At 63.0% G+C, this 56,508-nt stretch carries 54 protein-coding genes and 1 tRNA gene (2 of these 55 cut by a window edge); 14 read left to right on the top strand and 41 right to left on the bottom strand.

What is annotated here, in order from left to right; genetic code table 11:
* The 10 genes from PVA39_RS10240 to PVA39_RS10195 all read right to left on the bottom strand — a co-directional run.
* Window positions 1-50, bottom strand: partial view of a low molecular weight protein-tyrosine-phosphatase gene (locus PVA39_RS10240; RefSeq protein WP_274123975.1) — the beginning only. It extends 415 nt beyond the left edge of the window; the window shows 50 of its 465 coding nt (coding positions 1-50); it begins with the start codon at window positions 48-50; the stop codon falls past the left edge of the window.
* Entirely contained in the window at window positions 50-814 is a 765-nt protein-coding gene (gene kdsB / locus PVA39_RS10235; RefSeq protein ID WP_075929392.1) for a 3-deoxy-manno-octulosonate cytidylyltransferase, read from the bottom strand. Before kdsB ends, PVA39_RS10240 begins: the two co-directional genes overlap by 1 nt.
* 1 nt (window position 815) lies before the next feature.
* Complete coding sequence (locus PVA39_RS10230; RefSeq protein WP_013791977.1) at window positions 816-1,001, bottom strand: Trm112 family protein; 186 nt, start codon at window positions 999-1,001, stop codon at window positions 816-818.
* A gap of 41 nt (window positions 1,002-1,042) precedes the next feature.
* Window positions 1,043-2,050 carry a tetraacyldisaccharide 4'-kinase gene (lpxK, locus tag PVA39_RS10225; protein WP_274123974.1) on the bottom strand — a complete coding sequence of 336 codons (1,008 nt, stop codon included), beginning with the start codon at window positions 2,048-2,050 and terminating at the stop codon, window positions 1,043-1,045.
* On the bottom strand, window positions 2,050-2,478 hold the full coding sequence (locus PVA39_RS10220) for an ExbD/TolR family protein (protein WP_274123973.1): 429 nt from the start codon (window positions 2,476-2,478) through the stop codon (window positions 2,050-2,052). The genes lpxK and PVA39_RS10220 overlap by 1 nt, the downstream gene beginning before the upstream one ends.
* Entirely contained in the window at window positions 2,475-3,131 is a 657-nt protein-coding gene (locus tag PVA39_RS10215) for a MotA/TolQ/ExbB proton channel family protein (RefSeq protein WP_274123972.1), read from the bottom strand. The genes PVA39_RS10220 and PVA39_RS10215 overlap by 4 nt, the downstream gene beginning before the upstream one ends.
* Window positions 3,132-3,203: 72 nt before the next feature.
* Window positions 3,204-5,426, bottom strand: a complete 2,223-nt coding sequence (locus PVA39_RS10210) for a DNA internalization-related competence protein ComEC/Rec2 (RefSeq protein WP_274123971.1) — start codon at window positions 5,424-5,426, stop codon at window positions 3,204-3,206.
* A gap of 115 nt (window positions 5,427-5,541) precedes the next feature.
* Window positions 5,542-6,786, bottom strand: coding sequence for a lipoprotein-releasing ABC transporter permease subunit (locus tag PVA39_RS10205; RefSeq protein ID WP_274123970.1), 1,245 nt, complete (start codon window positions 6,784-6,786; stop codon window positions 5,542-5,544).
* Window positions 6,786-7,490, bottom strand: coding sequence for a lipoprotein-releasing ABC transporter ATP-binding protein LolD (gene lolD, locus PVA39_RS10200; protein ID WP_274123969.1), 705 nt, complete (start codon window positions 7,488-7,490; stop codon window positions 6,786-6,788). The genes PVA39_RS10205 and lolD overlap by 1 nt, the downstream gene beginning before the upstream one ends.
* Window positions 7,483-8,733 carry a lipoprotein-releasing ABC transporter permease subunit gene (locus tag PVA39_RS10195; protein WP_274123968.1) on the bottom strand — a complete coding sequence of 417 codons (1,251 nt, stop codon included), beginning with the start codon at window positions 8,731-8,733 and terminating at the stop codon, window positions 7,483-7,485. Before PVA39_RS10195 ends, lolD begins: the two co-directional genes overlap by 8 nt.
* Before the next feature lie 95 nt (window positions 8,734-8,828).
* Here PVA39_RS10195 and PVA39_RS10190 point away from each other — a divergent pair, with 95 nt between their 5' ends.
* The 4 genes from PVA39_RS10190 (at window position 8,829) to PVA39_RS10175 (ending at window position 11,043) form a co-directional block, all read left to right on the top strand.
* Window positions 8,829-9,401, top strand: coding sequence for a PilZ domain-containing protein (locus PVA39_RS10190; protein ID WP_274123967.1), 573 nt, complete (start codon window positions 8,829-8,831; stop codon window positions 9,399-9,401).
* The gene (locus tag PVA39_RS10185; protein ID WP_093501773.1) at window positions 9,398-9,694 is read left to right on the top strand and encodes a phosphodiesterase; all 297 of its coding nucleotides are present in this window, start codon (window positions 9,398-9,400) and stop codon (window positions 9,692-9,694) included. The genes PVA39_RS10190 and PVA39_RS10185 overlap by 4 nt, the downstream gene beginning before the upstream one ends.
* Window positions 9,695-9,703: 9 nt before the next feature.
* The gene (locus PVA39_RS10180; protein WP_093501775.1) at window positions 9,704-10,423 is read left to right on the top strand and encodes a glycerophosphodiester phosphodiesterase; all 720 of its coding nucleotides are present in this window, start codon (window positions 9,704-9,706) and stop codon (window positions 10,421-10,423) included.
* A gap of 101 nt (window positions 10,424-10,524) precedes the next feature.
* Window positions 10,525-11,043: an AAA family ATPase gene (locus PVA39_RS10175; protein WP_274123966.1), complete on the top strand. Its 519-nt coding sequence runs from the start codon at window positions 10,525-10,527 to the stop codon at window positions 11,041-11,043.
* Window positions 11,044-11,189: 146 nt separating this feature from the next.
* On the opposite strand, the gene sthA is transcribed toward PVA39_RS10175, so the two are convergent.
* From sthA to PVA39_RS10125, 10 genes are all read right to left on the bottom strand, one after another.
* Window positions 11,190-12,584, bottom strand: coding sequence for a Si-specific NAD(P)(+) transhydrogenase (gene sthA / locus PVA39_RS10170; protein ID WP_075929404.1), 1,395 nt, complete (start codon window positions 12,582-12,584; stop codon window positions 11,190-11,192).
* A gap of 125 nt (window positions 12,585-12,709) precedes the next feature.
* Entirely contained in the window at window positions 12,710-12,943 is a 234-nt protein-coding gene (gene nqrM, locus PVA39_RS10165) for a (Na+)-NQR maturation NqrM (RefSeq protein ID WP_274124278.1), read from the bottom strand.
* A gap of 2 nt (window positions 12,944-12,945) precedes the next feature.
* Window positions 12,946-13,971, bottom strand: coding sequence for an FAD:protein FMN transferase (locus PVA39_RS10160; protein WP_274123965.1), 1,026 nt, complete (start codon window positions 13,969-13,971; stop codon window positions 12,946-12,948).
* 2 nt (window positions 13,972-13,973) lie between these two features.
* Window positions 13,974-15,197, bottom strand: a complete 1,224-nt coding sequence (gene nqrF, locus PVA39_RS10155; protein ID WP_274123964.1) for an NADH:ubiquinone reductase (Na(+)-transporting) subunit F — start codon at window positions 15,195-15,197, stop codon at window positions 13,974-13,976.
* 15 nt (window positions 15,198-15,212) lie between these two features.
* Entirely contained in the window at window positions 15,213-15,821 is a 609-nt protein-coding gene (nqrE, locus tag PVA39_RS10150; protein ID WP_070882018.1) for an NADH:ubiquinone reductase (Na(+)-transporting) subunit E, read from the bottom strand.
* Window positions 15,821-16,489 carry an NADH:ubiquinone reductase (Na(+)-transporting) subunit D gene (locus tag PVA39_RS10145; RefSeq protein WP_274123963.1) on the bottom strand — a complete coding sequence of 223 codons (669 nt, stop codon included), beginning with the start codon at window positions 16,487-16,489 and terminating at the stop codon, window positions 15,821-15,823. The genes nqrE and PVA39_RS10145 overlap by 1 nt, the downstream gene beginning before the upstream one ends.
* 1 nt (window position 16,490) lies before the next feature.
* Window positions 16,491-17,279, bottom strand: a complete 789-nt coding sequence (locus PVA39_RS10140; RefSeq protein ID WP_274123962.1) for a Na(+)-translocating NADH-quinone reductase subunit C — start codon at window positions 17,277-17,279, stop codon at window positions 16,491-16,493.
* A complete protein-coding gene (locus PVA39_RS10135; protein WP_274123961.1) occupies window positions 17,272-18,483 on the bottom strand; it encodes an NADH:ubiquinone reductase (Na(+)-transporting) subunit B in 1,212 nt (403 codons plus the stop codon). The genes PVA39_RS10140 and PVA39_RS10135 overlap by 8 nt, the downstream gene beginning before the upstream one ends.
* Window positions 18,484-18,486: 3 nt before the next feature.
* Entirely contained in the window at window positions 18,487-19,824 is a 1,338-nt protein-coding gene (locus PVA39_RS10130) for a Na(+)-translocating NADH-quinone reductase subunit A (RefSeq protein ID WP_274123960.1), read from the bottom strand.
* 401 nt (window positions 19,825-20,225) lie between these two features.
* Window positions 20,226-21,674, bottom strand: a complete 1,449-nt coding sequence (locus tag PVA39_RS10125) for a glyceraldehyde-3-phosphate dehydrogenase (RefSeq protein ID WP_443200953.1) — start codon at window positions 21,672-21,674, stop codon at window positions 20,226-20,228.
* A 152-nt stretch (window positions 21,675-21,826) separates the two neighbouring features.
* Here PVA39_RS10125 and mfd point away from each other — a divergent pair, with 152 nt between their 5' ends.
* The gene (gene mfd, locus PVA39_RS10120; RefSeq protein WP_274123958.1) at window positions 21,827-25,270 is read left to right on the top strand and encodes a transcription-repair coupling factor; all 3,444 of its coding nucleotides are present in this window, start codon (window positions 21,827-21,829) and stop codon (window positions 25,268-25,270) included.
* Window positions 25,271-25,460: 190 nt separating this feature from the next.
* Here mfd and nagZ read toward each other — a convergent pair whose 3' ends face one another.
* A complete protein-coding gene (gene nagZ / locus PVA39_RS10115) occupies window positions 25,461-26,513 on the bottom strand; it encodes a beta-N-acetylhexosaminidase (protein WP_274123957.1) in 1,053 nt (350 codons plus the stop codon).
* A 93-nt stretch (window positions 26,514-26,606) separates the two neighbouring features.
* Window positions 26,607-27,311: a TetR/AcrR family transcriptional regulator gene (locus PVA39_RS10110; RefSeq protein WP_274123956.1), complete on the bottom strand. Its 705-nt coding sequence runs from the start codon at window positions 27,309-27,311 to the stop codon at window positions 26,607-26,609.
* Between the two features lie 255 nt (window positions 27,312-27,566).
* On the opposite strand from PVA39_RS10110, the gene lexA reads away from it, so the two are divergent.
* The gene (gene lexA, locus PVA39_RS10105; protein WP_013792002.1) at window positions 27,567-28,181 is read left to right on the top strand and encodes a transcriptional repressor LexA; all 615 of its coding nucleotides are present in this window, start codon (window positions 27,567-27,569) and stop codon (window positions 28,179-28,181) included.
* A gap of 11 nt (window positions 28,182-28,192) precedes the next feature.
* Complete coding sequence (gene sulA / locus PVA39_RS10100; protein WP_093501802.1) at window positions 28,193-28,648, top strand: SOS-induced cell division inhibitor SulA; 456 nt, start codon at window positions 28,193-28,195, stop codon at window positions 28,646-28,648.
* 91 nt (window positions 28,649-28,739) lie between these two features.
* Here the strand turns inward: sulA and PVA39_RS10095 are convergent, their stop codons facing one another.
* The 6 genes from PVA39_RS10095 to fadB form a co-directional block, all read right to left on the bottom strand.
* Window positions 28,740-28,979, bottom strand: coding sequence for a hypothetical protein (locus PVA39_RS10095; protein ID WP_027910358.1), 240 nt, complete (start codon window positions 28,977-28,979; stop codon window positions 28,740-28,742).
* Between the two features lie 140 nt (window positions 28,980-29,119).
* The gene (locus PVA39_RS10090) at window positions 29,120-29,641 is read right to left on the bottom strand and encodes a DUF6586 family protein (protein ID WP_274123955.1); all 522 of its coding nucleotides are present in this window, start codon (window positions 29,639-29,641) and stop codon (window positions 29,120-29,122) included.
* A gap of 54 nt (window positions 29,642-29,695) precedes the next feature.
* Window positions 29,696-32,302 (bottom strand): type I DNA topoisomerase, encoded by a 2,607-nt coding sequence (gene topA / locus PVA39_RS10085; protein ID WP_274123954.1) that lies wholly within the window; start codon window positions 32,300-32,302, stop codon window positions 29,696-29,698.
* Between the two features lie 254 nt (window positions 32,303-32,556).
* The gene (locus PVA39_RS10080; protein ID WP_093502516.1) at window positions 32,557-32,793 is read right to left on the bottom strand and encodes a DUF1653 domain-containing protein; all 237 of its coding nucleotides are present in this window, start codon (window positions 32,791-32,793) and stop codon (window positions 32,557-32,559) included.
* Window positions 32,794-32,995: 202 nt separating this feature from the next.
* Window positions 32,996-34,171, bottom strand: coding sequence for an acetyl-CoA C-acyltransferase FadA (gene fadA / locus PVA39_RS10075; protein WP_274123953.1), 1,176 nt, complete (start codon window positions 34,169-34,171; stop codon window positions 32,996-32,998).
* 30 nt (window positions 34,172-34,201) lie between these two features.
* The gene (fadB, locus tag PVA39_RS10070) at window positions 34,202-36,349 is read right to left on the bottom strand and encodes a fatty acid oxidation complex subunit alpha FadB (protein WP_274123952.1); all 2,148 of its coding nucleotides are present in this window, start codon (window positions 36,347-36,349) and stop codon (window positions 34,202-34,204) included.
* 432 nt (window positions 36,350-36,781) lie between these two features.
* On the opposite strand from fadB, the gene PVA39_RS10065 reads away from it, so the two are divergent.
* Window positions 36,782-37,603 carry a hypothetical protein gene (locus PVA39_RS10065; protein WP_274123951.1) on the top strand — a complete coding sequence of 274 codons (822 nt, stop codon included), beginning with the start codon at window positions 36,782-36,784 and terminating at the stop codon, window positions 37,601-37,603.
* A 26-nt stretch (window positions 37,604-37,629) separates the two neighbouring features.
* Here PVA39_RS10065 and PVA39_RS10060 read toward each other — a convergent pair whose 3' ends face one another.
* Window positions 37,630-38,067: a hypothetical protein gene (locus PVA39_RS10060; protein ID WP_274123950.1), complete on the bottom strand. Its 438-nt coding sequence runs from the start codon at window positions 38,065-38,067 to the stop codon at window positions 37,630-37,632.
* An 88-nt stretch (window positions 38,068-38,155) separates the two neighbouring features.
* Here PVA39_RS10060 and PVA39_RS10055 point away from each other — a divergent pair, with 88 nt between their 5' ends.
* Window positions 38,156-38,599 carry a universal stress protein gene (locus PVA39_RS10055; protein WP_147175252.1) on the top strand — a complete coding sequence of 148 codons (444 nt, stop codon included), beginning with the start codon at window positions 38,156-38,158 and terminating at the stop codon, window positions 38,597-38,599.
* A 76-nt stretch (window positions 38,600-38,675) separates the two neighbouring features.
* Here the strand turns inward: PVA39_RS10055 and PVA39_RS10050 are convergent, their stop codons facing one another.
* Window positions 38,676-40,604 (bottom strand): ATP-binding cassette domain-containing protein, encoded by a 1,929-nt coding sequence (locus PVA39_RS10050; protein WP_274123949.1) that lies wholly within the window; start codon window positions 40,602-40,604, stop codon window positions 38,676-38,678.
* A gap of 371 nt (window positions 40,605-40,975) precedes the next feature.
* Here PVA39_RS10050 and PVA39_RS10045 point away from each other — a divergent pair, with 371 nt between their 5' ends.
* Window positions 40,976-42,901, top strand: coding sequence for a transglycosylase SLT domain-containing protein (locus tag PVA39_RS10045; RefSeq protein ID WP_274123948.1), 1,926 nt, complete (start codon window positions 40,976-40,978; stop codon window positions 42,899-42,901).
* Between the two features lie 54 nt (window positions 42,902-42,955).
* Here the strand turns inward: PVA39_RS10045 and PVA39_RS10040 are convergent, their stop codons facing one another.
* The 5 genes from PVA39_RS10040 to moaB form a co-directional block, all read right to left on the bottom strand.
* Window positions 42,956-43,756 carry an MOSC domain-containing protein gene (locus PVA39_RS10040; RefSeq protein WP_274123947.1) on the bottom strand — a complete coding sequence of 267 codons (801 nt, stop codon included), beginning with the start codon at window positions 43,754-43,756 and terminating at the stop codon, window positions 42,956-42,958.
* 217 nt (window positions 43,757-43,973) lie between these two features.
* The gene (locus PVA39_RS10035) at window positions 43,974-44,900 is read right to left on the bottom strand and encodes a chemotaxis protein CheV (protein WP_274123946.1); all 927 of its coding nucleotides are present in this window, start codon (window positions 44,898-44,900) and stop codon (window positions 43,974-43,976) included.
* 124 nt (window positions 44,901-45,024) lie between these two features.
* Window positions 45,025-45,921, bottom strand: coding sequence for a lipid kinase YegS (gene yegS, locus PVA39_RS10030; protein ID WP_274123945.1), 897 nt, complete (start codon window positions 45,919-45,921; stop codon window positions 45,025-45,027).
* Window positions 45,922-46,009: 88 nt separating this feature from the next.
* Complete coding sequence (locus PVA39_RS10025) at window positions 46,010-47,221, bottom strand: molybdopterin molybdotransferase MoeA (protein WP_274123944.1); 1,212 nt, start codon at window positions 47,219-47,221, stop codon at window positions 46,010-46,012.
* The gene (gene moaB, locus PVA39_RS10020) at window positions 47,218-47,757 is read right to left on the bottom strand and encodes a molybdenum cofactor biosynthesis protein B (protein WP_013792019.1); all 540 of its coding nucleotides are present in this window, start codon (window positions 47,755-47,757) and stop codon (window positions 47,218-47,220) included. Before moaB ends, PVA39_RS10025 begins: the two co-directional genes overlap by 4 nt.
* Window positions 47,758-47,825: 68 nt before the next feature.
* Here moaB and mobA point away from each other — a divergent pair, with 68 nt between their 5' ends.
* From mobA to PVA39_RS10005, 3 genes are all read left to right on the top strand, one after another.
* The gene (gene mobA, locus PVA39_RS10015) at window positions 47,826-48,398 is read left to right on the top strand and encodes a molybdenum cofactor guanylyltransferase MobA (protein ID WP_274123943.1); all 573 of its coding nucleotides are present in this window, start codon (window positions 47,826-47,828) and stop codon (window positions 48,396-48,398) included.
* Window positions 48,399-48,715: 317 nt separating this feature from the next.
* Window positions 48,716-48,937 carry a YgdI/YgdR family lipoprotein gene (locus PVA39_RS10010; RefSeq protein WP_013792021.1) on the top strand — a complete coding sequence of 74 codons (222 nt, stop codon included), beginning with the start codon at window positions 48,716-48,718 and terminating at the stop codon, window positions 48,935-48,937.
* A gap of 103 nt (window positions 48,938-49,040) precedes the next feature.
* Window positions 49,041-49,117 (top strand) — tRNA-Pro (locus PVA39_RS10005).
* Between the two features lie 62 nt (window positions 49,118-49,179).
* On the opposite strand, the gene PVA39_RS10000 is transcribed toward PVA39_RS10005, so the two are convergent.
* The 5 genes from PVA39_RS10000 to PVA39_RS09980 all read right to left on the bottom strand — a co-directional run bounded on the left by PVA39_RS10000 (window position 49,180) and on the right by PVA39_RS09980 (window position 53,925).
* Entirely contained in the window at window positions 49,180-49,362 is a 183-nt protein-coding gene (locus PVA39_RS10000) for a hypothetical protein (protein WP_274123942.1), read from the bottom strand.
* 226 nt (window positions 49,363-49,588) lie between these two features.
* Window positions 49,589-50,917 (bottom strand): dicarboxylate/amino acid:cation symporter, encoded by a 1,329-nt coding sequence (locus tag PVA39_RS09995; RefSeq protein ID WP_274123941.1) that lies wholly within the window; start codon window positions 50,915-50,917, stop codon window positions 49,589-49,591.
* A 281-nt stretch (window positions 50,918-51,198) separates the two neighbouring features.
* Window positions 51,199-52,569, bottom strand: coding sequence for an ATP-binding protein (locus PVA39_RS09990; RefSeq protein WP_274123940.1), 1,371 nt, complete (start codon window positions 52,567-52,569; stop codon window positions 51,199-51,201).
* Window positions 52,566-53,243, bottom strand: coding sequence for a response regulator (locus tag PVA39_RS09985; RefSeq protein WP_274123939.1), 678 nt, complete (start codon window positions 53,241-53,243; stop codon window positions 52,566-52,568). Before PVA39_RS09985 ends, PVA39_RS09990 begins: the two co-directional genes overlap by 4 nt.
* Before the next feature lie 73 nt (window positions 53,244-53,316).
* The gene (locus tag PVA39_RS09980; protein ID WP_093501844.1) at window positions 53,317-53,925 is read right to left on the bottom strand and encodes an outer membrane protein; all 609 of its coding nucleotides are present in this window, start codon (window positions 53,923-53,925) and stop codon (window positions 53,317-53,319) included.
* Between the two features lie 221 nt (window positions 53,926-54,146).
* On the opposite strand from PVA39_RS09980, the gene PVA39_RS09975 reads away from it, so the two are divergent.
* On the top strand, window positions 54,147-54,860 hold the full coding sequence (locus PVA39_RS09975; RefSeq protein ID WP_443200960.1) for a 4'-phosphopantetheinyl transferase family protein: 714 nt from the start codon (window positions 54,147-54,149) through the stop codon (window positions 54,858-54,860).
* A gap of 55 nt (window positions 54,861-54,915) precedes the next feature.
* Here PVA39_RS09975 and PVA39_RS09970 read toward each other — a convergent pair whose 3' ends face one another.
* Window positions 54,916-56,508, bottom strand: the 3' portion of a protein-coding gene (locus tag PVA39_RS09970) for a sodium:solute symporter family protein (protein ID WP_274123937.1). The gene runs 174 nt beyond the window's last position; only the last 1,593 of its 1,767 coding nucleotides appear in the window; its start codon lies beyond the right edge, outside the window; its stop codon occupies window positions 54,916-54,918.

Here is a 56,508-nt window from a genome sequence, read left to right as displayed (position 1 = left end):
GCGGTGGGTGAACGGCAGATGTTACCCAGACAGACGAACAGAACGCGCATCAGGCACCCAACAGGCGGCGGACGCGGTCCAGGTCTTCCTGGGTATCGACGCCGGCGGGCGGCGCTTCCAGCGCATCAGCGACGTGGATGCGCACGCCATGCCAGAGCGCACGCAGCTGCTCCAGGCATTCGGTGTTCTCCAACCAGCACGGGCCCCAGGCGACGAAGTCCTGCAGGAAGCCCGCGCGGTAGGCGTAGATGCCGATATGCCGGCGGTAAGGCACGCCCGCCGGCAAGGCGTCGCGGTCGGCGGCGAAGGCATCCCGCGCCCAGGGCAGCGGCGCGCGACTGAAGGTCAGCGCCAGGCCGTTGAGATCGCTGGCGACCTTGACCACGTTGGGATTGAACAGCGCAGCGACATCCTCGATGGGCTCGGCCAGGGTGGCGATGCCCGCCTGGGGATTGCCGGCCAGGTTGGCCGCGACCTGGTCGATGATCGACGGCGGCACCAGTGGCTCGTCGCCCTGCACGTTGACCACGATGGCATCGGCCGCCAGGCCCAGGGCCGCGGCCACCTCAGCCAGCCGATCGGTACCGGAATTATGGTCGACACGGGTCAGCAGCACCTGGGCACCAAAACCTTTGCACGCTTCGACGATGCGTGCATCGTCGGTGGCCACGACCACCTGGGTCGCACTGCTCTTGCAGGCCTGCTCCCAGACATGCTGGACCATCGGCTTGCCAGCGATGTCCTGCAGCGGTTTGCCAGGCAGACGGGTCGACGCATAGCGCGCCGGAATCACCACGGTAAAGGCGTTGCTCATGTTACTTGTCCAGGCGCTCGTCATCGTTGAGGGTGCGTGCTTCGCTTTCCAGCATCACCGGAATGCCATCGCGGATCGGATAGGCCACACCGGCGCCCTTGCTGATCAGTTCGGTCTTGTCCTGGCTGAGCTTGAGCGGGCCCTTGGTGATCGGGCAGGCCAGGATATCGAGCAGTTTCGGGTCCATGGGAAATCCTTGAGAACAAAGAAGAAGTAACGCGTGAAGGCTTAGTGCCGCTCGCCGAACAGGCGTTCCAGCCGGGCGTCGAACCAGGCGCTAAAGGCAGCGGACGGTTGGGCGTCGACGGCCAGGTACCACCAGTCATCGGCCGCGAAGGCCCGGCACTTCACCGCATCCTTCTCGGTCATCACCAGCGGCAGCGCCGGCGAGAAATTCAGCAGCTCGGCGCTGTAGGCGGCATGATCGGCGAAGGCATGCGCGACAGGCCGCCAGTGTAGCGCCTCGAGGGTCTTGAAGAAACGCTGCGGGTTGCCGATACCAGCCACTGCATGCAGGGCCTGGCCGGGCGGGAAGTGATCGAGTGGGCGACGCTCGCCGCTGCGCAGGTTGATCAGCGCGCTAGGCACCAGGCTGAAGGCGTAGCCGCCGGCTGGGTCTTCCGGCGCGCCGTTGTAGAGGCAGGCATCCACGCTCTGCAGGCGCTCGGCCGGCTCGCGCAGCGGCCCGGCCGGCAGACAGCGGGCATTGCCGAGGCCACGGGCGGCGTCGATCAGCACTAGCTCCACGTCGCGGACCAGGCGGTAATGCTGCAGGCCGTCGTCGCTCAGTAGCAGATCCAGCGGCTCCTCGGCGAGCAACGCGCGGGCCGCCTGGCTGCGATCCGGGTCGATCATCAGCGGCACGCCGCTGCGCTGCACGATCAGCAGCGGTTCATCGCCCGCCTGCTTGGCACTGTGCTCGGCGCGAACCCGCCAGGGCAGGCTCGGCGGCTTGGCGCCATAACCGCGGCTGATCACGCCCACGCGCAGGCCGTGGGCCTGGCACTGCTCGACCAACCAGAGAATCAGGGGCGTTTTGCCGGTGCCACCAACGGTGATGTTGCCCACCACGATCAGCGGTACCGGCGCACGGTAGATCTCGCCCTCGCCCGCCAGGAAACGCGCGCGCTTGCGCTCTACCACGCTGCGGTACAACGCCTCCAGAGGGCGCAGCAGCGCCAGCGCCGGATGCCCCTCGTACCACGCCCGCACCAGGCGGTCGGCAAGGCTCGCCATCAGGGCGCGGCCTGGCTCTCGACGGTGGTGATGCGCAGGTGTGCGAAGCCCAGCTTGCCGGCGGCGTCCATGGCGGTGACCACCGACTGGTGGGTGGTCTTGGCGTCGGCGCTGATGGTCAGCGGCAGGCTGTTGTCGCCGCCAGACTCCTTCTGCAAGGCCGCCATCAGGTTGTCCAAGTCATTCTTGACCAGAGCCTGACCGTTGAGCGAGAACGCACCGTCCGGGGAAATCACCACTTCCAGCTGCTTGAGCTCGCTCTGCTCGGGCGGCGTGCCGCTGGCCGCCTCGGGGAGATCGACCTGCATGCGGGTTTCTCGGGTAAAGGTGGTGGTCACCACGAAAAACAGCAGCAGGATGAACACCACGTCGATCAGCGAGGCGAGATTGATCTCGACTTGCTCGCGCTGTCTACGTCTGAACTTCACGCCTTCTTGCTCCCCTTGGCGGGCTTGGGCTCATCGGCCAGGTCGACGTCACGCTCGCCCTGGACCATTTCCACCAGCTTGATCGCCTCCTGCTCCATACCGACCACCAGCTCGTCGACGCGGCGCTGCAGGAAACGGTGGAAGAACAGTGCCGGGATGGCCACGGCCAGGCCCGAGGCGGTGGTGATCAGCGCCTTGGAGATACCGCCAGCGAGCAGCGCCGGGTTGGCCGTACTGCCGCCCACGAAAGAGCCGAAGATGTCGATCATGGCGATCACCGTACCCAGCAGGCCGAGCAGCGGCGTGATGCCGGCGATGGTGCCCAGGGCATTGAGGTAGCGCTCCATCTCGTGAACCACGCGGGCGGCGGCTTCCTCGATGCACTCCTTCATGATCTCGCGGCCATGCTTGGAATTGGCCAGGCCGGCGGCGAGGATCTCACCCAGCGGCGAGTCGGCGCGCAGCTCCTTGAGCTTCTGGTTGTTAAGTTGCTTATCCTTGATCCAGCGCCACACCTGGCCCAGCAACTGGGGCGGCGTGACGCGGCTGACGCGCAGCGTCCACAGACGCTCGGCAATGATGCCCAGGGCGGCGATTGAACACAGAATGATCGGCAGCATCACCCAGCCGCCAGCTTTAACCAGTTCCCACACGGTGGCAGATCCCCTTCGCAAAAGTGGCGCCACTCTAGCATAGGGTCGCGGTGTCGCCGACGGCTGCGGTTCTCATTTTTCCCGCCAGAAACGCGGTATTTCTCGCAGCGCCAAGGGCTCGCCGAAGGTGCCGAGCTCGATGCGCAGTGCACCAGTCTCGACGCTGTCGTAGGCCTTGGCCTCGAACGCGGCATAGCGCGCCATGACGGTCGGGTGAGGATGGCCGTAGGCGTTGTGGCGCCCGCGTGAATACAGCACGGCCTGGGGCTGCACCGCCTTGAGCAGCGCCCAGGACGACGAGCTGCGGCTGCCGTGGTGAGGCGCCAGCAGCCAGCGGGCGGAAAGATCGAAACCGCTGTCGATCAACGCGCGTTCGGCAGGCGTATCGATATCGCCGGTCAGCAGCATACGCTCGCCCGCCGCCTCGATCATCAACACGCAGGAGGACTGGTTGCTGTCGCCGGCCTCGGCCCAGCGCCAGGTGCTGAACTGCACGCCATCCCAGCTCCAGCGCTGCTCATCGCACGGCTCGGCGCCCAGCGACGCCGGTAGCGCCGGCGCGTCGCCGCTGACCACGCGCCTGACCGGCAGGCCGTGGGCCACCGCTTCGGCGCCGCCGGAATGGTCGTTATCGGCATGGCTGATCAGCAGCATATCCAGTTCACGCACATCGACCGCGCGCAGCGAAGGCAGCACCACCCGCTCACCGATATCAAAATCACCAAAGCGCGCGCCGGTGTCGTAGAGCAGTGCGTGACGCTGTGTGAGCACCAGCATCGACAGCCCCTGGCCGACGTCCAGCATCCACACCTCGGCGCGTTGCTCTGGCGGACGCGGCACCGGGGTGAACAGCGCCGGTAGCAGCAGGATCACGCCCAGAGCCCTTATCGGCAGGCCGCTGGGCAGCAGAATGAACAGCGCGCCCAGCGCCAGCAGCAGCCAGCTCCAGAGCGGCAAGGCGCCGGGCAGCCAGGCCGGCAGCCCGTCGGCAATCAGTGCCAGCAGGCGAAACAGCAGATCCAGCGCCAGGCCTGACCACCACAGCAATGCCTCGCCTAACCAGGGCACGGGCAACAACAGCGTGCCCAGCAGGGTCGACGGTACTACCGCAAAGCCGATCCAGGGCACCGCGATCAGGTTGGCCAGCGGACTGCTGAGGCTGATCGGCAGCCCCAGGGCCAGCATCATCGGCAACAGGCCCAACGCCATGGCCCACTGAGCGCGAACCAGGGTGCGCCAGCCGCTCCAGCGGCCAAGGCGCGCGGCGAAAATCAGCACCAACAGCCCCACCGCCCCGAACGACAGCCAAAAGCCGGGCTGCAACACCGCCAACGGTTCGAGAATCAGCACCGCCGTCAGCGCCACCAATAACGGCAGGCTGATGCCCAGGTGGCGAAACCGCCAGCGCCACAACAGCACCAGGCCGATCATCGCGCAGGCGCGCTGCACCGGCACCTCGAAGCCGGCCAAAAGGCTGTAGCCAAGCGCCGAAGAAAAGCCCAGCAAACAGGCCACCGGCAGCCAGGGCACCGCGCGCGGCCACCAGCCCAGGCGTGCCAGCCAGAACACCAGGCCGTAGAACATGCCGGCCACCAGGGTCACATGGGTGCCGGAGATCACCATCAGGTGCACCGTGCCGGTGTGTTGCAGCACTCGCCAATCGTCGACCGAGAGCCCCGAGCCATCGCCCAGCACCAGCGCCGCCAGGCCGCCGGCACGGCCGTGAGCGTCGTCAGCCAGCAAACGCTGACGCAGCCGGTCGCGCCACGCCGCACTGCCATCCGCTTCCTGCAGGCGCTCTCCGGACTTGATGGTGCCCACGCCGCCGATACGCTGGGCCAGCAGCCAGGCCTCGTAATCGAAGGACTGCGGATTGACCAGCCCATGGGGCCGCTTGAGGTTCACCGCCAGGCGCCAGACCTCGCCAGCCCGCACCGGCGGGCCCTCATACCAGGATAAACGCAACAGTTGTGGCAGCTCGGCGCGCCGCGACTGCGCCTCGGCCAGATGAAAACGCACCACGCCTTCGCGCACATCCGGCAAGTCCACCACCCTGCCCTGCAGCCATAGCGTGCGGCCGTCCAGCGAGGGATCGAGGCGATCATCCAGCGCCCATTGCGCCGACAGACAGGCCCAGCTGAAGCCGAGCAGAAACAGCCCCAGCAGATAGCTGCGAAACGGCAGCAGGACCAGTCCGAGCAGCGCCGAGGCCAATAGCAACGAGGTAGACGGCAGTTGTGGCAGCCAGCGCAGCAGGATCAGCCCGGCGGCCAGGGCCAGCAATGCGCTGCGCAAGTCTGCTGTTCGCGTCCCGTCCATGGGTGTCCCGCTTGTAGAACCAAAACGAAAAAGGCCGCTATCTTCATAGCGGCCTTTCGAGCCTAGCAGGCGGACGGTGTAGCGGCGTCCGTCACTCGTAACGCAATGCCTCGGCCGGCTGGGTACGCGAGGCGCGCCAAGACGGATACAGCGTGGCGAGGAAGCTCAGGGTCAGTGCCGCGGTGCAGATCAGCACCACGTCGGCGACCTGCAGCTCCGACGGCAAGGTGCTGATGAAGTACACATCCGAGCTGAACACGTGCTGGCCGGTGACCCGCTCCAGCCAGCCGACCAGCTCGCTGACGTTGAGCGCCGCCAGCACGCCGAGCACGCCGCCGATCAGGGTACCGATTACGCCGATCACCGTACCCTGCACCATGAAAATGCCCATGATCTGCCGCGGCGTGGCGCCGAGGGTGCGCAGGATGGCGATATCGGCGCCCTTGTCAGCAACCACCATGATCAACGTGGCGATGATGTTGAACGCCGCCACCGCGACGATCAGCAGCAGCAGCAGACCGATCATGGTCTTTTCCATCTTCATGGCGCTGAACAGACTGCCCTGGGTCTGCGTCCAGTCGCTGGCGTGGTAGCCCTCGCCCAGCTGCTTGGCAATCGCCGCAGCGACCTGGGGCGATTGATACAGATCCTTGAGCTTGAGGCGGATGCTCTGCACCGAGCCCGGATCCAGGCGCTGGATCTGCGCCGCGTCGGCGACGTTGATGAGCGCCAGGGAGCTGTCCAGGTCGGCGCCGACCTTGAAGATGCCGACCACGTTGAGGCGCTGCATGCGCGGCGTGATACCGCCGGGCGCCGAGCTGACCTCGGGCACGATCAGCGCCAGACGATCTCCGATCTGCAGCTGGAAGCGCCGCGCGGTGATCTCGCCGATGATCACCCCGTACTCGCCTTCGCGCAGGTCGCTCAGACGGCCCTGCACCATGTGGTCGCCGATGATCGAGACCTTCGGCTCCAGCGCCGGATCGATGCCGTGCAGCTGAATCGGCTGCATCACGCCGCGGTAGGACAGCATGCCTTCCAGCTCGGCGAACGGCACCGCCGCCTCGACCCGGGAATTGTCCAGCGCCATCTTGGCAGTTGCCTGCCAGTCGGTCAGGGCTGGCGAGCCGGCAATGGTTGCGTGGGGGACCATGCCGAGGATGCGCGAGCTCATTTCCCGGTGAAAGCCATTCATCACCGACAGCACCACGATCATCGCCAGCACGCCCAGGGACAGACCGATCATCGAGGTCAGGGAAATGAACGAAATGAAGTGATTACGCCGCTTGGCGCGGGTGTAACGCAGGCCGATGAAGACACTCAGCGGGCGAAACATCAGGCGTTCACCAGCTTGCCGTCTTCCAGGCTAAGCACCCGATCCATCTGCCGCGCCAGCTGCAAGTCGTGGGTCACGATCAGGAAGGCGGTCTGCGACTGGCTGCTCAGCTCGCGCATCAGCTCCTGAATGCCCTGGGCGGTGTGCGAATCCAGATTGCCGGTGGGCTCGTCGAGCAGCACTAGACCGGGGCGGTTGACCAGGGCGCGGGCAATAGCCACGCGCTGCCGCTCACCGCCGGACAGCTCGGCCGGTTTGTGGCTCAGGCGATGACCAAGGCCGACGCGCTCGAGCAGCTCGGTGGCACGCTGACGCGCTTCGGGAATCGGCGTTTTGCCGATTAACAGCGGCATGCAGACGTTTTCCAGCGCAGTGAACTCGGCCAGCAGGTGATGGAACTGGTAGACGAAACCCAGTGCGCGATTGCGCAGCAAACCGCGCTGCTTCTCGTTGAGCGCCGACAGCTCCTCGCCGGCCAGCCACACGCTGCCGCTGCTCGGCGTATCCAGGCCACCGAGCATGTTGAGCAGCGTACTTTTGCCCGAGCCCGAGCTGCCGACGATGGCCACGCGCTCGCCGGGAAACAGCTCCAGTTGCAGATCGTCGAGCACCACCACCGATTGCGGGCCTTCTTCGTAGCGCTTGCTCAGGTTGCGGCAGCTGAGCACGGCGCTCGCCTGCGCCTGCACGACCGGATCACTCATAACGTAATGCCTCCGCGGGCTGGGTGCGCGCCGCGCGCCAGGCCGGATAAAGAGTAGCGAGGAAACTCAACAGCAATGCCGCACCACAGACTTGCACCACGTCGGCGAGCATCAGCTGCGACGGCAGGTAGTCGATGAAGTACACGTCGGCATTGAGAAACTTGAAGCCCAGCAGGCGCTCGACGCCGGCGATGATGGCGCTGATGTTCAGCGCGGCGAGAATGCCCAGCAACGCGCCGATGGCGGTGCCGATCACGCCGATCACCGTGCCCTGCACCATGAAGGTGGCCATGATCTGCATGGGCGTGGCGCCCAGGGTGCGCAGGATGGCGATGTCGCCCTTCTTGTCGTTGACCACCATCACCAGGGTGGAAATGATGTTGAAGGCGGCGACGGCGACGATCAGCAACAGCAGCAGACCGATCATGGCTTTTTCCATGCGGATGGCCTGGTAGAGATTGCCGTGGGTGCGCGTCCAGTCGCGGGCCAGGTAATCATCCTGGCCAAAGCTCTGGGCCAGCTGCCAGGCGGTGCGCGGCGCCTGAAACAGGTCGGCAAACTTGAGGCGAATGCCCTGCACCTGATCCGGCTGATGGCGCTGCAGGCGGGCCAGATCCTGAACGTGGGTCATGGCCATGAAACCATCGATTTCACCAGCGCCGACGTGGAAGATGCCGACCACGGTAAAGCGCTTCAGACGCGGGAACACCCCGCCCGGGGTGACCGAAACTTCCGGCGCCACGAAGGTGATCTTGTCGCCCATGCCGACGCCGAGCTTGGCGGCGGCCTTGTCGCCGATGACGATGCCGAAGGTGCCGGGATGCAGATCCTCGAGGCGGCCTTCACGGAAGAAGTCGCCGATGATCGACACCTTGCGCTCCTCGGCCGGATCCACGGCGTTGATCAGCACCTTCTGCACCTTGCCATCGTTGGTCAGCAGGCCCTGCATCTGGCTGAACGGCGCCACCGCCAGCACCTGCGGGTTCTTCAGCGCGCGGTCGGCCAGGCGCTGCCAGTCGGTGATCGGCGTGGCGCTCTCGATGGTCGCATGGGGCACCATGCCCAGCACCCGGGTGCGCATTTCATGGTCGAAGCCGTTCATCACCGACAGCACCAGAATCATCACCAGCACGCCAAGCGCCAGCCCGATCATGGAAGTCAGGGAAATGAACGAAACGAAGTGGTTGCGACGCTTGGCCCGCGTGTAGCGCGTACCGAGAAAAACGGACAGGGGTCTGAACATGTGGGGCGCTTGTTCGAGGGAAAGAGAAACGTCCTTGTGGCGGGGCCTGGCGAGCGGCCTTACACTCTGACCACCACTGCTGCCATGGGTTCGCCATGTCGACTCAAGACGAAAATGATCGCCGCGAATACTACCGTATCGAGGACACGATCGCACTGGATTTCACCCCGTTGGCTGGCGCCGAAGCCCTGGCCAGTGAAGAGCTTCACGACGCCTCGCCGCTGTTTAATCTGCTCAGCGAACTACATGTGCTGGATTTCGAATCCCAGCACCTGCTGCGCAACATCAGCGAGCGCGACCGTACCCTGGCGGGCTACCTCAAGGTGGTCAACAAACGCATCGACCTGCTCGGCCAGGCCATGGCCCAGAGCCTGCTGCGCGATATCGGCCCGCCGAAGCGCGTCACGCTATCCGAAGGCGGTATCAGTTTCCTCAACCCGCAACCGGTGGCGGTCGACAGCCATGTGGCCATGAAGATGGTGCTGATGCCCCAGGCGCTGGGCCTGTTGCTACGCGCCAAGGTCGTACATTGCAACGAGCGCGACGGCCAATTCGAGATCGGCGCCGAGTTCGAAGCGCTGACTGACGCACAGCGCCAGTTGCTGGCCCGGCATATCCTGCAGCGTCAGGCGCAGGAGCGCCGCCAGGCCCGCGAGGAACTCACGTGAACCCTTCCCGACTGCTGCTTTCGCTGGTCCTGTTGCTGCCCCTGGCAGCCCAGGCTGACACCCTGACGATTCCCATCGGCCAGCAAGGCGCGGACCTGACCGAGGTGCCGCAAAAGGGCCAGTCCAAGCGCTCGGTGCTGGAGCGCTTCGGCCTCGCCGATGAAGAACACCCCGCAGTCGGCAAGCCGCCGATCACCCGCTGGGACTACCGCGAATTCAGCGTCTATTTCGAATACGATCATGTGATCGACAGCGTGCGCCACTTGCAACCGCGCACCACCGCCACCGAGTAAGGAGCAACCGTGACCCTGATCTACGGCCATCGCGGCGCCAAGGGCGAAGCCCCGGAAAATACCCTGGTCAGTTTTCAGCAGTGCCTGGAGCACGGCGTGCGCCGCTGCGAATTGGACCTGCACTTGTCGCGTGACGGCGAGCTGATGGTCATCCACGACCCGACGCTCAAGCGCACCACCGGCCAGCGCGGCAAGGTGGTCGAGCACGACGCCGCCGAACTGGTGCACTACGACGCCCGCCGTGGCGGCCCTGGCTGGCGTCACCCCTGCCCCATTCCCCGGCTGAGCGAACTGTTCGAGCAATGCGATTTCGAGCACTGGCAGTTGGAGGTCAAGAGCGCCTCCAAAGTACGTGCCGCGCGCACCGTGGAAGCCATCGCCCTGCTCAGCCGCCGCTTCGGCCTGGATGACAAGATCACCATCACCTCCAGCTCCCGCGAAGTGCTCAGCGCCGCCCAGCGCCTGACGCCGCACCTGGGCCGCGGTCTGGTAGCCGAATACGCCTGGCTGGACCCGATCAAGGTGGCACGCAACTACGGCTGCGATCTGCTGGCCCTGAACTGGACGCTGTGCACCCCGGAACGCCTGCTCAAGGCGCAAAAAGCCGGCCTCCATGTGTCGGTATGGACGGTCAACGAACCCGCCCTGATGCGCCGCCTCGCCGACTTCGGCGCGGACAGCATCATCACCGACTTCCCGGGTATCGCCGTCAGTACGTTGCGCGGTTAGGCACGTTATCAACATGTGGGAGCGCGCCATGCGCGCGAAATCACGGGCATGGCCCGTTCCCACATAAGCCTGGGTGCCGCTCAGGATTTGAAGGACAGAACATGCTGATCGTCTTCAGCGGCCTGCCCGGCACCGGCAAGACCACGCTCGCCAAAGCCCTGGCCACCCAACTTGAAGCCGTTTACCTGCGTATCGACAGCATCGAACAGGCGCTACGCAATAGCGGCACCCTCAGACGGGAGGTCGGCAGCAGCGGTTATCAGGTGGCCAACGCCATGGCGCTGGATAACCTCAAGATGGGACGCCGGGTGATCGCCGACTGCGTCAATCCGGTCGCGGAAAGCCGCCAGGCCTGGGCGGACACCGCAGCCCTGGCGGGATGCGCGCTGTTGAACGTGCAGATCATCTGTTCCGATCTTGATCGACATCGCCAACGCGTGGAATCACGAATCAGCGACGTACCGGGGCTGGTGTTGCCGGACTGGCGGTCAGTCACGGCCCACGAGTACGAATCCTGGACGCAGGCGCCACTGACCGTCGATACCGCGCAGCTGTCGACAGACGTAGCGCTGGCACTGCTCATTGAGCACGTAACCGCAGCCATCAAAAACCGCGCTTGAAAACCTGAAAGGCCCGCCCATAAAAAAACCGATCCACCAGGGATCGGTTTTCTGGCCTGCTCAGACGCTCTCGCGGTTTGGCCAGCGCCAGTCGCGGGAGTCGGCGAACGGATCCCCGACCGGCTCAGGCCGCCGGCCGGAGCCGCTCAAAAAAGCCGGTTGAGCCCGTCGAACGCCGCCACCCGGTAGGCCTCGGCCATGGTCGGGTAGTTGAAGGTGGTGTTGACGAAATACTTGAGGGTATTCGCCTCGCCCTTCTGGTTCATGATCGCCTGGCCGATGTGCACGATCTCCGAAGCCTGGTAGCCGAAGCAGTGCACGCCGAGCACTTCCAAGGTTTCGCGGTGGAAGAGGATCTTCAGCATGCCCACCGGCTCGTGGGAGATCTGCGCCCGCGCCATGCTCTTGAAGAACGCCTTGCCGACTTCGTACGGAATCTTCGCCTTGGTAAGCTCGTGCTCGTTCTTGCCGATCGAACTGATTTCGGGAATGGTGTAGATGCCGGTCGGGATATCGTCGACGATCCGCCAGCTGCCGTTGTCGACGATGCTGCCGGCGGCCGAACGGCCCTGGTCGGCGGCGGCACTGGCCAGGCTCGGCCAGCCGATCACGTCACCGGCGGCATAGATGTTCGGGACTTCGGTACGGTAGTACTCGTCGACCTGCACCTGGCCACGGCTGTTGACGTTGATACCGATGTTTTCCAGGCCCAGCTTGTCGGTGTTGCCGGTACGGCCGTTACACCACAGCAGCGCATCGGCCTTGATCTTCTTGCCGGATTTCAGGTGCAGGATCACCCCGTTGTCCAGGCCCTCGATGCGCTCGTACTCCTCGTTGTGACGAATCAGTACGTTGTTGGTGCGCAGGTGGTAGCTCAGGGCGTCGGAGATTTCCGAATCCAGGAAACTCAGCAGTTGGTCGCGGTTGTCGATCAGATCGACCAGCACGCCCAGGCCGCTGAAGATCGAGGCGTACTCGCTGCCGATCACGCCGGCGCCGTAGATGATCAGACGACGCGGGGTGTGGCTCAGGGTCAGGATAGTGTCGCTGTCGTAGACGCGCGGATGGTTGAAGTCGACGTCGGCCGGGCGATACGGGCGCGAACCGGTGGCGATGATCACCTGTTTGGCCGACAGGGTCTCCACCACGCCGTTGGGGCAGACCACTTCGATGGTCTGCTCGTCGGCGAAGCTGCCGGTGCCGAAGAACACATCGATGCGGTTACGGGCGTAGTAGCCAGTGCGCGAGGTGACCTGCTTGGCGATCACCCGCTCGGCGCTTTTCAGCACGTCAGGAAAGGAAAACCAGCGCGGCTCGCCGATCTGGCGGAACATGGGGTTGGTGTTGAACTGCATGATCTGCCGCACCGAGTGGCGCAGCGCCTTGGACGGAATGGTGCCCAGGTGGGTGCAGTTGCCGCCCACCTCGCGGCGATCGTCGACCACCGCCACCTTGCGACCGGCCTTGGCCGCGTTCATCGCCGCCCCTTCACCTGCCGGGCCGGAACCCAATACCACGACATCGTAGTTGTAGACCGCCATGTTCACTCCTCAGATCACGCCTTAACGCTTATCGCGCGTTATCGGCAGAACCAGGCCGCAAGGCGGCCTGGCACACAACATCTTGCAAAGGCGCCTAGGGTAACGCTCCAGGCGCCCGTTGGCGATCAGCGCTTGCTCGGGTCGAAGCTCTGCACGCCGGCGTCGCTGGCGTCCTGAGGATCACGGCTGACCTCCTCGCACTTCTGACGGTCACCGCCGCAGATCGAGCATTCCTTCTCGATCCCCAGGTTGGCGATGCCGCCGCAGGATCCGGCGATGGGCTTGCGGCCGGCCATGACGCCGACGGCCATCATGGCCACCACCAGCGCCATGACCGCGAACACGATCAGGAATGTCATCGTCATTGCTTTTCTCCCGCAGCGAACAGCTGCTCGAATTCGGGCGTACTTTCTGTGACGAAACCCTCGCCTTCGCGGGTCACGAAAAATGCCGCGATGCGGTACCGTTCGGCGAACTGCTTGCCGGCTTCGGGGCCGAGCACCATCAATAGGGTGGACAAGCCATCGGCGCGAAGGGTCGATGGATCTGCCACGGTGACCGCTGCCAGCTTGTGATTGACCGGCCGCCCGCTACTCGGATCCAGGGTGTGGGAATAGCGCTGGCCGTTTTCCTCGAAATAGTTGCGGTAGTCGCCGGAGGTGGAGATACCGTAGCCATCGAGTTGCAGGATGCGCTGGGCCACACGCTGATCGTCACGCGGCTCTTCAAGACCGATGCGCCAGTGGCTGCCATCGGGCTTGCGTCCCGCCGCCTTGAGCTCGCCGGTGGCCTCGACCATATAGCTGCGCACGCCGAGCTCGCTCAGCCTGGCGATGATCTTGTCGACCGCATAACCCGCCGCGATGCTGTTGAAGTCGACTTCGACATCGACATCCTTGCACAGGCGCTGGCCATCGATGCGCAGGTGCTCCTGCCCTACTCGCTGGCGAACCTGGGCCAGTTGCTCATCGCTGGGCACCGCTTCGCCCTTGCCCTTGGGACCGAAGCCCCAGAGGTCGAGCAGCGGCTCCAGGGTCAGGTCGAAGGCGCCGCCACTTTCCTCGTGCAGGCGATTGCCCGCGTTGATCAGTTCCAGCACACCGTCAGGCATATCCTGACAGGTGCCTGCCGGAGCGCGGTTGAAGATCTCGATCGCCGAGTCGGCCCTGTACGTGGACATCTGCGCGTCGACCTCAGCGAGAATCGCTTCGGTCGCCGCCTTCAGTTCGGCCTTGGGGGCAACACCGTCGCCCTGCACGTATTTTACCGTGTAGGTGCTGCCCATGGTCGGGCCGCCGAAGCTTTCGATCTTGTCTGAATGCAAGCAGCCCGTTAGGGCTGCCGCCAGGGCGACAGCAATAACGGGCTGTAGTACAGCTAACCTCATGTTTAACCGCCGAAATCGTCGAGCAGAATGTTTTCGGACTCCACACCCAGATCAGTCAGCATCTTGATCACGGCAGCGTTCATCATGGGTGGACCACACATGTAGAACTCGCAATCTTCCGGTGCTGGGTGATCCTTGAGGTAATTCTCGTAGAGCACGTTGTGGATGAATCCGGTCAGGCCGGTCCAGTTGTCTTCCGGCTGCGGATCGGACAGCGCCAGGTGCCACTGGAAGTTCGGGTTCTCGGCCTGCAGCTGGTCGTACTCCTCGTTGTAGAAGGATTCGCGCATGGAACGCGCGCCGTACCAGAAGCTGATCTTGCGCGTCGACTTCAAGCGCTTGAGCTGGTCGAAGATGTGCGAGCGCATCGGCGCCATACCGGCACCACCGCCGATGAAGATCATCTCGGCGTCGGTGTCCTTGGCGAAGAACTCACCGAAAGGTCCGTACACGGTGATCTTGTCGCCCGGCTTGAGGCTGAACACGTAGGAGGACATCTGGCCAGGCGGCAGGTGATCCTTGCCCGGCGGTGGCGACGCGATGCGGATGTTGAATTTCACCAGTCCGCGCTCTTCCGGGTAGTTGGCCATGGAGTAGGCACGAATCACGGTCTCTTCGACCTTGGACACGTACTTCCACTGGTTGAACTTGTCCCAGTCGCCGCGATACTCCTCTTGAATATCGAAGTCCTTGTAATGCACTTCATGCGGCGGGCATTCCAGCTGCACGTAGCCACCAGCGCGGAAGTCGACGTTCTCGCCTTCCGGCAGACGCAGCGTGAGCTCCTTGATGAAGGTCGCCACGTTGGGGTTGGACTCGACGGTGCACTCCCACTTCTTGACGCCGAACACCTCTTCCGGCACTTCGATCTTCATGTCCTGCTTGACCGAAGCCTGGCAGGACAGGCGCCAGCCCTCGCGGGCCTCGCGCTTGGTGAAGTGCGACTCCTCGGTGGACAGCATCTCGCCGCCGCCCTCTTCGATGATGCACTTGCACTGTGCGCAGGTGCCACCGCCGCCGCAGGCGGACGAAAGGAAGATGTTGTTGGCTGCCAGCGTCTGCAGCAGCTTGCCGCCCGCCGGAACCGTGATGGTTTTCTCGCCGTTGATTTCGATGTTCACGTCGCCGCTGGAAACCAGCTTGGCGCGTGCTGCCATGATGATCAGCACCAGTGCCAGCACGATGCCGGTGAACATGCCGATCGCGATAAATACTTCGTAATTCATCCGTTCATCCCACCCTTAAAGCTGCACGCCGGAGAAGGACATGAAGCCCAGCGACATGAGACCGATGGTGATAAATGTGATGCCCAGCCCTTGCAGACCTGCCGGTACGTCACTGTACTTGAGCTTTTCGCGAATACCGGCCAGCGCGGCGATGGCCAGCGCCCAGGAAACACCGGCGCCGACCCCATAAACGGTACTCTCGGCCAGGTTGTAGTCGCGCTCGACCATGAACAGCGAGCCACCCATGATGGCGCAGTTCACGGTGATCAGCGGCAGGAATACGCCCAGCGCGTTGTAGAGCGCAGGCACGTACTTATCCAGGGTCATTTCCAGGATCTGCACGATGGCCGCGATCACACCGATGAAGGTCAGCAGGCTCAGGAAGCTCAGATCCACGTCCGGCAGACCGGCCCAGGCCAGCGCGCCGCCCTTGAGCAGGTTGGCGTAGATCAGGTTGTTGACCGGCATGGTGATGCCGAGTACCACGACAACGGCCACACCCAGACCGATGGCGGTTTCCACCTTCTTGGAGATGGCGATGAAGGTACACATGCCCAGGAAGAACGCCAGGGCCATGTTCTCGACGAACACTGCCCGCACGAACAGGCTGATGTAATGTTCCATCAGTACGCCTCCTTATTGGAAACCTGAGGCGCCATCTTGAAGTCTTGCTTCTCGACCTGGTCGGTTTTCCATACCCGGATGCCCCAGATGAACAGGCCGATCAGGAAGAACGCCGAAGGCGGCAGCAACAGCATGCCGTTGGGCTGGTACCAGCCGCCGTCGTTGACCACCGGAATGATGGTGTAGCCCATCAGCTTGCCGGCGCCGAACAGCTCACGGATGATGCCCAGGGCGATCAACATGGCGCTGTAGCCCAGACCGTTACCGATGCCATCGAAGAACGACAGAACCGGTGGGTTCTGCATGGCGAAGGCTTCGGCACGCCCCATCACGATACAGTTGGTGATGATCAGGCCGACGAACACCGATAGCTGTTTGGACAGGCTGAAGGCGAAGGCCTTGAGCAACTGGTCCACCAGAATGACCAGCGAGGCGATGATCACCATCTGCACGATCATACGGATCGAGCCCGGGATCTGGCTGCGGATCATGGAAATGAACAGGTTGGAGAACCCGGTCACCAGGGTCAGCGCCACCGACATCACCAGAGCGGTCTTCAGGTTCGAAGTGACCGCCAGCGCGGAACAGATACCGAGGATCTGCAGACCGATCGGGTTGTTGTTGAAGATCGGGTTGAGCAATACGTCTTTGATAGTTGGCTGTGCCATATCAAGCCTCCCCTGCGCGCAGGTTAGCGATGAACGGACCGAGGCCGTTCTTACCGAGCCAGAACTTGAGCAGATGATCCACACCGTTACTGGTGAGCGTGGCGCCCGCCAGGCCGTCGACCTGATGCTCGGCATCAGGGCTCTGTGGATTCACGCCGCCTTTGACGACCTGCACCTTGAGCTCGCCGTTTTCGTCGAAGATCTTCTTGCCGGGCCACTGACCCGTCCACTTCGGATTGTCGACCTCGCCACCCAGACCCGGGGTTTCGGCGTGCTGGTAGAAGCCCATGCCGACCACGGTGTTGAGATCGCCCTTGAGGGCGATGAAGCCGTGCAGGGTCGACCACAGGCCGTAACCACGAACCGGCAGGATCACGGTGTCGAGCTGGCCGTCCTTCTCCACCACGTAAACGGTGGTGTAGCGCTCCAGACGACGAATCGAGGCGATGTCCTCACTGGCGGGCAGCGCACGCGACAGTTCAGGGTCCTTGGCCGCAGCCAGGGGCTCGAAGGTCACCGGGTCGAACTTGTCGGAGAACTTGCCGGTGTCCAGGTCGACCAGGCGCGCCTGGATGGTGTCTTCGAACATGGCGCGAACCGCGGAACTCGGCATGTTCGGGTTACCCAGGCCGGCAATCGCCAGAATGCTGCGCTGTTTGTCCAGCAGGCGGTTTTCCAGCTGGGTAGGTTTGAGCGCCACCGCGGCACCGGCCACGAATACCGAACAAACCAGACAGACCAGCAACGCCACGAGCAGCGTGCGGGCGGTGGATTCTTTTTGACTAGACATTGCGTGCCAGCCTCCGCTTGATATTGGCCTGTACGACGAAGTGGTCGATCAGCGGTGCGAACAGATTGGCAAACAGGATCGCCAGCATCATGCCCTCGGGGAACGCCGGGTTGACGACACGAATCAGCACCACCATCACGCCGATGAGGATGCCGAAGACCCATTTGCCGGTATTGGTCATCGATGCCGAAACCGGATCGGTGGCCATGAAGATCATGCCGAAGGCGAAACCGCCGACCACCAGGTGCCAGTACCACGGCATGGCGAACATCGGGTTGCTGTCCGAACCGATGGTATTGAACAACGTGCTCAGACCGATCATGCCGATCATCACGCCGCTGACGATGCGCCAGGAGGCGATCTTGGTGAACAGCAGCACGGCGCCGCCGATCAGGATCGCCAGGGTGCTGGTTTCGCCCATCGAACCATGCATGGTGCCGATGAAGGCATCCATCCAGGTCACGCCATTGTTGATGATGTTGTCGATGCCACCGGACGACGCCAGGCTCAGCGAGGTCGCGCCGGCGAAGCCGTCGACCGCGGTCCACACCGCATCACCGGACATCTGCGCCGGGTAGGCGAAGAATAGGAAGGCACGGCCGGTCAGCGCCGGGTTGAGGAAGTTCTTGCCGGTCCCGCCGAACACTTCCTTGCCGATCACCACGCCGAAGCTGATGCCCAGGGCTACCTGCCACAGCGGAATGCTCGGCGGCAGAATGAGCGCGAACAGCACGGAGGTGACGAAGAAGCCTTCGTTGACTTCGTGACGACGGATGGAAGCGAACAGCACCTCCCAGAAACCGCCGACGATGAAGGTCACCGCATACACGGGCAGGAAGTAGGCCGCCCCCTGGATGAAGTTGTCCCACAGGCTGTTGGGGTCGAAGCCTGCCAGCGAACCGATCAGGCCGAAGCGCCAGCCATCCTGCGCTGCCAGCAGCTCAGGGTTCTGGGCGAAGATCAGGTTGGCCTGATAACCGGTGTTCCACATGCCGAAGAACATCGCCGGGAAGGTACAGGCCCACACGGTGATCATGATGCGCTTGAGGTCGATACCGTCACGCACGTGGGCGGTGGTCTTGGTCACGCTGCCAGGACGGTAGAAGAAGGTGTCCACGGCTTCGTAGAGCGCGTACCACTTCTCGTACTTGCCGCCCTTCTCGAAGTTGTGCTCGATCTTGTCGAGGAATGCACGAATACCCACGAGTTAACCCTCCTTCTCGATACGGCTGAGGTTGTCCCGCAGGATCGGGCCATATTCATATTTACCGGCGCACACGTAGGTGCACAGCGCCAGGTCTTCCTCGTCGAGTTCGAGGCAGCCGAGCTTCTGGGCCATCTCCGTGTCGCCAACGATCAGGTAGCGCAGCAACTGGGTTGGCAGGATGTCCAGCGGCATCACCGCCTCGTAGTTGCCGACCGGCACCATGGCGCGCGGGCTGCCGTTGGTGGTGGTGGAAAAGGCGAAGCGCTTGGCGGCGTTGAGCTTGGAGACGAAGACGTTCATCACCGAGTGCTTGTTCACGCCGGCACGCAGGTAGTGCATCACCTCACGGTCATTGCCTTCCAGCAGGCAGGAAACCTGCAGGTGGTAACGGCCCAGGTAGTCGCAGGCGCCGCGGGCGACACGACCGCCGAGCAGCGAGCCGGAGACCACGCGGTTGTTGCCAGGTTGCAGCTCGCCGGCAGTCAGCTCGCTGAGGTTGGCGCCCAGACGGGTGCGCAGCAGGCGCGGACGCTCGACCACCGGGCCGCCCAGAGCTACCACGCGCTCGACGGACAGCTGGCCGCTGACGAACAGCTTGCCGGCGGCGATCACGTCCTGATAGTTGATGGTCCACACGGCCTTGCTGGCGCTGACCGGGTCGAGGAAGTGAATGTGCGTGCCAGGCAGGCCAGCGGGATGCGGGCCGGCGAAGGCTTCGCTGGTCACACCGGCAACGCCCTCACCCGCCAGGCTCACGCCTGGGGCCTTGCACAGGAACACGGGCGCCAGGCGAGCCAGCGCCTTGAGACCGTTTTCGAAATCAGTGGCCTGCTCGGCGATGATCACAGCAGGGTCGGCAGCCAGCGGATGGGTATCGATCGCGCTGACGAAGATCGAGCTGGGCACGGCATCGATGGCCGGCACCTTGCTGAACGGGCGGGTACGCAGTGCAGTCCACAGGCCGGAGCGCTGCAGGTTCTCGCGCACCAGGGCGGCGTCCAGGCTGGCGAGCTGCTCGGGCGTGTATTGGGCAAAGGTCTCCTGCTCGTCGCCATCGAGTTCGATGACCACCGATTGCAGTACACGCTTCTCGCCACGGTGAATGGCACTGACCACACCCGCGCCCGGCGCGGTGTAGTTCACGCCCTCGTTCTTCTTGTCGACAAAAAGAACCTGACCCAACTTGACCCGGTCACCCACCTGTACCGACATGGTGGGCTTCATGCCCTGATAATCGAAGCCTATGACGGCAACGCTGCGCACTGGCCTGGCCGCTTCGATTTGCTGCGCCGGTGCGCCTGTTATCGGCAAGTCGAGCCCATGTTTTATTTTGATCATAGGTTTGCCTAACCACTGGTTTTAGAGCTTTTTAGAAGTACGTTCGAACCTGAAACAAATGCAGCCCGTGTACCAAAGGCGTCGCATTTGGCACATGAAGATGTCGAACGTAGGTAACAAATCGCCGGGATTATAAAGACGTGCGTCAACTCGACGCCACCCAAGCGCTTGTCTTTTTTGCCATTTCCGTTACAGGACGCGACAGCGCAGCAATTCCTCGGCCGCTCAACAACGGCCATCACGGCATGACAACCGGCCTGAGCCTGGCGTCGTGTCGACCGACGAACGCCCTTAGCCAACGAACATTGCCCCGTAAACGACGAAGCCCTCGTCCAGAGACGAGGGCTTCGATCAGGCAGCGCGATCAGCGACCGATTGGCTCGGACGCGATCAGCACGCTATCAGCGCGGGAACGCAGGCGGGTTGACCCCGGCCATGTCTTCCATCACACGGATCACCTGGCAGCTGTAGCCGAACTCGTTGTCGTACCACACGTACAGAACGACGCGGTTGTCGTTGGCGATGGTGGCTTCGGCGTCTACCACACCGGCGTGGCGCGAGCCGACGAAGTCGGTGGAGACCACTTCCTGGGAGCTGACGAAATCGATCTGCTTCTGCAGGTCGGAGTGCATGGCCATCTGGCGCAGGTACTCGTTGATTTCTTCGCGGCTGGTGGCCTTTTCCAAGTTCAGGTTGAGAATGGCCATCGACACGTTCGGCGTCGGGACGCGGATCGCATTGCCGGTCAGCTTGCCCTTGAGCACCGGCAGTGCCTTCGCTGCAGCGGTAGCCGCACCGGTTTCGGTGATGACCATGTTCAGCGCGGCGCTACGGCCACGACGGCTGCCCTTGTGGAAGTTGTCGATCAGATTCTGGTCGTTGGTGTAAGAGTGAACGGTTTCGACGTGACCATTGACGATGCCGTACTGGTCATTGACGGCTTTGAGCACCGGCACGATGGCGTTGGTGGTGCAGGAGGCAGCCGAGATGATCTTGTCATCGGCGGTGATCTCGCCATGGTTGATGCCATGCACGATATTCTTCAGCGCGCCCTTGCCCGGTGCGGTGAGGATCACTCGGTCGATGCCCGGGCACTTGAGGTGCTGGCCCAGGCCCTCGGCATCACGCCATACGCCGGTGTTGTCGACCAGCAGTGCGTCCTTGATGCCGTACTGGGTGTAGTCGATGGCCGACGGATCCTTGGCGTAGATCACCTGGATCAGGTTGCCGTTGGCGGTCAGGGTGCTGTTTTCTTCATCAATGGTGATAGTGCCATTGAACTTGCCATGCACCGAGTCGCGGCGCAGCAGGCTGGCGCGCTTGACCAGGTCGTTCTCGGCGCCCTTGCGCACGACGATGGCGCGCAGACGCAGGCCGTCGCCACCACCGGTGTGGTCGATCAGGATGCGCGCTAGCAGACGACCGATACGGCCGAAACCGTACAGCACGACATCAGTGCCCTTGCGCGGCGAAGCGTTCTGCTGGTTGACGACCTCGGCCAGCTCATCCTTGACGAACTGCTCGATGCTGCGGCCATTACCTTCAGCCTTGAACTTGCCGACCATCTTGCCCAGATCGACGGAAGCAGCGCCCAGCTTGAGCTCGCTCATGGCCTTGAGCACGGCGTAGGTGTCATGAACGGCCAGGCCGCTCTCGTCAGCCTGACGGTGACGGGCAAAGCGGTGCGCCTTGAGAATCTCGATGACCGAGCGGTTGATCAGGCTGCGGCCATGGATCGACAGCACCACGTTGTTGTTGCGGTACAGCTGACCAATCAGCGGAATCATCGCCTCGGCGAGGGCTTCACGGTCAATCCATTCACCAAGACACTGGTCGGGCTTCTGAGTCACGGCAATACCTTCCACATGTAGGGGCTGAAAAAAGGGGCTACATTATGACGACCCGGCTGTGGGTCGGCAATCTGCAGCGGTCGAAACACTGACAGTCATCCTCGCGGATAGTTACAATCGGGGGCCAAATCGTTACCAATCGCGAGCCACCCGTGCCTGTACTGCGTCTGCCGTCCTTGCCGGCCACCGCCGGTAAACAACACTGGGGCAACCTGCCCGGTGCCGCGCTGAGCCTGGCCATCGCCGAGGCGGCCAGCTCCGCCAAACGCTTCACACTGCTGCTTACCGCCGACAGCCAGAGCGCCGAGCGCCTGGAGCAGGAACTGAGCTTCTTCGCGCCGGAATTGCCCGTGCTGCATTTCCCGGACTGGGAAACGCTGCCCTACGACCTGTTCTCGCCGCACCAGGACATCATTTCCCAGCGCATCTCGGCGCTCTATCGCCTGCCGTCGCTGAGCCATGGCGTGCTGGTGGTGCCGATCACTACCGCCCTGCACCGCCTGCCGCCGAAGCGTTTCCTGCTGGGCAGCAGCCTGGTGCTGGACGTCGGCCAGCGCATCGATGTCGATGAGATGCGCGCGCGCCTGGAGGCGGCGGGTTATCGCTATGTCGATACCGTCTACGAACATGGCGAGTTCGCCGTGCGCGGCGCGCTGATCGACCTGTATCCCATGGGCAGCAAGCAGCCGTTCCGTATCGACCTGTTCGATGACGAGATCGAAACCCTGCGCACCTTCGACCCGGAAACCCAGCGCTCGATCGACAAGGTCGAATCGATCAAGCTGCTGCCGGCCCGCGAGTTTCCGCTGGAGAAGAAAGCCGTCACCGATTTCCGTGGGCGCTTTCGCGAACGCTTCGATGTCGACTTCCGGCGCTGCCCGATCTACCAGGATCTGTCCACCGGCATCACCCCGGCGGGCATCGAGTACTACCTGCCGCTGTTCTTCGAGGAAACCGCCACCCTCTTCGACTACCTGCCCCAGGACACCCAGGTGTTCTCGCTGCCCGGTATCGAAAAGGCCGCCGAGCAGTTCTGGACGGACGCCCGCAACCGCTACGACGAGCGCCGTGTCGACCCCGAACGCCCACTGCTGCCGCCAGCCGATATCTTCCTGCCGGTCGAGGACTGCTTCGCCCGCCTGAAGGACTGGCCGCGGGTGGTGATCAGCCCGGAAGACATCGAACCAGGCGTCGGCCGCACCCGTTTCGAGGCCAATGCGCTGCCCGACCTGGCGATCCAGGCCAAGACCAGCGAGCCGCTGGCGGCGCTGCGCCGCTTCATCGAGGAGTATCCGGGCCGCGTGCTGTTCTGCGCCGAGTCCGCCGGGCGCCGCGAGGTGCTGCTCGAACTGCTCGCCCGCCTCAAGCTCAAGCCCAAGGAAGTTGAAGGCTGGCCGCAGTTCTGCGCGAGCAAGGAGCGCCTGGGCATCACCATCGCGCCGCTCGATGAAGGTCTGCAGCTCGAAGACATCGCGCTGATCGCCGAGAGCCCGCTGTTCGGCCAGCGCATCATGCAGCGCCGCCGCCGCGAGAAGACTCGCGATGCCGGCGACAACGTGATCAAGAACCTCACCGAGCTGCGTGAAGGCGCGCCGGTGGTGCATATCGATCACGGCGTGGGCCGTTACCTGGGCCTGGTGACCATGGAATTCGACGGCCAGGCCGCCGAATTCCTTGCGCTGATGTACGCCGAGGAAGCCAAACTCTACGTACCGGTGGCCAGCCTGCACCTGATCGCCCGCTACACCGGCAGCGACGACGCCCTGGCGCCATTGCACCGACTGGGCTCGGAAACCTGGCAGAAGGCCAAGCGCAAGGCTGCCGAGCAGGTACGCGACGTGGCCGCCGAGCTGCTCGACATCTACGCACGCCGCGCCGCCCGAGAAGGCTATGCGTTCCGCGATCCAAAGGCCGATTACGAAACCTTCAGCGCCGGCTTCCCGTTCGAGGAAACGCCGGACCAGCAGAGCGCCATCGAGGCGGTGCGCGAAGACATGCTCGCCGCCAAGCCGATGGATCGCCTGGTGTGCGGCGACGTCGGCTTCGGCAAGACCGAAGTGGCCATGCGCGCGGCGTTCATCGCCGTGCACGGCGGCCGCCAAGTGGCGATTCTGGTGCCCACCACCCTGCTCGCCCAGCAGCACTACAACAGCTTCCGCGACCGCTTCGCCGACTGGCCGGTGACCGTCGAGGTGATGAGCCGCTTCAAGAGCGCCAAGGAAGTCAGCGCCGCCATCGAGCAGCTCGCCGAAGGCAAGATCGACATCATCATCGGCACCCACAAGCTCTTGCAGGACGACGTCAAGATCAAGAACCTCGGCCTGGTGATCATCGACGAGGAACACCGTTTCGGCGTGCGCCAGAAGGAAGCCCTCAAGGCCCTGCGCAGCGAGGTGGACATTCTCACCCTGACCGCCACGCCGATCCCGCGCACCCTCAACATGGCGGTGTCGGGCATGCGCGACCTGTCGATCATCGCCACGCCGCCGGCGCGGCGCCTGTCGGTACGCACCTTCGTCATGGAGCAGAACAAGCCGACCATCAAGGAAGCCTTGCTGCGTGAGCTGCTGCGCGGCGGCCAGGTGTATTACCTGCACAACGACGTGAAGACCATCGAGAAATGCGCGGCGGATCTGGCCGAGCTGGTGCCCGAGGCACGCATCGGCATCGGCCACGGGCAGATGAACGAGCGCGAGCTGGAACAAGTGATGGGCGACTTCTATCACAAGCGCTTCAACGTGCTGATCGCCTCGACCATCATCGAGACCGGCATCGACGTGCCGAGCGCCAACACCATCATCATCGAGCGCGCCGACAAGTTCGGCCTGGCCCAGCTGCACCAGTTGCGCGGTCGCGTCGGCCGTAGCCACCACCAGGCCTACGCCTACCTGCTGACCCCGCCACGCAAGCAGATGACCGACGATGCGCAAAAGCGCCTGGAGGCCATTGCCAACGCCCAGGACCTGGGCGCCGGCTTCGTGCTCGCCACCCACGATCTGGAAATCCGCGGCGCCGGCGAGTTGCTCGGCGACGGCCAGAGCGGGCAGATTCAGGCGGTCGGTTTCACCCTGTACATGGAAATGCTCGAACGTGCGGTCAAGTCGATCCGCAAGGGTGAGCAGCCGAATCTCGACCAGCCCCTGGGCGGCGGGCCGGAAATCAACCTGCGGGTGCCGGCGCTGATCCCCGAGGACTACCTGCCGGACGTGCACGCCCGCCTGATCCTCTACAAGCGCATCGCCAACGCCACCGACGAGGACGGCCTCAAGGAACTGCAGGTGGAGATGATCGATCGCTTCGGCCTGCTGCCCGAGCCGACCAAAAACCTGGTGCGCATCACGCTGCTCAAGCTGCAAGCCGAGCGGCTCGGCATCAAGAAGATCGATGCGGGCCCGCAGGGCGGACGCATCGAATTCGCGGCGGAAACACCGGTCGATCCGCTGACGCTGATCAAGCTGATCCAGAGCGCGCCGAACCGCTACAAGTTCGAGGGCGCCACGCTGTTCCGCTTCTCGGTACCGATGGAGCGCGCCGAGGAACGCTTCAATACTCTGGAAGCGCTGCTGGAGCGGCTGCTGGCGACGGTAAAGAGCTGAAAACGATCAGGGCCGCATAAGCGGCCCTGATCGTTTGTGGTTGAGCTAAAGCAGGCACAGCCGAAGTAATACGCTGTGGGAGCGGGCGGGGACGCCTAGGCCATGCCCGCGAAAGAGTCACGGGCATGGCCCATTCCCACAGGTATTGGGTGGCCGCCAAATTGCAGCAAACTGAATAAAGCCCCTTCCCTCACTCCACCAACTGCGCAGCCCGTAGCGCGGAAAGCGCCTGCGCCCAGCGCGGATCCTGGCGATAGTCTACGCCCGGAAAGGCCCGCCGACGCATGCGTGCAAGCCCCTTGGGTGCAACGACATTGAGACGCTGCGCGGCCGACAGGGCCAGCTCCGCGGCCGCCCGGTCGTTGCATACAAGGCCCATGTCGCAGCCGGCAGTCAGCGCCGCCTCGATACGACTGGCCGCATCGCCGACGACGTGAGCGCCGGCCATCGACAGGTCGTCGCTGAAGATCACCCCGTCGAAACCCAGCTCACCGCGCAGGATGTCCTGCAGCCAGCGACGCGAAAAGCCGGCCGGCTGATCATCGACCTGCGGATAGATGACGTGGGCCGGCATCACAGCAGCCAGATCGCGACTCAGCGCGGCGAACGGGCGCAGATCGTTCTGGCGGATTTCCTCCAGGCTGCGCTCATCGGTAGGAATCGCCACGTGGGAGTCGGCCTCGGCCCAGCCATGGCCAGGGAAATGCTTGCCTGTAGCGGCCATGCCCGCCTCTGCCATGCCGCGGATAAAGGCACCGGCTAGTTGCGTGGCACGCTCGGCATCGCCCTCGAAGGCGCGATGGCCAACCACCGCGCTGCGCGCGTGGTCCAGATCCAGTACCGGGGCAAAGCTCAGATCGAGCCCCACCGCCAACACTTCGGTGGCCATCAACCAGCCGCACTGGCGGGCCAGTTGCTCAGCGTCGGCGCAACCGGCAATAGCCCGCATGGCCGGCAGCTTCACAAAGCCCTGTCGCAAGCGCTGCACGCGACCGCCTTCCTGGTCCACCGCCAGCAGCAGATCGGGACGAATCGCCCGGATGGATTCGCACAGCTCACGCACCTGGCGCTGGTTCTCGATATTGCGGGCAAAGATGATCAGGCCGCCCACCTCGGGCTGGCGCAGCAACTGGCGATCCTCGGCGGTCAGGCAGGTACCGGCGATGTCCACCATCAGGGAGCCATAAAGGGGAGTCGTCACAACGCGTATTCCTTGAATAAAAGCTTCACGCCCATGGGACATTGGTGCCGGTCAGAGTTCCGGGCCGTGGGCGGTTATCTCGAAGGACGCTAGCTTAGGGGCAGCCAGGAGCCGTAGGCAAGCGATGCCCCCGACTCAAGGCTTGATGATGGGCGGGCTTTTGTGGCGAGGAATGAGCTGCGCAGAGGCGAGGCGCGGATCGGTCACGCCACTCTCCGAGCGCATGCCGGCGGCCAGGAACGGCACCATCAGGCGCATCACCTGCTCGATGGAGGTGTCCACGCCAAAGTCGCTTTCGGCCATGGCTCGCAACGCCTTGATGCCGGACATGCTGAACGCCGCCGCCCCGAGCATGAAGTGCACGCGCCAGAACAGCTCCAGCGGCGGAATACCAGGAGCGGCCTCATGGACCAGGAACATGTAGCGGCGGAACACCTTGCCGTAAACCTCTTCGAGGTATTTACGCAGGTGCCCCTGGCTCTGGCTGAATGCCAGGCCCAGCAAACGCATGAAGATCGACAGATCGTTGCCACTGCGCGGCTTGACCGCCAGGGCCTGCTCGACCAGAAGCTCGAGCAGCTCTTCAAGGCTGAAGGTGACGCCCGGCTTGCTCTGGCGCTTGTCCAGCTCACGCTCCAGGCTAGTGCAGAATGGCCCGAGAAAACGCGAGAACACCGCCTGGATCAGGGCCTTCTTAGAGCCGAAGTGATAATTGACGGCGGCAAGGTTGACCCCAGCCTTGCTGGTAATCAGGCGCAGCGACGTTTCGGCAAAGCCCTTCTCCGCGAACAACTGCTCCGCAGCGTCGAGAATGCGTTCAACGGTTTCCGATTGCGCCATGACATCCACCAGACAAACAAGTGTTTGAAACATACGTTTCAGCGCATGCCACTGTCAAGCCGCGCAAGGCGTATTCTGGATGCTCAGTCATCATTTGGCGATAGCGTCGCACGCAACCCGGCTCCCGGTGCGCTATGCCGACAACCGATCATCCGCTGCTTGCCGATAAATCCAGGCGGTACGCATCAAGCGATTGCCAAGCACGCCTTACTGTATATAATCCCAGTCACTGTATAAAAAGCCAGAGCGCCTCACATGATCAAGCTGACGCCCCGCCAAGGTGAAATTCTCGCCTTCATCAAGCAGTGCCTGGAAGACAATGGCTATCCCCCGACCCGCGCGGAAATCGCGCAAGCCCTGGGCTTCAAATCGCCCAACGCCGCCGAGGAACACCTCAAGGCCCTGGCACGCAAGGGCGCCATTGAAATGACTCCAGGCGCCTCGCGCGGCATTCGCATTCCGGGCTTCGAGCCCAATCAGCAGGAGGAGGAAGACGGCCTGCCGGTCATTGGCCGCGTCGCCGCCGGCGCGCCAATCCTGGCGCAGCAGCATATAGAGGAAGCCTGCCGAATCAACCCGGACTTCTTCCGCCCCAAAGCCGATTACCTGCTGCGCGTGCGCGGCATGAGCATGAAGGATATCGGCATCATCGATGGCGACCTGCTGGCAGTGCACACCACCAGCGAGGCGCGTAACGGCCAGGTGGTCGTAGCACGTATCGACGATGAAGTGACGGTCAAGCGCTTCAAGCGTGAAGGCAACACCGTGTGGCTGCTGGCGGAAAACCCGGAGTTCGCCCCGATCAAGGTGAATCTGGAAGAGCAGGATCTGGTCATTGAAGGTTTAAGTGTCGGCGTCATCCGCCGCTAATTGGAGGCGTCATGCAGTTCCCCCAGTCGTTGAGCCGTAACCAGCTGCCCCTGTTCGATGCCTTTCTGGCCTCGACCCTCGCAGCCGTAGAAGAACCGGCAAGCCAGGAAACCACCTTCAGCGAAGTGTCGCTGCGTGGTGCAGCCGGCCATTGTCTGACGCTACTGGCGCCCATGCTGCGGGAACTGAGCGAAAAGGATGACGAACGCTGGCTGACCCTGATCGCCCCGCCCGCCAGCCTGACCCAGAACTGGCTACGCGAGGCCGGCCTGAACCGCGAACGTATCCTGCTGCTGCAGCCGCGCCGCAACCAGAGCGCGCTGCAGCTGGCCGAGGAAGCGCTGAAGCTTGGCCGCAGCCACACCGTGGTGAGCTGGCTGCATCCCCTGCCCTCGCACGCCCGCCAGCAACTGGAAACAGCGGCACGTACCGGCAAAGCGCAGAGCCTGAATATCAGCCTGGGTTGAAATCTGGCGGCGTAACGATCGACTAGATAAACAAAAGGCCAGCACATCTGCTGGCCTTTTGTTTATCTGGGCTCGCTCAGGCCAATGCCTATCAATGAAGTACGCGCGGCTGTTCGTCTTCTTCGTGCTCGAAATCGCCTTCGGCCATTCGACCTGCCATCTGCACACCGACGTTGAGCATCGCCTTAGCGACTTCCACGTGCTGGCCCTGCAGGAAGGCCTTGGCATCTTCCGAGAAATCCAGCACCACCAGCGCTTCCTCATCGTCAGCTCGACGCAGGGCAATACGCCCATCGGGCAGTTCGACGATCTCAAGGAAGGATGTAGGCATGACTCGGATTCTCCACGAAGGGCAGCACCTCAAGGAGGCGTGCCGCAAAAGGCCGTACAGTGTAACAGCCAGTCCACCCGATGGCTTGGCGAAAAAACCGCCAGATGCCGAACGGACTTTCAATCAGCGACAGGCGGTGCTCACCACTCGCTCAGGCCTTCACGAAATCGCTGGGCAAGGGCTTTGAGTTCCTGCCGCCAGTTTTCCAGGGTTTCACGCGCCAGCGGTGGCGTCTGCTCATCGACGCTCACCGCCTGGATCAACGCCGAAGCGCCGGGCTCGCCTTTCGGCTCACGTGGAGGGCGCGGCGGCTTGAACAGCTCGGCGTGTGCGGCCAGCAACTGCCCCAGCCAAGCGTCACGATTTGCCGCCAGCTCGACCAGCTCAGCCAGCTCGGGGCTCGGCGCGCCATCGAGGTTCTGCCGGTCCAGCAGCACCTCAGCACGCGCGGCGCTGCTGTTGGGCAAGCGATAAAAACCGGCGATCTCATGGCACAGCCCGAGCAGCGCGCCGTACAGATGAAACAGCGTGGCTTCGCGCTCGGCCTGCACCAATGCCTGAGCATTCATCGCCCGGCCTTCCTCAGCCTTGCGCCAGGATTCCAGAGACAGCCCGGCATAGAAGATCTTCTGATTGGTGCGGGTATACAGCTCGCCAGCCATTTGCATTCTCCAGATGGCGCCGGGCGCACGCCGCGAGGGTGCACCCGGTATGGATCAACGCTTGTCTTCGACCTTCCACTTTCCGCCGTCGAAGAACGCCTTCCAGCCGGTGGGCTTGCCATCGACTTCGGTCTGCACGTACTGCTCCTTGGTCTTGCGGCTGTAGCGGATGACCGCAGCACGGCCTTCCGGATCCTTGGCAGGTGCATCGAACAGGAAGTGGTACTTCGGATCGATTTCGTCCTTATGCGGCAACAGCTCGAGCACCAGCGGTGCACGGGTTTCGCGGTTCTTCGGGAACTGGCTGGCAGCCAGGAACAGCCCCGAGGCGCCGTCGCGCAGCACGTAGGTATCGTCGACCTTCTCGCACTTGAGCTCCGGCATCTTCACCGCGTCCATCTTGGGTGGCGCAGGCTCGCCGTTGCGCAGCAGTTTGCGGGTGTTCTTGCACTCACTGTTGGTGCAGCCGAAGAACTTACCGAAGCGACCGGTCTTGAGCTGCATCTGGCTGCCGCACTTGTCGCACTCCAGGCTCGGGCCTTCGTAACCCTTGATGCGGAACTGGCCCTGCTCGATTTCGTAACCCGCGCAATCCGGGTTATTGCCGCAGATATGCAGCTTGCGGGTTTCATCCAACAGGTAGGCGTCCATCGCCGTGGCGCAGATCGGGCAGCGATGCTTGCCCAGCAGCACGCGCGATTCGGATTCTCCTTCGTCATCGGCAGCGATCTCGTCGCCCGGCACCAGGTTGATGGTCGCCTTGCAGCGCTCTTTCGGCGGCAGGGCGTAGCCCGAGCAGCCGAGGAACACGCCGGTGGACGCGGTACGAATCATCATCGGCCGGCCACATTCGCGGCACGGAATGTCGGTCAGGGTCGGCGTGTTGGCACGCATGCCCTTGTCGCCGTCGGCCGCTACTTCGAGCTTTTTCTTGAAGTCGCCGTAGAACTCGTCGAGCAGGTGCTTCCACTCGCGCTCGCCCTGGGCGACGTCATCGAGGTTCTCTTCCATGCCAGCGGTGAAGCCGTAGTCCATCAGATCCGAAAAGCTCTCGCTCAGGCGCTCGGTGACGATATCGCCCATCTTCTCCGAGTAGAAGCGGCGGTTGTGCAGCGCCACATAGCCGCGGTCCTGAATGGTAGAAATGATCGCCGCATAGGTCGACGGGCGGCCGATGCCGCGCTTTTCCATTTCCTTGACCAGGCTGGCTTCCGAATAGCGCGCCGGCGGCTTGGTGAAGTGCTGGCTAGGATCGAGCTTGATCAGCTTGAGCGACTCGCTTTCCTTCATTTCCGGCAGCACGGCGTCGTCGCCCGGCTTGCTCAGCTGCGGCTGGGCACGGGTGTAACCGTCGAACTTGAGGATGCGGCCCTTGGCACGCAGCTCGAACTGCGCGGCGTTGACGGTCACGGTGGTCGACAGGTACTCGGCCGGGGGCATCTGGCAGGCCACGAACTGGCGCCAGATCAGCTCGTACAGACGCTCGGCATCACGTTCCATGCCCGACAGCTGGGTCGGACGCAGGTTGACGTCAGAAGGGCGAATCGCTTCGTGCGCCTCCTGGGCGCCTTCCTTACTCGAGTAGAAGTTGGGCTTCTCCGGCAGGTATTTCTTGCCGTACTCCTTGTCGATGAAGCCGCGCACCATCTCGATGGCGTCGGCCGACAGGTTGGTGGAGTCGGTACGCATATAGGTGATGTAGCCGGCCTCGTAGAGACGCTGAGCCATCATCATGGTCTTCTTCACCCCGAAGCCCAGGCGCGTGCTGGCGGCCTGCTGCAGGGTGGACGTGATGAACGGCGCAGTCGGCTTGCTGCTGGTCGGCTTGTCCTCGCGCTTGGCGACGCTGTAGCTCGACGCCTTGAGGGTCGCCAGCGCGGCCATGGCCTGGGCTTCGTTGAGTGGTTTGAAGGCGGCGCCGTTCTCACGAACCACTTCGAAGCGCACCTGGGCATCCTTGGCGGTACCCAGATCGGCGTGCACTTCCCAGTATTCCTCGGGCACGAAGGCACGGATTTCCTTCTCGCGCTCGACCACCAGCTTCACGGCTACCGACTGCACGCGGCCGGCCGACAGGCCACGGGCGATCTTCGCCCACAGCAGCGGCGAAACCATGTAGCCCACCACGCGATCCAGGAAGCGGCGCGCCTGCTGGGCGTTGACACGGTTGATGTCCAGCTCACCCGGGGCGGAGAACGCCTCCTGGATGGCCTTCTTGGTGATCTCGTTGAACACCACGCGCTTGTAGCGGCTGTCATCGCCACCGATGGATTCGCGCAGGTGCCAGGCGATGGCCTCCCCCTCTCTATCCAAGTCGGTCGCGAGATAGATGGTGTCGGCTTCCTTGGCCAAGCGGCGCAGTTCCTCGACCACCTTCTCCTTGCCAGGCAGGATTTCGTATTTGGCTTTCCAGCCGTGCTCCGGGTCGACGCCCATGCGCGCGAACAGCTGGCGTTTGGCCTTTTCCTTCGGCGACAGCGCCGGCGCTTCGCCTGCTGCTGCCTTGCCGCGCTTGGCAGGTTCCTTGGTAGCCGCCCCGCCGCTGGTGGGCAGGTCGCGGATATGGCCGATGCTCGACTTCACCACGTACTGGCTGCCCAGGTACTTGTTGATTGTCTTGGCCTTGGCCGGGGATTCCACGATGACCAGCGATTTACCCATGGATTGGAAAATTCCTGAAATTCGGTAAGTGAAGGCGACAGACGCCTGAAAACACTGTTGGGCGTATCGAGTCGACGCTTATCACGTCGACGATGAAGGCGCCCACTCGATAGAGCGAACGCAAAGAGCGTGGTGCTACCGCGGGTCAGAGTGGTGCTTTTGCACGCATCCAACTGCCCTGCGTTCAGCTTTGGCCCCGCTATATATAGTGGCGGTCAAGGCAAGGTCAAGGGCGAGCGCTTTTCGCGGTGCCCTCAGGGGCGACTGAAAAGGCTCGCTTCGGCCTCGACCAAAGCAAAGCGCGGAACCTGCTCGCCGTCCAGCTCCACCTGGCTGGTGAACATCGACAGCGGTCGTACCCACAAGCCGTATTCGCCATACAGCGCCTGGTAGACCACGACTTCCTCTTCCGTCTCCGAATGCCTGGCCACACCCAGCACGCGGTACTCGGGACCTTTGTAATGACGGTAGAGACCGGGTTGCAGCGACATCATTCAATTTCCTGGAAAGTTTTTCGTCCGATACAAAGGAACGACCTCGACAATTGCCCGACGGCTCGCCCTGCTTGGCCTCCACGATTGGCGGAGCACCAAAAAACAAAAACCGGGGCAGAAGCCCCGGTTGTGCAACCTGTACAGCGGACTCGAAGAACTGCCGCGCTACCTTATATAGCGCAGCAGCCCTGGCGAATCGTCAGATGCGCTCGAACACCGTGGTAATGCCCTGGCCGAGGCCGACGCACATGGTCGCCACGCCGAAGGTACCGTTGTTCTGCTTCATCACGTTCAGCAGGGTACCGGAGATACGCGCCCCGGAACAACCGAACGGGTGACCCAGCGCAATGGCGCCACCATGCAGGTTGACCTTCTCTTCCATCTTGTCGAGCAGCTTGAGGTCCTTGAGCACAGGCAGGGCCTGGGCCGCGAAGGCTTCGTTGAGCTCGACGAAGTCGATGTCGTCGATGGTCAGACCGGCGCGCCTGAGCGCTTTCTGGGTAGACGGCACCGGGCCGTAGCCCATGATCGCCGGGTCGACACCGGCCACGGCCATGGCGCGAACCACGGCCATCGGCTCAATACCCAGATCCTGAGCACGCTGGGCGCTCATGACGATCATGCAGGACGCACCATCGGTGATCTGCGAGGAAGTACCCGCAGTGACGGTGCCGCCCTTGGGATTGAACGCCGGCTTGAGGTTGGCCAGGCTTTCCAGGGTAGTTTCCGGGCGAATGGTTTCGTCGTAGTCGAAGACCTTGAGGAAGCCGTTCTCGTCATAGCCCTGCATCGGGATGATCTCGTCCTTGAACTTGCCTTCCACCGTGGCTTTGTGGGCCAACTGGTGGGAGCGCACGCCAAACTTGTCCTGGGCCTCGCGGCTGATGTTGTGCATCTTGCCCAGCATCTCGGCGGTCAGGCCCATCATGCCGGACGCCTTGGCGGCGTACAGCGACAGGTGTGGGTTCGGGTCGACGCCATGCATCATGCCGACGTGGCCCATGTGCTCGACGCCGCCGACCACGAACACATCGCCGTTACCGGTCTGGATCGCCTGCACGGCTGTGTGCAGCGCGCTCATCGACGAGCCGCACAGGCGGCTGACGGTCTGCCCGGCACTGGTGTGCGGGATCTGAGTCATCAGCGAGGCCATGCGCGCGATGTTCCAGCCCTGCTCGAGGGTCTGGTTGACGCAACCCCAGATGACGTCTTCGACTTCCTTGGGGTCAACCTTGCTGTTGCGTTCCAGCAGTTTGCTGATCAGTTGCGCCGACATGGTCTCGGCACGGGTATTACGGTGCATGCCGCCCTTGGAACGACCCATCGGGGTCCGGCCGAAGTCGACGATGACTGCATCTCTTGGATTCAGGCTCATAAATTCACTCTCGCTCCAATCGTTGCGCGATTAACCGAAGAAGGTCTGGCCGTTTTTGGCCATTTCACGCAGTTTCTCGGTCGGCTTGTACAGCGCGCCCAGATCGGCGTACTTGTCGGCCAGGGCCACGAATTCGGCAACCCCGACGCTGTCGATGTAACGCAGCGCACCGCCACGGAAGGGTGGGAAACCGATGCCGTAGACCAGGCCCATGTCGGCCTCGGCGGCGGTCTCGACGATACCGTCTTCCAGGCAGCGCACGGTTTCCAGGCACAGCGGGATCATCATGATGTTGACGATGTCCTCGTCGCTCAGCTCACGCTGCTCCTTGACGATCGACTTGAGCAGCTCGTAGGCCTCCGGATCGCTGACCTTTTTCGGCTTGCCGCGTTTGTCGGTCTCGTAGGCATAGAAGCCCTTGCCGTTCTTCTGACCCAGGCGGTTGGCGTCGTACATCACGTCGACTGCAGTACGGCCATCTACGGCCATGCGATCCGGGAAGCCTTCGGCCATCACGTCACGGCCGTGGTGGCCGGTGTCGATGCCGACCACATCGGACAGGTAAGCCGGGCCCATGGGCCAGCCGAACTTCTCCATGACCTTGTCGATACGTGCGAAGTCGACGCCGAAGCTCAGCAGCGTGGCGAAACCGCCGAAGTACGGGAACAGGATGCGGTTGACCAGAAAGCCCGGGCAGTCGTTGACCACGATCGGGTTCTTGCCCATCTTCTTGGCGTACGCCACGGTGGTGGCCACCGCCTCTTCACTGGACTTCTCGCCACGGATGACTTCGACCAGCGGCATCATGTGCACCGGGTTGAAGAAGTGCATGCCGACGAAGTTTTCAGGGTGCTTGAGGGCCTTGGCCAACAGGCTGATGGAGATGGTCGAAGTGTTGGACGCCAGGATGGTGCCCTCCTTGACCGCGCCTTCGACCTCGGCCAGCACGGCCTGCTTGACCTTGGGGTTCTCGACCACGGCTTCGACGACAATGTCGACGTGGCCAAAGTCGCCGTAGGACATGGTCGGGCGAATGGCGCTCAGCGATTCGGCCATCTTCGCGGTGGTCATGCGGCCTTTCTCGACGCGCTTGGCCAGCAGCTTGGAAGCCTCGCCCAAGCCCATCTTGATGCCTTCCTCACGGATATCCTTCATCAGGATTGGCGTGCCCTTGGAGGCCGACTGGTAGGCGATGCCGCCACCCATGATGCCGGCGCCGAGCACGGCGGCCAAATTCACGTCTTTGGCGATGGTGTCATGAGCCTTGGCCTTTTTCTTGAGCTCCTGATCATTGAGGAACAGGCCGATCAGGCTCTTGGCGACAGAGGTCTTGGCCAGCTTGGCGAAACCGGCGGCTTCGACTTCAAGCGCCTTGTCACGGCCGAAGTTGGCGGCCTTCTGGATGGTCTTGATTGCTTCGACCGGCGCCGGGTAGTTCGGACCAGCCTGGCCGGCCACGAAACCCTTGGCGGTTTCGAAGGCCATCATCTGCTCGATGGCGTTGAGCTTGAGCTTCTCGAGCTTGGGCTGACGCTTGGCCTTGTAGTCGAGCTCGCCAGAGATGGCGCGCTTGATCAGGTCCAGGGCAGCGGCCTGCAGCTTGTCGGCGGCGACCACGGCGTCGACCGCGCCGACCTTGAGGGCTTCTTCGGCACGGTTTTCCTTACCGGAGGCGATCCACTCGACCGCGTTGTCGGTACCGATCAGGCGCGGCAGACGTACGGTGCCGCCAAAGCCTGGGTAGATGCCCAGTTTGACTTCCGGCAGGCCGATCTTGGCACCTTCGGCCATGACCCGGTAATCGGCAGCCAGGCACATTTCCAGACCGCCACCCAGGGCGATGCCATTGATAGCGACTACGGTGGGCACGTTCAGGTCTTCGAAATCGCTGAAGATCTTGTTGGCTTCCAGACCACTGGAAACCAGCTGCTCTTCGGGCAGCTTGAAGTTGTCGACGAACTCGGTGATGTCGGCGCCGACGATGAACACGTCCTTGCCGCTGCTGACGATAACGCCCTTGATCGAGGCATCGGCCTTGATCGCATCGACGCTCTGGCGCAGCTCGCTCAGGGTCAGACGATTGAACTTGTTGACGGACTCACCCTTGAGGTCGAACTTGAGTTCGACGATGCCGCTTTCAAGAGCCTTAACCGTGATGGCTTTACCTTCGTAAATCATCAACTGATCTCCACGCTAAGGGAATCTGAACAGTACACACCGGAGCCAACCGGCCAATTCACGCTACGAACAACGTAGACGAAAAAGGCTACCCACCGATGCGATAGTCGGACTGGATTGGGCATTTGCGAAGAGGCAAACACTCAATTCATACGCCCGTTTGATTTGGGTGAGCACACCTTCAGGCAAAAGCCTGCGATTGTCAATTGGCGTTATGTAGCCGCATACAGCTGGCACTACGTAGACCATACAGTCAGTTTGGGGGCAGACGAAAAGCCGATCAGTCGCGTCGATAATCCATCATTCGAGGGGCGTGGATCGCCCCTGCGCAAGCGCTAGCCAAAACCCGCGACCGCGGGTAGAGTCGCGCCCATTCGGCTGCCACCGAAGCCAAAAACAACAAGAACGACACGATGACACCGAGGTATCCGCATGCCAGCCCAATTGCGTGCCTTCTCTCTGCATACCCTCCTGGTCGGCGCCCTGGCGCTGCACGCTTCCACCCTCTTCGCCAGCACCGCCGACGACTTCCAGCATCTGCAGGACTTCCACCTGGCTACCCAGAAAAGCCTGGCAGACTTCTACATGTACAACAGCATGGAAGGCGACCAGCGTTACGCGAAGATGATCGAGGCGTCGCGCCAACAGGCCCGCGACGAGCTAGGCAAGCTGATCGGCCTGCAGGACGTGGGCGCCGCGCGCCTGCAGACGCAACTGCAGGAACAGTGGCAGCGTTACGATACCGAGCTGAAGAGCCTGATGAACGTCATGCAGAAGCAGGGTTACACGGACCTGCAGCCGGTGGCGGACATGGCGACGCGCAACCGCCAGGTACTGGAAACCGCCCAGGCGCTTTACGAGGCGCTGCATCGTATGGATGGCAGCGCCATCAGCACGCAGATGGCTGCCACCCGCGAACTCAGCGTGTTGATGCAGAGCATCGCAGTGAATTACGCGGCGCGCAGCGCTTCGGTGGGCGCGAGCTTCTCGGGTGACAGCAGCGAGCGGCCTATCGAAGAACTGGTAAACGACTTTTCTGCACGTCTAAGCGCACTGCGCAACCAGCAGACCAACAGTGCGACGATCAATACCACGCTCGACGGCGTGGCGACCAAGTGGCGTTACATCGAAGGTTCGCTGCGCAATTACAACGAAAAGAGCGTGCCATTTCTGGTCAACAAGTACTCGGACAGCATCATCCGCAGCCTGGCGGATGTCGACGCGCTCTACGCGCAGTCAGGCAGCCAGTCGTGACCCTGCGCTGCGTGCAGACATGCGACTCAGGCGCGGGATTTGAGAAAGGCGGCGATCGCCGTCAGGGAATCGGGCTGAGCGCGCTCGCCCCAGCACAACGCGATCATCTGCGGTGTGGCTTCGGCCTTGTAAACATCGGCCGGCAAGCTGGCGAGCTGCTCGGCCAGCGCCGCATCGGCGCAGGGCTCCTGCCACTTGTTCAGCCAGTGACCCTGCTCGCGTTGCCAATAGCACCAGCTGTCCTGGCGCCCGCGGGGCCGCGGATGGTGGTACTGCGGGCACGGATTGGGCGGTGTCTTGCCCAGCCAGTACGGCCACTCCTCGCGGGCCAGCTGCATCGCCAAACCGAGGCGACGGGCCTGCAGGCGTACGTCCATCTGGCCACGCTGACGCCGCGACGGCACCAGCCAGACCAGCGGACTAAGGGCTAAAACCAGCAGGGCCAGAACGATCCATCCCGTCATAATTTCTATCTCGACTGCGCAACCTGTGGTAAATGCTCAAACCAGCCATACTTGAAATCACTGGTCACCCTTGTAAGGAGACAACCCCATGTCCTACCAGCACATTCTGGTCGCCGTCGATCTGACCGAGGAGTGCGACCCGGTAATGAAGCGCGCCCAGGCGCTGGCCAGCAGCACTCAGGCCAAGCTGTCCGTGGTGCATATCGTCGAACCGATGGCCATGGCCTTCGGCGGTGACGTACCGATGGACCTGTCGATGCTGCAACAGCAGCAGTTTGAACAGGCCAAGGAGCGTCTCGACGCCTTTGCCATCAAATACCCGCAGCTCAGCGCCGAAAGCCGCCACCTGGCCTACGGGCAGCCGCGCCAGGAGATTCACCGCCTGGCCGCCGAACAGCACTGCGACCTGATCATCGTCGGCAGCCACGGCCGCCATGGCCTGGCCCTGCTGCTGGGGTCCACCGCCAACGACGTGCTGCATGGCGCACCGTGCGACGTACTGGCCGTCAGTCTCAAGAAACCTTCGGCCTGATCAGCCCTGACGAACGACGCCGGGTACCCGCCCGGCGTCGTCGTATTCGATCATCCCGGCGCGGCGCCCTCACCTGTTAGCCTTCCAGCTCAGCCCAACGCTCGACCAGGCGATCCAGTTCTTCCTGTTGAGCCTGTAGTTGCGCCAGCACGGCGGCGGTCTGCTCGGCCGGCTGCTGGTAGAAGGCCGGATCGGCGATCTTGGCCTCCAGCGCGGCAATTGCCTGCTCGGCGGCATCGATCATCTCGGGCATGGCGTCCAGCTCACGCTGGTGCTTGTAGCTGAGCTTCTTCTTGGCCGCTGGTGCAGCCGCGGCAGCCTCGGCGACCGGTGCTTCGGCCACCGGCGTTTCGACGATGGCCGAACCCAGTTCGGCCTTGCCCGACTTACTCTCACCCACACCGAGCAAGCGCGGTGAGCCGCCCTGACGCAGCCAGTCCTGATAACCGCCAACGTACTCGCGGACCTTGCCTTCACCTTCGAAGACCAGGGTGCTGGTCACCACGTTGTCGAGGAAGGCCCGGTCGTGGCTGACCATCAGCACGGTGCCCTTGAAGTTGGAGAGCACCTCTTCGAGCAGCTCCAGAGTTTCCACGTCCAGATCGTTGGTCGGCTCGTCGAGCACCAGCAGGTTGGCCGGTTTGCTGAACAGTTTGGCCAGCAGCAGGCGCGCGCGCTCACCACCGGACAGCGCCTTGACTGGCGTACGGGCACGCTGCGGGCTGAACAGGAAGTCGCCCAGGTAGCTCAGCACGTGACGGTTCTGGCCGTCGATCTCGATGAAATCGCGGCCTTCGGAAATATTGTCGATGACGGTCTTTTCCACATCGAGCTGGTGACGCAACTGGTCGAAGTAGGCCACCTCGATCTTGGTACCCTGCTCCACCTTGCCGGCGGTCGGCTTCAGGCCGTCGAGCATCAGTTTGAGCAGCGTGGTCTTGCCGGTGCCGTTAGCGCCGAGCAGGCCGATGCGGTCGCCGCGCTGCAGCACCATGGAAAAATCCTTGATCAGCAGTGGGCCGCCCGGATGGGCGAAGCTGACGTTTTCCAGCACCATCACCTGCTTGCCGGACTTGTCCGCCACATCCAGCTGAATATTGGCCTTGCCGGTGCGCTCACGGCGCTCACTGCGTTCGACGCGCAATGCCTTGAGGGCACGCACGCGGCCTTCGTTACGGGTACGGCGGGCTTTGATGCCCTGACGGATCCACACTTCTTCCTGGGCCAGTTTCTTGTCGAACAGCGCGTTGGCGGTTTCTTCCGCGGCCAGCGCGGCCTCCTTGTGCACCAGGAAACTGGCGTAATCACCGTTCCAGTCAATCAGGCCGCCGCGGTCCAGTTCCAGAATGCGCGTGGCCAGGCTTTGCAGGAAGGCCCGGTCGTGGGTGATGAACAGCACGGCGCCCTGGAAGTCCTTGATAGCCTCTTCGAGCCAGGCGATGGCGCCGATATCCAGGTGGTTGGTGGGCTCGTCGAGCAGTAGCAGATCCGGCTCGCTGACCAGCGCCTGGGCCAGCAGCACGCGCCGGCGCCAGCCACCGGAGAGCTCGGCCAGGGTCTTGTCGGCCGGCAGCTGCAGGCGGCTCAGGGTGCTGTCGACCAGTTGCTGCAGGCGCCAGCCGTCCTTCGCTTCCAGCTCCTGCTGCACGTGCATGAGCTTGTTGAGGTCGTCTTCGGTCACGCAGTTCTGCGCCAGGTGATGGTACTGAGCGAGCAGTTCACCCACGCCGTCGAGGCCCTGAGCGACCACGTCGAATACCGTACGGCCATCGGCGACCGGCAGCTCCTGGGGCAGTTCGCCGATCTTCAGGCCCGGCGCGCGCCAGATGGCACCGTCGTCGGGTTTCTGCTGGTCGTTGACCAGCTTGAGCATGCTCGACTTGCCGGTGCCGTTACGGCCGATGATGCACACCCGCTCGCCGCGGGCGATCTGCCAAGACACCTTGTCCAGCAGCGGCATGGCGCCAAAGGCCAGGGAAACATCGGTGAACTTGAGCAGGGTCATCAGGGTTGCCTCGACAATACGAAAGTGGTGGGCGAAAGCCTGGACGCGCTGCAAAGGCTCGCCGCTGCCGACCACGAAACTGATCCGGCTGGCGTACGCCAGCCAAAAACGGGCGCGTATTCTAACCGAGAAGGTCGACGCCGTCTTTGAGCCTCCGTGCCGATCATCGACGTGACATAAACAGACATGCGCCAGCTACCGGCGGCCCTTTCGCGGCGGGCAGGCAAAAGGCTAAGCTAGCGACCGTTGCCGCCCGCCGCGCCTGACGATGCCCGCATCGCCGTGGCACACACCGGCAACCGCCCCCAGGGCCTGTCAGGCGACCAGCATCGGTCCGGTCGCGCCCGCTCACGAATGACCCCGGAAGTGCCATGCGCTGTCGTTTGCCCAGTCTGTTGTCCTGCCTGCTCCTTTGCGCCGCCATCTCCCCGCTCAGCCAGGCCGCGAGCCTGCAACAGCAGCGCCAGTACTACGACGAGGCCAAGGCGGCGCTCGCCAAGGGCGACAAGGGACCTTACGAACGCTACGCCAGCGCCCTGCGCGACTATCCGCTGACGCCTTACCTGGCCTATGACGAGCTGACCGCGCGCCTGAAGTGGGCAAGCAACCAGGAAATCGAAGCCTTTCTCGCCGCCCACGGCGACCTGCCCCAGGCCAGCTGGATGAAATTGCGCTGGTTGCGCTGGCTCGCCGAGCGCGGCGAATGGCAGACCTTCGCCAAGTACTACGACCCGGAGTTCAACTTCACCGAACTGGACTGCCTCAATGGCCAGCGCCAGCTTGCCCAGGGCCAGACTGCCGAAGGCTACGCCACCGCCGAGAAGCTCTGGCTGGTCGGCAAATCCCAGCCCGAAGCCTGTGACCGCCTGTTCGACCGCTGGGCCGCCGAAGGCCAACTGACCGAACAGCGCCGCTGGCAGCGCGCCAAGCTGGCCGCCGAAGCGCGCAACTATAGCCTGGCGACCTTCCTGAGCAAGGACCTGCCGACTCTGAGCAACCACGGCAAACTGCTCGTAGAAGTCGCCCAGAAGCCGCAGATGCTGACCCAGACCGCCCGCTTCACCCCGGCTGACGACGCCATGGGCGACGTTGTCAGCCTTGGCCTGCGGCGCCTCGCTCGCCAGGATCCGGAGCAGGCCCTGAGCCTGCTTGAAGGTTACTCGCAGCGCATGCGCTTCTCTGACCAGGAAAAGGTCGCCATCGCCAACGAGATCGGCCTGACCCTGGCGCGCCGTTTCGACCCGCGCGCCCTCGACGTGATGGCCAAGTACGATCCCAACCTGCGTGACGATACCGTCAGCGAATGGCGCGCCCGCCTGCTGCTGCGCCTGGGCCGCTGGGACGAAGCCTACAAACTGATCAGCCGCATGCCACCGTCCCTGGCCACCACCAACCGCTGGCGCTACTGGCAGGCGCGCAGCCTGCAATTGGCGCAACCCAACAGCAAGGCTGCCCAGCCGCTGTTCCACGAGCTGGCCAAGGAGCGCGACTTCTACGGTTTCATGGCGGCCGATCAGGTCAAGGAACCCTATTTCCTGAAGAACGCGCCGCTGCAGCTGAGCCCTGCCGTGATCAAGAAAGTACGCAATGCCCCCGGCATCCGACGTGCCATGGAATTCCACGACCGCGGCAAGGTAGTCGAAGGCCGCCGCGAGTGGTACCACGCCAGCCGCCACTTCGATCGTGACGAACTGGTCGCCCAGGCGCGGCTGGCCTATGACATGCAGTGGTACTTCCCGGCAATCCGCACCATCAGCCAGGCGAAATACTGGGACGACCTGGATATCCGCTTCCCCATGGCACATCGCGATTCGCTGACCAGCGAGGCCAAGAAACGTGGCCTGCATTCAAGCTGGGTTTTCGCCATCACCCGCCAGGAAAGTGGCTTCATGGCCGATGCCAAGTCTCACGTCGGCGCCATGGGTCTGATGCAGGTGATGCCGGCCACCGCCAAGGAGACCGCACGCAAGTTCGGCATCCCCCTGAGCAACCCGAACAATGCGCTGCTGCCCAGCGTCAACATCCAGCTGGGCGCCGCCTATCTGAGCCAGATCTACGGCCAGTTCAACGGCAACCGGGTGCTGGCCTCGGCCGCCTATAACGCAGGCCCGGGCCGTGTGCGCCAGTGGCTGCGCGGCGCCGATCACTTGTCCTATGACGTGTGGGTGGAGAACATCCCCTTCAACGAGACCCGCCAGTACGTTCAGAACGTGCTGTCCTACGCGGTGATCTACGGCGACAAGCTCAACGCGCCCCAGCCGCTGGTGGGCTGGCACGAGCGTTACTTCGACCAATAAGGCAGCAGCAAGCTTCAAGCCACAAGTAATCACCACTCGCGTGTGGCTTGTGGCTTATTCCAGCACCTCGACCTGCATGCCGAGGTGCAGCTTGCCGTTACCGTGGTTGATCAGGTTCTGCCCGAACAGGATGCCGTCCTCGCCCTGGCGGTAGCTGCGCAGGGTGGTCAAGGGCTCGCGGTCGGCGCTGCGCTCGCCGGTCTGAGGGTCGATGGTGGTGATCACGCAGCGCGAGCAGCGTTTGGCCAAGGTGAACTCGGCTCCACCAATGCGGATACGCTTCCAGGTGTCCTCGGCGTATGGCTCGGCGCCCTGCACCACTAGGTTGGGTCGAAAGCGCAGCATCTCCAGCGGACGACCAACACGCGCCACCAGATCGTCCAGCGACGCCTGGCCGATCAGCAGCAGCGGGAAGCCGTCGGCGAAACCCACCTTCTCGTCACCGTTGACATTGCCTTCAATAAAACGCGCTCGCTCGGCAGGCACGTGCACCAGGCGACAGCCCTTGCCCATGAACGCACTGCCCCAGGCGGCGGCTTCGTCACCGGCGTCCGGCACGCGCAGGGTATCGCGCCAGATGATCACGCCACGCAGCGCCTGGTCGGGATCCGGCAACGCTACTTCCAGTGTGGGCATGCCCGGCGCGTTCAGTGTCAGCCCGCCAGACAGGTTCCAGCGCGCCTGCAACTGGCTCATCTGGGGAAAGGTACGCTGGGTCATGAACCGCCCGGTTTCCGCGTCCGCGAACATCCAGCGGCGATCGCCGGCGACGCCCAGATCATCGAGCTGCAGGCTTGGCAGGGATTCACCCATGGCGGATTTGAGGGGAAAGCGGTACAGCGCGGAGAGGTGCATGGCTCGGCGTCCTGACTTGAGCGAAACGGCGGTTATACGCAAACCGCCGTTGGGGCTCAACCGGCCAGCTAACGCCTGGAACCTATTCATGATCTAGCGAGCTAGAGCGATACAAGGCAAAAACAGCCGAGGACGCGGAGTTTACGAGTTGTAAATGAGCAGTCCGAGGCTGTTTTTAACGCAGTAGCGCCGACGCGCAGCAGATCAGGAACAGGTTCTACTCGTCCAGGGCAAGACGCTGACGAATCACATCCACCAGTTTGTCCGGCTGGAACTTGGAAAGGAAGTTGTCGCAACCGACCTTCTTGACCATGGCATCGTTGAAGCTGCCGGACAACGAGGTGTGTAGCACCACATAGAGGTCGCGCAGGCGCGGATCCTGGCGAATCTCGGTGGTCAGCCGATAGCCGTCCATTTCAGGCATTTCAGCGTCGGTGAACATCATCAGCAGCTTGTCGGTGATCACCTCGCCCGCATCGGCCCAGGCTTTGAGCATCCTCAAGCCTTTCAGCCCATCGGTGGCGACATGCAGCTTGATGCCCAGTTGAGTCAGGGTGTCGCGCAGCTGCGCCAGAGCAACACTGGAGTCGTCGACCAGCAGCACCTCCCGGCCACGAGCTTTTTCCAGCAGAGGATCGGCCAGGCGGTCACCGGAAATGCGCGTGTCGTAGGGCACGATCTCGGCCAGCACCTTTTCCACGTCGATAATCTCGACAAGCTGGTCATCGACCTTGGTAATGGCTGTCAGGTAATGCTGACGCCCCGCCCCGCCGGGCGGCGGGAGGATGGATTCCCAGTTGAGATTGAGAATGCGGTCGACGCCGCCGACCAGGAACGCCTGAATCGAGCGGTTGTACTCAGTAACGATGATGGTGCTGCGCTCATCTGGAACGATCGGGCGCATGCCGATGGCCTGGGACAGGTCGATGACCGGCAGCGTCTGGCCACGCAGGTGGATCACCCCACAGACGAACCGATGCCGGTGAGGCATAAGGGTCAGCTTGGGCATGTGCAGCACTTCCTGCACCTTGAACACGTTGATGGCGAACATCTGCCGGCCCGCCAGACGGAACATCAGGATTTCCAGGCGGTTCTCGCCTACCAACTGCGTCCGTTGATCAACGGTGTCGAGAATACCGGCCATTATTCGCTCCTGTGAGGCGTGGTGTTCGTATGAAGCTATCGGCCAGTCGTGCAATTACTGTAGGCGGCATGGCGCAACGCCATCTTGCACCAGCGCGCGGCGGCGCACCAGCAATACCCGCTGATCAGTCGTGCAGCAACGGCGAGCCTGCCGGCAAATGCAGCCGCAACGCCTGAGGCCTTGCAGCGAAGCGTAGACGATGCCCGCCACGGGGCTCACCATCGAGGTTAAGATCCAGGCCCTCGGGGGCGTCGATTTCCAGCCAGGGCACGCGCGCACTGATCGACACCCCCTCAATGCCCTTCAAGCCGCCGGACAGCAGCGTGCCAAGAGTTCCGACCACATCGGAGGCGGCCGGCACGATGCACACGTCCAGCAAGCCGTCGTTCACAAGGGCATGGGGGCACAGCACATGCCCGCCGCCTGCCTGGCGACCGTTGCCGATGCCGAGGGCGAGGAACTCGCCCTCCCAGGCAAAATCCGGTCCCTTGAAGCGGCCAAAGGCCGAGCGCACCTCGGCGAAGCGGGTCAGGCCGGTAAGCATATAGGCCGCACCACCCAGGAAGCGTTTGAGGTCTTCCGAGGTATTGGCCGTGATGTTGGAGCCAAAGCCGCCGGTGGCCATATTGAGAAACAGCTCGCCGTCGACCTCACCCAGGTCGATCGGCTGCGCCGGGGTGTCGAGCAGGGCCAGGGCCTCGCCAGGCGTCAGCGGAATGCCGGCGGCATGGGCGAAATCGTTGGCGGTGCCCAGCGGCAGCAATACCAGGCTGGTATCGGTCTCGGCCTTGGCCATCGCTTCGGCGACATCGCGCAGCGTGCCGTCCCCGCCGCCGGCGATCAGCGTCGGATAGCCCGACTGCAGCGCTTCGGCGACCAGGCGCTGAGCGTCGCCCGCCTCCCAGGTCAGCCGCACGGCCAGGTCCCAGCCCTTCTCACGCTGGCTGTTGACCGCCGCGCGCACCTCTTCGTTGAGGGCCTGCTTGCCATGAAGGATCAACAGGGCTTTACGCTCTTGCATAAGGGCTCCGATACAGAAAAGAAGTCTGTGCTGCCTAATGCAGACAGCGTGCGGCGGGAATAATCACGCCCGTCGCACGCGCCTGTCGTCAGCCGAGCAGTTCGCTCATCGGGATAAAGCGCACGGGATCGCCTTCAGCCAGCGTGGCACCTTCTAGCACCTGGGCCAGCCCCTCGGCCCAGGCTGCGCTGCGCAGCACCCCCGAACTCTGGTTCGAATAGGGCACCACGCGACCGTTTTCCAGGCGCGCGCGCAGAAACTCGCGGCGCTTGCCCGGTTTGGGCCAGGTGAAACCCGCCGGCACGTTGAAGCCCAGGGGCTCGACCTTCAGCACGCCCAGGCGGCGCAGCAGATAGGGGCGCGCCAGCAGACCGAAGGTCACCAGCGTCGAGGCCGGATTGCCCGGCAGGCCGATCACCGGACGGCCGCGGAATTCGCCGACGGTCAGCGGCTTGCCCGGCTTGATCGCCAACTTCCACAACGCCAACTCGCCGACTTCGCGCAGAGCGATGCCGAGAAAATCCGCTTCGCCAACCGACACCCCGCCGGTGGACAGAATCAGGTCGACATCATCCAGCTCACCGAGGGCCTGGCGCGTACGTTCAAGATCATCGGGCAGGATGCCGGCATCGATGACTTCGCAGCCCAGGCGCTGCAGCCAGGCAACCAGCAGATAACGGTTGCTGTTGTAGATCTGCCCGGCGCCCAGTTCATGGCCAGGCTCGACCAGCTCATCACCGGTGGACAGCACCGCCACCCGCGGTTTGCGGCGGACCGACAGCTGCGCCAGGCCGATGGACGCCGCCAGCCCCAGCTCGATGGGCCCCAGCCGCGTGCCCGCAGCCAGCAGCGTTTCGCCCTTACGATTTTCCTGACCTTGGGGGCGGATGTTCTGAGCGACCTTCAGTGTCTGGTTGAAGTGCACGCGCCCGTCGTCACCGACGCTGACGTTCTCCTGCATCTCCACCGTATCGGCGCCCTCAGGCACCGGTGCACCGGTGAAGATGCGCGCACAGGTGCCGGGCCGCAGCGCATCGGGCGCCATGCCGGCGAGGATGCGCTGGCTGACGTCCAGCGGCTCGCCCTGCCAATCGGCCAGGCGTAATGCGTAGCCGTCCATGGCGCTGTTCGGCCAGGGCGGCAGATCAAGGCCGGCGACCATGGGTTCGGCCAGCACGCGACCATCGGCTTCAGCCAGGTCGACTCGCTCGTACTCGACGATCGGCGCGGCCTCGGCCAGTTCCAGCAGCCGAGCCAGGGCCTGTTCCACCGGCATCAACGGGGAATGCGCCTCGCTCATCCGCGGCTCTCACACGGCGCGGCGAGCTTCAGGTGTGGCACGAAATTGCACGGGCGATGACGCGCATCGAGCTGTTCGGCGAGGATGCCGTCCCAGCCGGTGCGGCAGGCGTTGGTCGAGCCCGGCAGGCAGCACACCAGAGTGCCGTTGGCCAGGCCGGCCAGCGCGCGGGACTGGATGGTCGAGGTGCCGATGTCGGCGGTGGAAATCTGCCGGAACAGCTCGCCGAAACCATCGACCTGCTTGTCCAGCAGGCAGGCCACCGCTTCCGGTGTACTGTCACGACCGGTGAAGCCGGTGCCGCCGGTGATCAGCACCACCTGCACGACGTCTTCGGCGATCCAGGTGGCGACCTGGGCGCGAATCTTGTAGAGGTCGTCCTTGAGCAGCACCCGCTCGGCAAGGTTATGGCCCGCCGCCTTGAGGCGGTCGACGAAAAGTTGCCCGGAGGTATCGGTTTCCAGCGTGCGGGTATCGCTGACCGTCAGCACGGCGATATTCAGGGGCACGAATGGCGCATCGGCCTTGTGGCTCATGGCAGGCTTCCAGTTGTGGTCGACAAAGGCCGGTGTTATACCACAGCGCCACCTCCGGAGACCCCGCCATGCCCGCCACCGCAATGCCCCAGCCCTTCTCCGTGGTACTGCTCGCAGGCGGCCGGGGCCAGCGCATGGGCGGCCTGGACAAGGGCCTGGTCCACTGGCAGGCGCGGCCGATGATCGCATGGCTGCACGAGGTGGTTCGCCCACTCACCGACGACCTGATCATCTCCTGCAACCGCAACGAGGAGAACTACGCGGCCTACGCCGACCGCCTGGTCGGCGACGACAGCGCTGACTATCCGGGCCCACTGGCCGGCATCCGAGCCGCCCTGCAGGTCGCCCGCCACCCGTTGCTGCTGGTGCTGCCGTGCGATGCCCCCAGGGTCGACCGCACGCTGATCGAGAGCCTACTCGCCCTGGCCGAGGATCGTCCGGTCATGGCACAGCGCGACGGTTACTGGGAGCCGCTGTTCGCGGTCATACCCCGCCGCCTGCTGCCATCATTGGAAGAGGCCTGGCAGGCTGGCGAGCGTAGCACCCAGCGCTGGCTGCGCGCCCACCAGCCCGCGGCGCTGGTCTGCGAGACGAATGATCCGCGCCTGAGCAACCTCAACTCGCCCGACCTGCTCGACTAAGAACCTGTTCAGAGTGTGCTGCACGTCGGCACTGCGGCGTTAAAAACAGGCTCGGAAAGCCGCTTGCGGCTAACGCACTTCAGTGCGGCCCGAAGGGCGAGCGGAGCGAGTAATGCTCATTTACAGCTCATAAACTCCGCGTCCTCGCCTGTTTTGCGGGGCCGCCTAGGCCTTGCATTGCTCTAGCTCGCGAGACTTTGAACAGGCTCTAAGGCTTGCAGCGGGCGCGTCATCCGAGCATAAATAGGGCGGAACTTGAGCTTGGCGCTTTCGTCTGAGCCAAGGTAATCACTCAGCTTCGATTTAGGAGACAAGCCATGAAGCAACGGACTACCGCTGCGTTTCTACTCGCCTTCGGCCTGGTTACCCTGGCAGGTTGCTCTACCCCGTCGGTGATCACCCTCAACGATGGCCGTGAAATTCAGACCGTCGACCGTCCCGACTTCGACAAGGACACCGGTTTCTACGAGTTCGAGCAGTTGGATGGCAAACGCACCAAGGTCAACAAGGACCAGGTTCGTACCGTCAAGGAGCTGTAAGCGTCTTTTCTACTCAAGGGCGCATGCCGAACGCGGCGCCCTGATTAAAAATTTTTGCTAACCCCTTGTGCAGCAAAAGTTTTTGAGTAGAATTTGACGCATTCGGAGTGTAGCGCAGCTTGGTAGCGCGTCTCGTTCGGGACGAGAAGGTCGCAGGTTCGAATCCTGTCTCTCCGACCAAATCCCAAAAAAACCGGCCCTGGTGGCCGGTTTTTTCGTTTCTGGCATTCAACTCTCGGGGATCAGCCCTCACCACCTCCACCGCAGGCGATGAGTTCGATCAGGCCCATCTGGTACCACTTGTTCTGGCAACTCCAGCCATGCTCGAACGTCCAGGCACTGGCGGTGCCGCTGAATGCTATTCCTGCTACCAACGCTGCGGCCAGCGTCAGGCTGCGTGAGCGCGCTTTCTTCATGCGTTTCATGGAAACCTCACCATTCGTCCAGGATTGATAAGCGGTGCCACGCGTTACAGTTTCGACCACGCGAAGCGCTACCCGCCCGGTAATGCTCCTGCCGAACCCTGCCACGCTCAATAGAACAGGTGACCTAAAGGCGAGGTGCCAGCCCAGTTTCATGCGCCCATAAAAAAGCCCGCCACAAGGGCGGGCCAATGACCCTCCCTATTCGGGAGAGCCGACGACATTGCTATCAGGAAGCTTTGCTGGTGTTTTCGGCAGGCACGTTCACCACATCAGGACGACCACCGGAAGCCAGCTCGCGCTGCAGGGTGTCTTCGTCCAGTTCCTTGCACCACTTGGCGACCACGATGGTAGCCACGCCATTACCGACCAGGTTGGTCAGTGCGCGGGCCTCGGACATGAAGCGATCGATACCCAGGATCAGCGCCAAGCCGGCGACCGGCAGGTGGCCGACAGCGGACAGGGTGGCGGCCAAAACGATAAAGCCGCTACCGGTGACGCCAGCAGCGCCCTTGGAAGCCACCAGCAGCACCAGCAGCAGAGTGATCTGATGGGTGATGTCCATCGGCGTGTCGGTGGCCTGGGCAATGAACACTGCGGCCATGGTCAGGTAGATCGAGGTACCGTCGAGGTTGAAGGAGTAACCGGTAGGAATCACCAGACCAACGACCGACTTGTTGGCACCGAGCTTTTCCATCTTGGTCAGCATGCGCGGCAGGGCCGACTCGGACGACGAGGTACCCAGCACGATCATCAGCTCTTCGCGGATGTAACGGATCAGTCGCAGTACGCTGAAGCCGTGGGCTCGGCAGATACCGCCCAGCACAATGAGTACGAAGAAGAAGCAAGTGATGTAGAAGCACATCATTAGCTGGCCCAGCTGCACCAGCGAACCGACGCCGTATTGACCGATGGTAAATGCCATGGCGCCGAAAGCACCGATGGGCGCGAGCTTCATGATCATGTTGATGATGCCGAACATTACATGGGCGATGCGATCGATGAACTCGAGGACCGGGCGGCCGAACTCACCCATGCGCTGCAGGGCGAAAGCGAAGATCACCGAAAAGAACAACACCTGCAGGATGTCGCCGTTGGCAAAAGCGCCTACCACGGTGGACGGGATAACGTTGAGCAGGAAGCCAATGGTGGTCTGCGCTTCACCGGCCTGGGCGTAAGCCGCGATCTTGCTGGCGTCCAGGGTGCTTGGGTCGACGTGCATGCCAGCACCGGGCTGCACCACATTGACCACGACCAGGCCGATAATCAGAGCGATGGTGGACACGACCTCGAAGTACATCAGAGCGTAGCCACCGGTCTTGCCGACCGCCTTCATATCCTGCATGCCAGCGATACCACTGACCACGGTGCAGAAGATGATGGGCGCGATGACCATCTTGATCAGTTTGACGAAACCATCGCCAAGGGGTTTGAGGGCAACGCCGGTTTCAGGATAGAAGTGACCGAGAATGATGCCGATGGTGATGGCGGCCAGCACTTGGACATAGAGCATCTTGTAGAACGGTTGACGGACAACGTCATTCGTTGTGGCAGTCATGGTGAATCCTCTTGGGCGCGGCAATGACATCCAGCAACGTCCGCACCACTTTTCTTGTTTAGGCGCAAACCCTCCTGACCTGGAGGGATTTGTTATCGGCACGCGTCAAGCGAGCTTGCAACCGAAACAGCAAGCGCCATGCCACACAAGAAAAAACGGGATAAACCATTGTTTAACATGGTTTTAAAGGAAAAATAACGACACAAATCAGAAGCCGATGGCGGTTTTCCGCACGGCGCCGGCAAGGCGCATGGCGGATTCCCACCAAGGCTCCAGGTCACTCAGATACGCACGCGGAACGCCGCCCCACCAAGCTCGGAGTCTTCAAGAAACAGTTCCCCGCCGTAGCTCTCTATGATGTCCTTGACCACCGCAGTGCCGATGCCCTGCCCCGGGTGCTGGGCATCCAGGCGCTCGCCGCGGCGCAGGATGCGCTCGCGCTGATCCACCGGCACGCCCGGCCCGTCGTCCTCGACACAGATATGGCAGGCGCCGTCGGCGATGGCAGCGCTGATGCGCACCTGGCCCAGGCACAGGCGATAGGCGTTTTCCAGCAGGTTGCCCAGCAACTCCAGCAGCGCGGCGCGTTCCATGGGAATTTCCAGCCAGGCATCGAAGCGCCGCTGCACGGTGACCTGCTTGTCCCGGTAAACCTTGTCGAGAGCATCGCAGAGGTTGTCCAGCACCTTAGCAAGTGACACCCGATGACGCACCAGACCGCTCTTGCGCAAGCTGGCGCGCTGCAACTGGTAGCCGATCTGCTGGCTCATGCGCTCGATCTGCGTCTGCAGGATATACGCCTGCTCGCGGTTCTCAGGCTTGGCTGCGATCACTTCGGTGGCGCCCTGCAGCACCGACAATGGGGTTTTCAAGCTGTGCGCCAGGTCGTCCAGAGAATGGCGATAGCGCTCGCGCTGCTGGCGCTCGCTGTCCAGCAGGCGGTTCAGCGAGCCGGTAAGGCGCAGCAACTCGAGCGGGTGTTCTTCGCTGAGACGCTCGCGGGCACCGCTTTCCACGTCGTCCAGTTCCTGACGTAACCCGCGCAGGCTGCGAAAGCCCCAGGTCAGCCCGAACCACAACAGGCCCAGGAGCAGCAGCAAGGCGCAGCCGAGCCACAAATAGAGCTGCTTCATGAAATCGGCATACAGCGCCTGGGTCTCGCTGGCCGGCTGCATGGTGACGATGCTGAACGCCGCATCCTGGCCGCGCAGCAGCTTGATCTCCACGTCATAGATGTAGAACTCGCGGCCCTGGCGGTCCACGGTACGCAGCAGCACGTCGCCGCGCCCGTCATAACGCGGCATGTAGGAAACCGAAATGTCCCGCGTGGACGGCGATTGCCAGACCAGCTGCCCCTCGCGGTCATAGATGAAGCCCAGCAACTGGGCATCGGGGAGGTTGAATTCTTCGTCGGGCAGCTTGCTGGGCATGCGCAGCTTGCCGTCATCGGTGCGGGCGGCAGAAATCAGTGCGCCGGTATCGGCGGCCAGGCGTTTCTCGACAGATTTTTCCAGAGCGATCAGAAAGGCGCCCCGCAAGGCGGGCAACAGCGCCAACATGAACAGCACGGCAATCACGGTGCTGCCAAGCATCAGGCGCAAGCGCAGGGATGACACCCAGCGTCGTCTAAGCCGCGCCAGTGCAGCGATCATCGGCAGCGCTCGGTGAACAGGTAGCCCTGACCACGCACGGTTTCGATCGGTTTGAAGCCGTTGCAGCTTTCTAGCTTGCGACGCAGGCGACCGACCAGCACTTCGATCACGTTGGGATCGCGCTCCTCGTCATCGGGATACAGCTGTTCGATCAGGCGTTCCTTGGGCACCACCTGCTGGTGGTGGCGCATCAGGTATTCGAGGATGCGGTATTCGTATGCGGTCAGGCCCATACCAGTCCCCTCGATCAGCGCCTGCTTGCGATTCATGTCGAGCAGCAGAGGGCCTGCTTCGATGGTCGACTGAATGAAGCCGGAGGAGCGGCGCAGCAGCGCATTGAGGCGCGCTTCGAGCTCTTCGAACTGAAAGGGTTTGACCACGTAGTCGTCGGCGCCGGAGGCCAGGCCTTCGACCTTGTCCTGCCAGTTGCCGCGGGCGGTGAGAATCAGAATGGGAAAGGTCTTGTCGCGGCTACGCAGCTGGCGGATCAGGTCCAGCCCGCTGATACCTGGCAGACCGAGATCGATCACAGCCAGATCATGATGGTATTCGTCGACGCGATACAGCGCTTCCTCGGCGTTAGCGACCGCGTCCACCACGTGGCCTTGTTCGCCGAGTCGGGTATACAGATGATGACGCAGCAACGCCTCATCCTCCACGACCAGCAATTTCATCGTTGCATGTCCTCTTCATCATGAATGAAGTCGGGTCGCCCATTGGACGACCCGAACTCTTTACAGACAAGACTTAGAACTTGTAGTTGGCACCCAGGTACCACTGACCGCTGCTATGCAGATCGAGGGAGCCGACCTTGCCTTCGCCGTGCGGTGCGAATTCGGTGCTGGCGTTGGTGCGCAGGTAACGGTAGCCACCTTCGATGGAGGCGTTCTCGTTGACTTCCTGCAGCAGACCCGCCTGCAAGCCGGCAGCATACCCGACATTGCTGTCACGCGAGACACCGGAGCTGTTCTGCTCCAGCTTGACGAGACCCAGGGTGCCACCGCCGAACAGCTTGGTGCCGTTCTCGTTCAGCGGCAGGAAGGCGTCGTAGCTGCCGAGCAGGTTCTGCTGGCGCAGCTTGAGGCCGTTGTTGCTGCCGGAGATGTATTCGTAGGTGCCGTAGTAACGGCCGGCGTCATTCTGCTGACCGGCACGGATGCCCCAGGTGCTCTCGTTGTTGATGACGCTGTCGAAGTTCGGGTTGCCCAGGTTGGCATTGAGCGCGTCGGACTTCTGGATGTTGTTGCTGGTCTGGCCCCAGGTGAAGCCGGCGAAGTTGTTGTCGGCATGAGCGGTGGCTGCAGCGCCGAATACCAGGGAAGTAGCCAGAGCCAGTTTGGTCAGAGTCGCTTTCATGGAGATGCCTCTCGAATGGCAGTGGGTTAATGAAAAACTCGAGAATCATCCTGCCTGCCAGCCACTGAACCCTTCCTGAACCCTCGCTGAACCTCGCCTGAACGATGGGTCTGATCCGACTATTGCCTTGTACACGCTCATTCGCAGCAGCCAGATGACCAGCCCAGCAGTGCCACCTATCCGGCTGGTAAGCAGCCGGCCGGCGCGGCAGAATGCTGGACATGATTCAGACCTACCTGCCCCGTTGCTGCAGCCCCCTCGCCGATCACTGGCCGTTCACGCGGCCACTGGCCGGCGTGCATCTGATCAGCACCCATTTCGACCCTACCCGACTCGACGAAGGTGACTACCTGGCCGCAGGCGTGCCACCGGTGCGCGGCGTCGCCAAACGCCAGGCCGAGCACCTGGCCGGGCGCGTTTGCGCTCGCGAAGCGCTGTATCGGGTCATCGGAGTGGCCAGCGTACCGGCAGTCGGTGAGGACCGGGCGCCGCAATGGCCGGCGCAGGTCAGCGGGTCGATCACCCATGGCCAGGGCTGGGCCGCCGCCATCGTCGCGTCCGCCCGGGATTGGCGAGGGCTGGGCCTGGACGTCGAGCAGCTGCTGCCCAGTGAGCGCGCCGAGCGGCTGGTGGGCGAGATTCTCACCCCCGATGAGCTGGTGCGGATCGCCGAGTTGAGCCCAGAGCAGCGCGCGTGGCGGATCAGCCTGACCTTCTCGCTCAAGGAGAGCCTGTTCAAGGCGCTCTACCCGCTGGTGCTCACGCGCTTCTATTTCCAGGACGCGGAATTGCTGAGCCTCGATACGCAGCGGGGAACCGCTACCTTGCGCCTGCTGCAAACGCTGAGCCCCGACTGGCCAGCCGGCAGCCAAGTGTCGGGCCTGTACGCCGAAATTGAAGGCCGCCTGCTGAGCCTGGTGGCAATCGCCAACTGAAGGCATAAAAAACCAGGCGCCGATTGCCAGCGCCTGGTTCTGTTTTCCTCCGTGATCAGTGATCGACCGCAGCACCAGCGCCGCGTGGCACACGAATGTCCTCGACCAGGTGCTGGATATGCTCCGGCGGTGGCGCGGTCATGCGCGATACCACGAAGGCCACGATGAAGTTGAAGATCATCCCTAGGGTGCCGATGCCTTCCGGCGAGATGCCGAACCACCAGTCATTGGCGGTAGCCGTCGGGTTGATGAACTTGTAGTAGATGATGTAAGCAAAGGTGAAGGTCAGGCCCACGACCATCCCGGCAATCGCTCCTTCCTTGTTCATGCGCTTGTAGAAAATGCCCATGACGATGGCCGGGAAGAACGAGGCGGCCGCCAACCCGAAGGCGAATGCCACCACCTGGGCGACGAAGCCCGGTGGGTAGATGCCGAACAGACCGGCGATCACCACCGCCAGGCCCGCGGCAATCCGCGCCGCCAACAGCTCCTTCTTCTCGCTGATGGTGGGCATCAGGTTACTCTTGAGCAGGTCGTGGGAGATCGAGGTGGAAATCACCAGCAGCAAGCCCGCAGCCGTGGACAACGCTGCTGCCAGACCACCAGCGGCGATCAGGGCGATCACCCAGCCCGGCAGGCCGGCGATTTCCGGGTTGGCCAACACCATGATGTCGTTATCGACATACAACTCGTTGCCCGCCGCGGTCGGCTCGTTGGTCAGCATGCGTTGACCCACGTCGCCGCGCTCGGCGCTGTAGGTCGGCTTGCCGGCGAACGCTGCGCCTGGGCCGTACTGGATGACACCATCGTTGTTCTTGTCCAGCCAACCGATCAGGCCAGAATTTTCCCAGGTCTTGAACCAGCTCGGCGCCTCTTCGTAGCTGACGTTGGGAATGCTGGTCAGCAGGTTGGTACGGGCGAAGGCGGCGACCGCAGGTGCAGTGGTGTACAGCACAGCGATGAACAGCAGCGCGTAACCGGCCGACTTTCGTGCATCCTTGACCGTCGGCGTGGTGAAGAAGCGCACGATCACATGGGGTAGACCGGCGGTACCGACCATCAGCGCCATGGTGATGAAGAACACATCGGTGGTCGACTTGCTGCCATCGGTGTAAGGCGTGAAGCCCAGCTCAGCGCCCAACCCGTTGAGCCGTTCGAGCACGCTCTGGCCTGTGCCGGTCACCTCGCTGCCGAAGCCCAGCTGCGGGATCGGGTTGCCGGTGATCATGATCGAGATGAAGATCGCCGGCACCATGTAGGCGAAGATCATCACGCAGTATTGCGCCACCTGGGTGTAGGTGATGCCCTTCATGCCGCCGAGCACGGAATAGAAGAACACGATGGCCATGCCGATGACCACACCGGTTTCGATGCTCACTTCCAAATAACGGGAGAAGACGATACCGACCCCGCGCATCTGCCCCGCCACGTAGGTGAAGGAAATGAAGATCACGCAAACTACCGCCACCATGCGCGCCGTCTGCGAGTAATAACGGGTACCGATGAATTCCGGCACGGTGAACTTGCCGAATTTGCGTAGGTAAGGCGCCAGGCACATGGCCAGGAGCACGTAACCGCCGGTCCAGCCCATCAGGTAGACCGAGCCGTCATAGCCGGCGAAGGCGATGATGCCGGCCATGGAGATGAA

This window comes from Pseudomonas sp. CNPSo 3701 (assembly GCF_028674975.1).
Lineage (GTDB): Bacteria > Pseudomonadota > Gammaproteobacteria > Pseudomonadales > Pseudomonadaceae > Aquipseudomonas > Aquipseudomonas straminea.
The sequence above is the reverse complement of the archived record's forward strand: the minus strand, read 5'-3'. Positions and strand labels throughout refer to the sequence as shown.

Coding starts and splice junctions, on each gene's coding strand:
- PVA39_RS10205 (WP_274123970.1), bottom strand. CDS start 6,786: ATGTTTCGCCCGCTGAGTGTCTTCATCGGCCTGCGTTACACCCGCGCC.
- lexA (WP_013792002.1), top strand. CDS start 27,567: ATGATCAAGCTGACGCCCCGCCAAGGTGAAATTCTCGCCTTCATCAAG.
- PVA39_RS09980 (WP_093501844.1), bottom strand. CDS start 53,925: ATGAAAGCGACTCTGACCAAACTGGCTCTGGCTACTTCCCTGGTATTC.
- nagZ (WP_274123957.1), bottom strand. CDS start 26,513: ATGTCCCATGGGCGTGAAGCTTTTATTCAAGGAATACGCGTTGTGACG.
- PVA39_RS10095 (WP_027910358.1), bottom strand. CDS start 28,979: ATGCCTACATCCTTCCTTGAGATCGTCGAACTGCCCGATGGGCGTATT.
- PVA39_RS09990 (WP_274123940.1), bottom strand. CDS start 52,569: ATGATCGCTGCACTGGCGCGGCTTAGACGACGCTGGGTGTCATCCCTG.
- mobA (WP_274123943.1), top strand. CDS start 47,826: ATGCCCGCCACCGCAATGCCCCAGCCCTTCTCCGTGGTACTGCTCGCA.
- PVA39_RS10230 (WP_013791977.1), bottom strand. CDS start 1,001: ATGGACCCGAAACTGCTCGATATCCTGGCCTGCCCGATCACCAAGGGC.
- PVA39_RS10195 (WP_274123968.1), bottom strand. CDS start 8,733: ATGTTCAGACCCCTGTCCGTTTTTCTCGGTACGCGCTACACGCGGGCC.
- PVA39_RS10090 (WP_274123955.1), bottom strand. CDS start 29,641: ATGGCTGGCGAGCTGTATACCCGCACCAATCAGAAGATCTTCTATGCC.
- PVA39_RS10025 (WP_274123944.1), bottom strand. CDS start 47,221: ATGAGCGAGGCGCATTCCCCGTTGATGCCGGTGGAACAGGCCCTGGCT.
- PVA39_RS10010 (WP_013792021.1), top strand. CDS start 48,716: ATGAAGCAACGGACTACCGCTGCGTTTCTACTCGCCTTCGGCCTGGTT.
- PVA39_RS10000 (WP_274123942.1), bottom strand. CDS start 49,362: ATGAAACGCATGAAGAAAGCGCGCTCACGCAGCCTGACGCTGGCCGCA.
- PVA39_RS10060 (WP_274123950.1), bottom strand. CDS start 38,067: ATGACGGGATGGATCGTTCTGGCCCTGCTGGTTTTAGCCCTTAGTCCG.
- PVA39_RS10080 (WP_093502516.1), bottom strand. CDS start 32,793: ATGTCGCTGCAACCCGGTCTCTACCGTCATTACAAAGGTCCCGAGTAC.
- PVA39_RS10040 (WP_274123947.1), bottom strand. CDS start 43,756: ATGCACCTCTCCGCGCTGTACCGCTTTCCCCTCAAATCCGCCATGGGT.
- PVA39_RS10065 (WP_274123951.1), top strand. CDS start 36,782: ATGCCAGCCCAATTGCGTGCCTTCTCTCTGCATACCCTCCTGGTCGGC.
- topA (WP_274123954.1), bottom strand. CDS start 32,302: ATGGGTAAATCGCTGGTCATCGTGGAATCCCCGGCCAAGGCCAAGACA.
- fadB (WP_274123952.1), bottom strand. CDS start 36,349: ATGATTTACGAAGGTAAAGCCATCACGGTTAAGGCTCTTGAAAGCGGC.
- nqrE (WP_070882018.1), bottom strand. CDS start 15,821: ATGGAACATTACATCAGCCTGTTCGTGCGGGCAGTGTTCGTCGAGAAC.
- lpxK (WP_274123974.1), bottom strand. CDS start 2,050: ATGGCGAGCCTTGCCGACCGCCTGGTGCGGGCGTGGTACGAGGGGCAT.
- PVA39_RS10140 (WP_274123962.1), bottom strand. CDS start 17,279: ATGTCTAGTCAAAAAGAATCCACCGCCCGCACGCTGCTCGTGGCGTTG.
- PVA39_RS10130 (WP_274123960.1), bottom strand. CDS start 19,824: ATGATCAAAATAAAACATGGGCTCGACTTGCCGATAACAGGCGCACCG.
- kdsB (WP_075929392.1), bottom strand. CDS start 814: ATGAGCAACGCCTTTACCGTGGTGATTCCGGCGCGCTATGCGTCGACC.
- sulA (WP_093501802.1), top strand. CDS start 28,193: ATGCAGTTCCCCCAGTCGTTGAGCCGTAACCAGCTGCCCCTGTTCGAT.
- PVA39_RS09975 (WP_443200960.1), top strand. CDS start 54,147: ATGATTCAGACCTACCTGCCCCGTTGCTGCAGCCCCCTCGCCGATCAC.
- PVA39_RS10035 (WP_274123946.1), bottom strand. CDS start 44,900: ATGGCCGGTATTCTCGACACCGTTGATCAACGGACGCAGTTGGTAGGC.
- PVA39_RS09985 (WP_274123939.1), bottom strand. CDS start 53,243: ATGAAATTGCTGGTCGTGGAGGATGAGGCGTTGCTGCGTCATCATCTG.
- PVA39_RS10110 (WP_274123956.1), bottom strand. CDS start 27,311: ATGGCGCAATCGGAAACCGTTGAACGCATTCTCGACGCTGCGGAGCAG.
- yegS (WP_274123945.1), bottom strand. CDS start 45,921: ATGCAAGAGCGTAAAGCCCTGTTGATCCTTCATGGCAAGCAGGCCCTC.
- PVA39_RS10050 (WP_274123949.1), bottom strand. CDS start 40,604: ATGACCCTGCTCAAGTTCACCGATGTTTCCCTGGCCTTTGGCGCCATG.
- PVA39_RS09995 (WP_274123941.1), bottom strand. CDS start 50,917: ATGACTGCCACAACGAATGACGTTGTCCGTCAACCGTTCTACAAGATG.
- PVA39_RS10160 (WP_274123965.1), bottom strand. CDS start 13,971: ATGAGGTTAGCTGTACTACAGCCCGTTATTGCTGTCGCCCTGGCGGCA.
- fadA (WP_274123953.1), bottom strand. CDS start 34,171: ATGAGCCTGAATCCAAGAGATGCAGTCATCGTCGACTTCGGCCGGACC.
- PVA39_RS10145 (WP_274123963.1), bottom strand. CDS start 16,489: ATGGCACAGCCAACTATCAAAGACGTATTGCTCAACCCGATCTTCAAC.
- PVA39_RS10190 (WP_274123967.1), top strand. CDS start 8,829: ATGTCGACTCAAGACGAAAATGATCGCCGCGAATACTACCGTATCGAG.
- lolD (WP_274123969.1), bottom strand. CDS start 7,490: ATGAGTGATCCGGTCGTGCAGGCGCAGGCGAGCGCCGTGCTCAGCTGC.
- PVA39_RS10175 (WP_274123966.1), top strand. CDS start 10,525: ATGCTGATCGTCTTCAGCGGCCTGCCCGGCACCGGCAAGACCACGCTC.
- sthA (WP_075929404.1), bottom strand. CDS start 12,584: ATGGCGGTCTACAACTACGATGTCGTGGTATTGGGTTCCGGCCCGGCA.
- nqrM (WP_274124278.1), bottom strand. CDS start 12,943: ATGACATTCCTGATCGTGTTCGCGGTCATGGCGCTGGTGGTGGCCATG.
- PVA39_RS10045 (WP_274123948.1), top strand. CDS start 40,976: ATGCGCTGTCGTTTGCCCAGTCTGTTGTCCTGCCTGCTCCTTTGCGCC.
- nqrF (WP_274123964.1), bottom strand. CDS start 15,197: ATGAATTACGAAGTATTTATCGCGATCGGCATGTTCACCGGCATCGTG.
- moaB (WP_013792019.1), bottom strand. CDS start 47,757: ATGAGCCACAAGGCCGATGCGCCATTCGTGCCCCTGAATATCGCCGTG.
- PVA39_RS10055 (WP_147175252.1), top strand. CDS start 38,156: ATGTCCTACCAGCACATTCTGGTCGCCGTCGATCTGACCGAGGAGTGC.